This is a genomic window from Synechococcus sp. CCY 0621 (assembly GCF_019038465.1).
Lineage (GTDB): Bacteria > Cyanobacteriota > Cyanobacteriia > PCC-6307 > Cyanobiaceae > Cyanobium.
In genome coordinates, this window is record NZ_JAFKRH010000010.1 from 1 (window position 1) to 53931 (window position 53931).

At 69.9% G+C, this 53931-nt stretch carries 57 protein-coding genes, 4 tRNA genes and 1 other RNA gene (1 of these 62 only partly in view); 30 read left to right on the forward strand and 32 right to left on the reverse strand.

What is annotated here, in order from left to right; genetic code table 11:
• From KUG43_RS01995 to petP, 3 genes are all read right to left on the reverse strand, one after another.
• Window positions 1–1950: transglycosylase domain-containing protein (locus KUG43_RS01995; RefSeq protein ID WP_286194316.1), on the reverse strand; the 1950-nt coding region annotated here is incomplete at its 3' end.
• Window positions 1947–2939 (reverse strand): chlorophyll synthase ChlG, encoded by a 993-nt coding sequence (chlG, locus tag KUG43_RS02000; protein ID WP_216905547.1) that lies wholly within the window; start codon window positions 2937–2939, stop codon window positions 1947–1949. The genes KUG43_RS01995 and chlG, both read right to left, overlap by 4 nt.
• Before the next feature lie 12 nt (window positions 2940–2951).
• The gene (gene petP, locus KUG43_RS02005; RefSeq protein ID WP_216905549.1) at window positions 2952–3164 is read right to left on the reverse strand and encodes a cytochrome b6f subunit PetP; all 213 of its coding nucleotides are present in this window, start codon (window positions 3162–3164) and stop codon (window positions 2952–2954) included.
• Window positions 3165–3207: 43 nt separating this feature from the next.
• Here petP and hisF point away from each other — a divergent pair, with 43 nt between their 5' ends.
• The 5 genes from hisF (at window position 3208) to KUG43_RS02030 (ending at window position 6259) form a co-directional block, all read left to right on the forward strand.
• Window positions 3208–4005 (forward strand): imidazole glycerol phosphate synthase subunit HisF, encoded by a 798-nt coding sequence (hisF, locus tag KUG43_RS02010; protein ID WP_216905551.1) that lies wholly within the window; start codon window positions 3208–3210, stop codon window positions 4003–4005.
• 110 nt (window positions 4006–4115) lie between these two features.
• On the forward strand, window positions 4116–4412 hold the full coding sequence (locus tag KUG43_RS02015) for a hypothetical protein (RefSeq protein ID WP_353617903.1): 297 nt from the start codon (window positions 4116–4118) through the stop codon (window positions 4410–4412).
• Window positions 4399–5100 carry a bifunctional demethylmenaquinone methyltransferase/2-methoxy-6-polyprenyl-1,4-benzoquinol methylase UbiE gene (ubiE, locus tag KUG43_RS02020; RefSeq protein ID WP_216905554.1) on the forward strand — a complete coding sequence of 234 codons (702 nt, stop codon included), beginning with the start codon at window positions 4399–4401 and terminating at the stop codon, window positions 5098–5100. Before KUG43_RS02015 ends, ubiE begins: the two co-directional genes overlap by 14 nt.
• A 101-nt stretch (window positions 5101–5201) precedes the next feature.
• On the forward strand, window positions 5202–6080 hold the full coding sequence (gene glyQ, locus KUG43_RS02025; protein ID WP_216905556.1) for a glycine--tRNA ligase subunit alpha: 879 nt from the start codon (window positions 5202–5204) through the stop codon (window positions 6078–6080).
• On the forward strand, window positions 6077–6259 hold the full coding sequence (locus KUG43_RS02030; RefSeq protein WP_216905558.1) for a hypothetical protein: 183 nt from the start codon (window positions 6077–6079) through the stop codon (window positions 6257–6259). Before glyQ ends, KUG43_RS02030 begins: the two co-directional genes overlap by 4 nt.
• 18 nt (window positions 6260–6277) lie before the next feature.
• Here the strand turns inward: KUG43_RS02030 and KUG43_RS02035 are convergent, their stop codons facing one another.
• Together KUG43_RS02035 and KUG43_RS02040 are read right to left on the reverse strand one after the other, a co-directional pair.
• Complete coding sequence (locus tag KUG43_RS02035) at window positions 6278–7273, reverse strand: putative outer membrane beta-barrel protein (RefSeq protein ID WP_216905559.1); 996 nt, start codon at window positions 7271–7273, stop codon at window positions 6278–6280.
• A gap of 26 nt (window positions 7274–7299) precedes the next feature.
• Window positions 7300–8205: a helix-turn-helix domain-containing protein gene (locus KUG43_RS02040; protein WP_353617904.1), complete on the reverse strand. Its 906-nt coding sequence runs from the start codon at window positions 8203–8205 to the stop codon at window positions 7300–7302.
• 196 nt (window positions 8206–8401) lie between these two features.
• Here KUG43_RS02040 and KUG43_RS02045 point away from each other — a divergent pair, with 196 nt between their 5' ends.
• From KUG43_RS02045 to KUG43_RS02075, 7 genes are all read left to right on the forward strand, one after another.
• On the forward strand, window positions 8402–9907 hold the full coding sequence (locus KUG43_RS02045) for an arylsulfatase (protein WP_216905563.1): 1506 nt from the start codon (window positions 8402–8404) through the stop codon (window positions 9905–9907).
• Between the two features lie 26 nt (window positions 9908–9933).
• A complete protein-coding gene (locus KUG43_RS02050; protein ID WP_286194317.1) occupies window positions 9934–10851 on the forward strand; it encodes a formylglycine-generating enzyme family protein in 918 nt (305 codons plus the stop codon).
• Between the two features lie 3 nt (window positions 10852–10854).
• Entirely contained in the window at window positions 10855–11286 is a 432-nt protein-coding gene (locus KUG43_RS02055) for a DUF1622 domain-containing protein (RefSeq protein ID WP_216905565.1), read from the forward strand.
• Window positions 11286–11672 (forward strand): YidH family protein, encoded by a 387-nt coding sequence (locus tag KUG43_RS02060; RefSeq protein ID WP_216905567.1) that lies wholly within the window; start codon window positions 11286–11288, stop codon window positions 11670–11672. The genes KUG43_RS02055 and KUG43_RS02060 overlap by 1 nt, the downstream gene beginning before the upstream one ends.
• A 5-nt stretch (window positions 11673–11677) precedes the next feature.
• Complete coding sequence (locus KUG43_RS02065; protein WP_216905569.1) at window positions 11678–12574, forward strand: bile acid:sodium symporter family protein; 897 nt, start codon at window positions 11678–11680, stop codon at window positions 12572–12574.
• Between the two features lie 192 nt (window positions 12575–12766).
• Window positions 12767–14758 carry a ComEC/Rec2 family competence protein gene (locus tag KUG43_RS02070; RefSeq protein ID WP_216905571.1) on the forward strand — a complete coding sequence of 664 codons (1992 nt, stop codon included), beginning with the start codon at window positions 12767–12769 and terminating at the stop codon, window positions 14756–14758.
• Window positions 14759–14781: 23 nt separating this feature from the next.
• A tRNA-Ser gene (locus KUG43_RS02075) sits at window positions 14782–14866 on the forward strand.
• A 57-nt stretch (window positions 14867–14923) separates the two neighbouring features.
• On the opposite strand, the gene KUG43_RS02080 is transcribed toward KUG43_RS02075, so the two are convergent.
• Window positions 14924–15166, reverse strand: coding sequence for a DUF8674 family protein (locus tag KUG43_RS02080; RefSeq protein WP_216905573.1), 243 nt, complete (start codon window positions 15164–15166; stop codon window positions 14924–14926).
• Between the two features lie 107 nt (window positions 15167–15273).
• On the opposite strand from KUG43_RS02080, the gene KUG43_RS02085 reads away from it, so the two are divergent.
• Both KUG43_RS02085 and KUG43_RS02090 read left to right on the forward strand, forming a co-directional pair.
• Window positions 15274–16467 (forward strand): glycosyltransferase, encoded by a 1194-nt coding sequence (locus KUG43_RS02085; RefSeq protein ID WP_216905574.1) that lies wholly within the window; start codon window positions 15274–15276, stop codon window positions 16465–16467.
• Between the two features lie 65 nt (window positions 16468–16532).
• Window positions 16533–17249: an undecaprenyl-phosphate galactose phosphotransferase family protein gene (locus KUG43_RS02090; protein WP_216905576.1), complete on the forward strand. Its 717-nt coding sequence runs from the start codon at window positions 16533–16535 to the stop codon at window positions 17247–17249.
• Here KUG43_RS02090 and cbiB read toward each other — a convergent pair.
• The 6 genes from cbiB to KUG43_RS02120 form a co-directional block, all read right to left on the reverse strand.
• Entirely contained in the window at window positions 17243–18253 is a 1011-nt protein-coding gene (cbiB, locus tag KUG43_RS02095; RefSeq protein WP_286194318.1) for an adenosylcobinamide-phosphate synthase CbiB, read from the reverse strand. The genes KUG43_RS02090 and cbiB overlap by 7 nt on opposite strands.
• Window positions 18250–19302 carry a hypothetical protein gene (locus tag KUG43_RS02100; RefSeq protein WP_216905578.1) on the reverse strand — a complete coding sequence of 351 codons (1053 nt, stop codon included), beginning with the start codon at window positions 19300–19302 and terminating at the stop codon, window positions 18250–18252. Before KUG43_RS02100 ends, cbiB begins: the two co-directional genes overlap by 4 nt.
• 10 nt (window positions 19303–19312) lie before the next feature.
• Window positions 19313–20308, reverse strand: a complete 996-nt coding sequence (ilvC, locus tag KUG43_RS02105) for a ketol-acid reductoisomerase (protein WP_216905580.1) — start codon at window positions 20306–20308, stop codon at window positions 19313–19315.
• Window positions 20309–20361: 53 nt separating this feature from the next.
• Window positions 20362–20973, reverse strand: coding sequence for an ATP-dependent Clp protease proteolytic subunit (locus KUG43_RS02110; protein WP_216905582.1), 612 nt, complete (start codon window positions 20971–20973; stop codon window positions 20362–20364).
• Between the two features lie 117 nt (window positions 20974–21090).
• Entirely contained in the window at window positions 21091–21762 is a 672-nt protein-coding gene (locus KUG43_RS02115) for an ATP-dependent Clp protease proteolytic subunit (protein WP_216905584.1), read from the reverse strand.
• A gap of 31 nt (window positions 21763–21793) precedes the next feature.
• Entirely contained in the window at window positions 21794–22957 is a 1164-nt protein-coding gene (locus KUG43_RS02120) for a PIN/TRAM domain-containing protein (protein ID WP_216905586.1), read from the reverse strand.
• 93 nt (window positions 22958–23050) lie between these two features.
• Here KUG43_RS02120 and hemW point away from each other — a divergent pair, with 93 nt between their 5' ends.
• Window positions 23051–24247, forward strand: a complete 1197-nt coding sequence (hemW, locus tag KUG43_RS02125; RefSeq protein WP_216905588.1) for a radical SAM family heme chaperone HemW — start codon at window positions 23051–23053, stop codon at window positions 24245–24247.
• Here the strand turns inward: hemW and panB are convergent.
• A complete protein-coding gene (panB, locus tag KUG43_RS02130) occupies window positions 24174–25001 on the reverse strand; it encodes a 3-methyl-2-oxobutanoate hydroxymethyltransferase (RefSeq protein ID WP_216905897.1) in 828 nt (275 codons plus the stop codon). The two genes, hemW and panB, sit on opposite strands and share 74 nt — an antisense overlap.
• 44 nt (window positions 25002–25045) lie before the next feature.
• On the opposite strand from panB, the gene ffs reads away from it, so the two are divergent.
• Window positions 25046–25142: signal recognition particle sRNA small type (gene ffs / locus KUG43_RS02135), an RNA gene on the forward strand.
• Window positions 25143–25158: 16 nt separating this feature from the next.
• On the opposite strand, the gene ftsZ is transcribed toward ffs, so the two are convergent.
• The 5 genes from ftsZ to miaB form a co-directional block, all read right to left on the reverse strand.
• The gene (ftsZ, locus tag KUG43_RS02140) at window positions 25159–26250 is read right to left on the reverse strand and encodes a cell division protein FtsZ (RefSeq protein ID WP_216905590.1); all 1092 of its coding nucleotides are present in this window, start codon (window positions 26248–26250) and stop codon (window positions 25159–25161) included.
• Window positions 26251–26465: 215 nt separating this feature from the next.
• Complete coding sequence (locus KUG43_RS02145; RefSeq protein ID WP_353617905.1) at window positions 26466–27308, reverse strand: cell division protein FtsQ/DivIB; 843 nt, start codon at window positions 27306–27308, stop codon at window positions 26466–26468.
• Between the two features lie 41 nt (window positions 27309–27349).
• Window positions 27350–27760 (reverse strand): hypothetical protein, encoded by a 411-nt coding sequence (locus KUG43_RS02150; protein WP_216905594.1) that lies wholly within the window; start codon window positions 27758–27760, stop codon window positions 27350–27352.
• Window positions 27757–28875, reverse strand: a complete 1119-nt coding sequence (locus KUG43_RS02155; protein ID WP_216905899.1) for a D-alanine--D-alanine ligase family protein — start codon at window positions 28873–28875, stop codon at window positions 27757–27759. Before KUG43_RS02155 ends, KUG43_RS02150 begins: the two co-directional genes overlap by 4 nt.
• Window positions 28876–28901: 26 nt before the next feature.
• A complete protein-coding gene (gene miaB / locus KUG43_RS02160) occupies window positions 28902–30311 on the reverse strand; it encodes a tRNA (N6-isopentenyl adenosine(37)-C2)-methylthiotransferase MiaB (protein ID WP_216905596.1) in 1410 nt (469 codons plus the stop codon).
• A gap of 71 nt (window positions 30312–30382) precedes the next feature.
• Here miaB and KUG43_RS02165 point away from each other — a divergent pair, with 71 nt between their 5' ends.
• Window positions 30383–31462, forward strand: coding sequence for a dipeptide epimerase (locus KUG43_RS02165; RefSeq protein WP_216905598.1), 1080 nt, complete (start codon window positions 30383–30385; stop codon window positions 31460–31462).
• Entirely contained in the window at window positions 31449–32540 is a 1092-nt protein-coding gene (locus KUG43_RS02170) for an N-acetyltransferase DgcN family protein (RefSeq protein WP_216905600.1), read from the forward strand. The genes KUG43_RS02165 and KUG43_RS02170 overlap by 14 nt, the downstream gene beginning before the upstream one ends.
• Before the next feature lie 2 nt (window positions 32541–32542).
• On the opposite strand, the gene KUG43_RS02175 is transcribed toward KUG43_RS02170, so the two are convergent.
• A tRNA-His gene (locus KUG43_RS02175) sits at window positions 32543–32615 on the reverse strand.
• A 43-nt stretch (window positions 32616–32658) separates the two neighbouring features.
• On the opposite strand from KUG43_RS02175, the gene KUG43_RS02180 reads away from it, so the two are divergent.
• From KUG43_RS02180 to KUG43_RS02190, 3 genes are read left to right on the forward strand one after another with little or no spacing between them, the layout of a single operon-like run.
• On the forward strand, window positions 32659–33093 hold the full coding sequence (locus tag KUG43_RS02180) for a DUF4359 domain-containing protein (RefSeq protein WP_216905602.1): 435 nt from the start codon (window positions 32659–32661) through the stop codon (window positions 33091–33093).
• A gap of 35 nt (window positions 33094–33128) precedes the next feature.
• On the forward strand, window positions 33129–34385 hold the full coding sequence (locus KUG43_RS02185; protein ID WP_216905901.1) for an amidohydrolase family protein: 1257 nt from the start codon (window positions 33129–33131) through the stop codon (window positions 34383–34385).
• Window positions 34378–35757, forward strand: a complete 1380-nt coding sequence (locus KUG43_RS02190; protein WP_216905604.1) for an FAD-binding oxidoreductase — start codon at window positions 34378–34380, stop codon at window positions 35755–35757. Before KUG43_RS02185 ends, KUG43_RS02190 begins: the two co-directional genes overlap by 8 nt.
• Before the next feature lie 18 nt (window positions 35758–35775).
• On the opposite strand, the gene KUG43_RS02195 is transcribed toward KUG43_RS02190, so the two are convergent.
• The 5 genes from KUG43_RS02195 to murA form a co-directional block, all read right to left on the reverse strand.
• Window positions 35776–36342, reverse strand: a complete 567-nt coding sequence (locus tag KUG43_RS02195; protein ID WP_216905606.1) for a pentapeptide repeat-containing protein — start codon at window positions 36340–36342, stop codon at window positions 35776–35778.
• Entirely contained in the window at window positions 36339–37655 is a 1317-nt protein-coding gene (locus KUG43_RS02200; protein ID WP_216905608.1) for a bifunctional folylpolyglutamate synthase/dihydrofolate synthase, read from the reverse strand. The genes KUG43_RS02195 and KUG43_RS02200 overlap by 4 nt, the downstream gene beginning before the upstream one ends.
• Window positions 37656–37666: 11 nt before the next feature.
• The gene (locus KUG43_RS02205; RefSeq protein ID WP_216905609.1) at window positions 37667–38845 is read right to left on the reverse strand and encodes an aspartate aminotransferase family protein; all 1179 of its coding nucleotides are present in this window, start codon (window positions 38843–38845) and stop codon (window positions 37667–37669) included.
• An 11-nt stretch (window positions 38846–38856) separates the two neighbouring features.
• Window positions 38857–38938 (reverse strand) — tRNA-Leu (locus KUG43_RS02210).
• Window positions 38939–38968: 30 nt separating this feature from the next.
• Window positions 38969–40276, reverse strand: a complete 1308-nt coding sequence (murA, locus tag KUG43_RS02215; protein ID WP_216905612.1) for a UDP-N-acetylglucosamine 1-carboxyvinyltransferase — start codon at window positions 40274–40276, stop codon at window positions 38969–38971.
• A 210-nt stretch (window positions 40277–40486) separates the two neighbouring features.
• Between murA and KUG43_RS02220 the strand changes: the two genes are divergently transcribed.
• From KUG43_RS02220 to trpC, 5 genes are all read left to right on the forward strand, one after another.
• A tRNA-Leu gene (locus KUG43_RS02220) sits at window positions 40487–40570 on the forward strand.
• Entirely contained in the window at window positions 40539–40829 is a 291-nt protein-coding gene (locus tag KUG43_RS02225) for a DUF8653 family protein (protein WP_502988571.1), read from the forward strand. The genes KUG43_RS02220 and KUG43_RS02225 overlap by 32 nt, the downstream gene beginning before the upstream one ends.
• A gap of 5 nt (window positions 40830–40834) precedes the next feature.
• Window positions 40835–41692 carry a TrmH family RNA methyltransferase gene (locus tag KUG43_RS02230; protein ID WP_216905616.1) on the forward strand — a complete coding sequence of 286 codons (858 nt, stop codon included), beginning with the start codon at window positions 40835–40837 and terminating at the stop codon, window positions 41690–41692.
• A gap of 21 nt (window positions 41693–41713) precedes the next feature.
• On the forward strand, window positions 41714–43201 hold the full coding sequence (locus KUG43_RS02235; protein WP_216905618.1) for a dihydrolipoyl dehydrogenase: 1488 nt from the start codon (window positions 41714–41716) through the stop codon (window positions 43199–43201).
• Between the two features lies 1 nt (window position 43202).
• Complete coding sequence (gene trpC, locus KUG43_RS02240) at window positions 43203–44087, forward strand: indole-3-glycerol phosphate synthase TrpC (protein ID WP_216905620.1); 885 nt, start codon at window positions 43203–43205, stop codon at window positions 44085–44087.
• A 25-nt stretch (window positions 44088–44112) separates the two neighbouring features.
• Here the strand turns inward: trpC and KUG43_RS02245 are convergent, their stop codons facing one another.
• Together KUG43_RS02245 and rpsD are read right to left on the reverse strand one after the other, a co-directional pair.
• Window positions 44113–44868, reverse strand: coding sequence for a class I SAM-dependent methyltransferase (locus KUG43_RS02245; RefSeq protein WP_216905622.1), 756 nt, complete (start codon window positions 44866–44868; stop codon window positions 44113–44115).
• Between the two features lie 86 nt (window positions 44869–44954).
• Window positions 44955–45563: a 30S ribosomal protein S4 gene (gene rpsD, locus KUG43_RS02250; protein WP_216905624.1), complete on the reverse strand. Its 609-nt coding sequence runs from the start codon at window positions 45561–45563 to the stop codon at window positions 44955–44957.
• A gap of 65 nt (window positions 45564–45628) precedes the next feature.
• Here rpsD and yidD point away from each other — a divergent pair, with 65 nt between their 5' ends.
• The 4 genes from yidD to aqpZ all read left to right on the forward strand — a co-directional run bounded on the left by yidD (window position 45629) and on the right by aqpZ (window position 48594).
• Window positions 45629–45937: a membrane protein insertion efficiency factor YidD gene (gene yidD, locus KUG43_RS02255; RefSeq protein WP_216905903.1), complete on the forward strand. Its 309-nt coding sequence runs from the start codon at window positions 45629–45631 to the stop codon at window positions 45935–45937.
• Entirely contained in the window at window positions 45937–46203 is a 267-nt protein-coding gene (locus tag KUG43_RS02260; protein ID WP_216905626.1) for a glutaredoxin family protein, read from the forward strand. The genes yidD and KUG43_RS02260 overlap by 1 nt, the downstream gene beginning before the upstream one ends.
• Window positions 46204–46258: 55 nt before the next feature.
• Window positions 46259–47770 carry a UDP-N-acetylmuramoyl-L-alanyl-D-glutamate--2,6-diaminopimelate ligase gene (locus KUG43_RS02265; protein WP_216905906.1) on the forward strand — a complete coding sequence of 504 codons (1512 nt, stop codon included), beginning with the start codon at window positions 46259–46261 and terminating at the stop codon, window positions 47768–47770.
• Between the two features lie 101 nt (window positions 47771–47871).
• Window positions 47872–48594, forward strand: a complete 723-nt coding sequence (gene aqpZ / locus KUG43_RS02270; RefSeq protein ID WP_216905628.1) for an aquaporin Z — start codon at window positions 47872–47874, stop codon at window positions 48592–48594.
• On the opposite strand, the gene KUG43_RS02275 is transcribed toward aqpZ, so the two are convergent.
• From KUG43_RS02275 to yidC, 6 genes are all read right to left on the reverse strand, one after another.
• Window positions 48576–49751, reverse strand: a complete 1176-nt coding sequence (locus KUG43_RS02275; RefSeq protein WP_216905908.1) for an aminotransferase class V-fold PLP-dependent enzyme — start codon at window positions 49749–49751, stop codon at window positions 48576–48578. The genes aqpZ and KUG43_RS02275 overlap by 19 nt on opposite strands.
• A 229-nt stretch (window positions 49752–49980) precedes the next feature.
• The gene (locus tag KUG43_RS02280) at window positions 49981–51150 is read right to left on the reverse strand and encodes an SGNH/GDSL hydrolase family protein (RefSeq protein WP_216905630.1); all 1170 of its coding nucleotides are present in this window, start codon (window positions 51148–51150) and stop codon (window positions 49981–49983) included.
• 279 nt (window positions 51151–51429) lie between these two features.
• Entirely contained in the window at window positions 51430–51618 is a 189-nt protein-coding gene (locus KUG43_RS02285; RefSeq protein WP_216905632.1) for a hypothetical protein, read from the reverse strand.
• A gap of 141 nt (window positions 51619–51759) precedes the next feature.
• On the reverse strand, window positions 51760–53250 hold the full coding sequence (locus tag KUG43_RS02290; RefSeq protein ID WP_216905634.1) for a Ycf46 family AAA ATPase: 1491 nt from the start codon (window positions 53248–53250) through the stop codon (window positions 51760–51762).
• Between the two features lie 3 nt (window positions 53251–53253).
• A complete protein-coding gene (locus KUG43_RS02295) occupies window positions 53254–53745 on the reverse strand; it encodes a YceD family protein (protein ID WP_216905636.1) in 492 nt (163 codons plus the stop codon).
• A protein-coding gene (yidC, locus tag KUG43_RS02300) for a membrane protein insertase YidC (protein WP_216905638.1) crosses the window boundary here: on the reverse strand, window positions 53742–53931 show its 3' portion. It continues 944 nt past the right edge of the window; only the last 190 of its 1134 coding nucleotides appear in the window; its start codon lies off the right edge, out of view; the stop codon is at window positions 53742–53744. The genes KUG43_RS02295 and yidC overlap by 4 nt, the downstream gene beginning before the upstream one ends.

Consider the following 53931-nt stretch of genomic DNA (forward strand, 5'->3'; position numbering starts at 1 on the left):
GGGGGGGGTGGTGCGGCTGGGCTCCTGCGGCGGTGGCTCCCATCGCTGGTTGTCGCGCCTGCCGCCGTCCTCGGGCTGGGCGTCGCGTTCGCTGCTTTTCGGCTTGTTGACCGGCTTGAAGCTGCCGGTGAGCACGGGCTTGGGCGGGAACTTCTGCACCGGCATCCCCTTGGTCACCGGCTCCATGAAGGCCCGCCAGGCATAGGTGGCCAGGACGCTGGTGGTGCCCGTCCCCCGGTTGTTGTCGTAGCCCAGCCAGACGCCGGTGGTCAGCTGGGGAATCGAACCGATGAACCACAGGTCCCGGGCCCCCTCGGAGGTGCCCGTCTTGCCGGCCACCGGCCGGTCGGCCAGGGCGGCGCCGCCGCCGGTGCCGCCCTGCACCACCTGCTGGAGCATCCACATCATCGCGTCGGCGATGTCGCTGCTGACCGCCCGGGTGCCGCGGGGGCCGTTGGCCCGGCGTGACCAGAGCAGCTCCCCGTCCGGCCCGAAGATCTCCTCGAAGGGCAGCGGCTGGATGTACACCCCCCGGTTGACCAGCGCCGCGTAGGCCGCCGTCATGTCAAGCACCGTCTGGTCGTTGGAGCCGATCGCCATCGACAGATAGCGCCCCAGCTCCCGGTGGATGCCAAGGCTCTTGGCGGTGGCGATCACCGGGTCATAGCCCAGCTTCTGCAGCAGCCCCACCGCCACGATGTTGAGCGAGTTCTGCAACGCCGTGGCCAGACTCACCCGGCCCATGTAGCGATTGCCGAAGTTCTTGGGGCAATAGCTGCCAAAGCAGCGGGCCGAATCAAGCACCGTGTCCTCGGGCTTCATGCCCAGTTTCAGGGCCGTGAGGTAGACGAACAGCTTGAAGGTGGAGCCCGGTGAGCGCAGCGCCTGGGAGGCCCGGTTGAACTGGGTTTTCTCCCAGTCGTTGCCGCCCACCATCGCCCGCACCAGGCCGGTGCCGGGCTCCATGGCCACCAGGGCCCCTTCCATGTTCCCGGTGGCGTAGCTGTCGATTGTTTTCTGGGCCTCGGCCTGCCAGGCTGAATTCAGGCCGCTGCGGATCGTGAGGCCCCCCACCTCCAGCTGCTCCTTGCTGAGCACCTTCGGCAGCTCCTGCTCCAGCCAGCTGGTGTACCAGGGGGCCGGGTTGTAGAAGAATTTCGGTTCGGCCGGCTTCAGCGCCAGGGGGGCAGCCTCGGCCCGCTCCAGCTGGTCGTCGTCGATGAAACCCGCCTCCCGCATGCGACCCAGCACCACCGAGCGCCGCCGCAGGGCCACCTCCGGATTCACCAGCGGTGAATACACCGATGGCGCTGGCGGCAGGCCGGCGATCAGGGCGGCTTCCGGCAGGGTGAGCTGGTCGGGGCGTTTGGAGAAGTAGATCCAGGCGGCATCAGAGACGCCATAGGCGCTGGAGCCGAGGTACACGTAATTGAGGTACTGCTCGAGAATCTGGGCCTTGCTCAGCTGGCGCTCGATCTTCCCGGCCAGCGCCGCCTCCTTGAGCTTGCGCACGATCGTGCGGTCCTGGCTCAGGAACACGGTGCGGGCCAGCTGCTGGGTGATCGTGCTGGCCCCTTCCTCCACGGCGCCCTGCTGCAGGTTGCGCAGCATGGCCCGGCTGATGCCGAACAGATCGATGCCGTCGTGCTGGTAGAAGCGGCGGTCCTCGGCGGCCACGAAGGCGCGCTGGATCAGCAGCGGCATCTTGCCGGCAGGCAGTTTCTCGCGCGTGGCCGGGCCCTTCTTGAGCACCACCTGGCCGTCGGAGGACAGGATCGTGATCGTCCCCGGCCGGTTGAAGCTGGTGATGCGGCCGGCGTCGGGGAGCAATCCGTCGAGGCTGCGCACCAGGGTTGTCTGGCCCAGGGCCACCAGGCCACCGGCGGCGACGGCGGCCATGGCTGGACCGAGCAGGCGCCAGTTGGAACGGCGTGCTGCACCGCTGGTCATGGCAGGGTCAGGTCGCTGTGGCCGATGGCCAGGGCGGTCACGAGCATGCCCAGCACCAGGAACGGCTGGGCGCTGGCCTGATACTTCACATCGAAGGCGACGGGATCACGCAGCAGCCAGATGTCCTGGAAGGTGATCTGGGGGACGATCAGCAGCACCAGCAACACGGCGGCGAAGTGCTGGCCGATGGCGATCAGCACCGCCACCATCGCCAGCTGGAAGAGATCGATCATGCCGGCACTGATCCAGCTGGCCCGTTCGATGCCGAACACCACCGGCAGCGATTGCAGACCCAGGGCCCGGTCGCCCTCGACGCTCTTGAAGTCATTGACGACGGCGATGCCCAGCCCCGCCAGGCTGTAGGCGAGGGTCAGCAGGGCCGTGGCCCAGGTGAGCTGGCCGAACAGGGCCTGGCCGGCCCACCAGGGCAGGGCGATGTAGCTGGCGCCCAGGGCGTAGTTGCCCAGCCAGCCGTTCTGCTTGAGCTTCAGCGGGGGCGCCGAGTAGATGTAGCTCACGAAGGACCCGCCCAGGGCCAGCAGCAGCAGCACCGGTGTGCTGTGGCCAGCCCAGACATCCAGACCCCAGGCCACCGCCAGCCCGGCCAGCAGCAGCACGATGATCTGCAGCCGCACCTGGCCCAGGGGGATGGCACCGGAGGGAATCGGCCGGTAGGGCTCGTTGATCGCGTCGATCTCGCGGTCGTAGTAGTCGTTGATCGTCTGCGTGTAGCCGGCCAGCAAGGGGCCGCTCATCAGCATGCAGGCCACCGAGGCCCCCACCTCCGGCAGGGTCCAGTGGAAATTCCCGGACGCCGCCGCTCCGCAGATCACCCCCCAGATCAGGGGGATCCAGGTGACCGGCTTCATCAGCTGCAGCCGGATCTTCCAGATGTTGGAGCTGCCACTGGCGCCCTTCATGCCGAGCAGCTGCCGGGCGCCACCGGAAACGCCTGGCGAGCCGGCGTTGGTTTCGGGGCTCTGGCTCATGGGTGGGCCGTCTCAGGCAGGGGTGATCTCGTCATCGAAGAACCAGGTGGTGGTGCCTCCGCTGAGCTCCACCACCACACCGATGCCCGTCCCGTCGGTGACGCGGAAGTCCTTCACGGTGCCGGTGGCATCGGCCTTGAGCGCCGCCACCAGATTGGCCGGAATCCGATCGCGCACGCGGGTGACCCGCACCTTCGAGCCGATGGTGATGCCAGCCTGGGCCATGTCCGGCGCGAGTAGAAAGTGGCGCAACCCTAACAGTGAACCCGTGGTCGCCAAGCGGATCATCCCCTGCCTCGACGTGGCCGGCGGCAGGGTGGTGAAGGGCATCAACTTCGTCGGGCTGCGCGATGCCGGCGACCCGGTGGAGCTGGCCTGTCGCTACAGCGTCTCCGGCGCCGACGAGCTGGTCTTCCTCGACATCGCCGCCAGCCACCAGGGCCGCGCCACCCTGGTGGACATGGTGCAACGCACCGCCGAGGCGGTGACGATCCCGTTCACCGTCGGCGGCGGCATCGTCAGCGTCGAGGGCATCACCGAGCTGCTGCGGGCCGGTGCCGACAAGGTGAGCCTCAATTCATCGGCGGTGCGCACCCCGGAACTGGTGGCGGCCGGGGCCGATCGCTTCGGCTGCCAGTGCATCGTCGTGGCCATCGATGCCCGTCGCCGTCCCTCCCAAGGAGAAGAACCGCCGGCCTGGGATGTTTTCGTCAAGGGTGGGCGCGAGAACACCGGCCTCGATGCGGTGGCCTGGGCCCGGCGCGTGGTGGCGCTCGGCGCCGGGGAGATCCTGCTCACCTCCATGGATGGCGATGGCACCCAGGCGGGATACGATCTGGCCCTCACCCGGGCCGTGGTCGAGGCCGTGGAGGTGCCTGTGATCGCCTCCGGAGGCGCCGGTTGCATCGATCACATCGCCGCCGCCCTTGAGGTGGCCGGGGCCTCCGCCGCCCTGCTGGCCTCCATGCTCCATGACGGGGTGCTCACCGTGGAGGAGATCAAGCGCGACCTGCTGCGGCGCGGCCTGCCGGTGCGGCCCCTGCTGGCCCCGCTGCCCACGGCCTGAAGCGGCGGGGACGCTGCCGATCGCATCACCCGCTTCACTGGCCTTAACATTGATATACATACGAAGTTCTTGGTGCATCGGTGAACGCCTTTCTGCTTCTGCCAACGCCCGTGTTCACGGCAATCGCGCTGGTGGTGGTGGTTGTGGTGATCGCCCTTGTGGCCTGGGCGCTGCAGCTGATGCAGGCCGCCACCGACCGCCGCGAATTCTCCCTGATGCTGGCCGGCTGCATGGTCTGCTCGGCGGCCGTCGGCCTGGCCACGGTGATGGTGCTCACCTTCACAAGCCCGGTCCGCCTCGAGGCCCGTGGCCTGACAGCCCCCGAGCTTGAATCGGCCGGTGTCAGCCTCGATGCCATCGTGCTGCCCTGGGATGACTCCGTGACACCTCGCCTTGGCCCCAGTTGATCCCGGGCAGATCAGCGATCTGTTCGACACCATCGCCCCCCGCTACGACCAGCTGAACGATCTGCTCAGCCTGGGGCTGCATCGCCTCTGGAAACGGCAGGCCTTGCTGGTGTTGCGCCCCCGCCCCGGCCAGCGCCTGCTGGATCTCTGCTGCGGCACCGGCGACCTGGCCCTGGTGCTGGCCTCCCGCGTCCGTCCCGGCGGCTTGGTGCTCGGCCTGGACGCGGCCGCCGCCCCGCTGGCCATCGCCCGCCGCCGCGCTGCCCGCCAGCCCTGGCTGCCGCTGCAGTGGCAGCAGGGCGATGCCCTGGCCACCGGCCTGGCCGATGGCTGGGCCGATGGCGCGGTGATGGCCTACGGCCTGCGCAACCTGGCCGATCCCGCCGCCGGCCTGGTGGAGCTGCGGCGCCTGCTGCGGCCGGGCGGGCGGGCGGTGGTGCTGGATTTCAACCGGCCCGATCCGGCCTCGGCCCCGGCGGCCTTCCAGCGCCTCTACCTGCGCCGTCTGGTGGTGCCGGCCGCCCGTGCCGTGGGCCTGCCCGAGCAGTACGCCTGGCTGGAGGAGAGCCTGGCCCGCTTCCCCACCGGCCCAGCCCAGGAGCAGCTGGCCCGGTCCGCCGGATTCTCAGAGGCCCGGCACCGGCCCCTGGCCGGCGGCCTGATGGGGCAGCTGGAACTCCTGGCCTGAGCCACTGGCGTCAGACCCCGGCCGCACCGCTCCGGGTGCATCGATCTGGCAGCATCGAGCCGACTTCCCCGCCGTCCTGGCCAGAACCCGACCGGCCCGCCATGCTCTTCCAGGACATCATCGCCAGCCTCAACCGGTTCTGGGCCGACCAGGGTTGCCTGATCCTGCAGCCCTACGACACCGAGAAGGGCGCCGGCACCATGAGCCCCCACACCGTGCTGCGGGCGATCGGCCCGGAGCCCTGGGCGGTGGCCTACCCCGAGCCCTGCCGGCGCCCCACCGACGGCCGCTACGGCGACAACCCCAACCGGGCCCAGCACTACTTCCAGTACCAGGTGCTGATCAAGCCCTCCCCGGATGCCATCCAGGAGACCTACCTGGCCTCGCTCGAAACCCTGGGCATCCACGCTGCCGAACACGACATCCGCTTCGTGGAGGACAACTGGGAGTCCCCCACCCTCGGCGCCTGGGGCGTGGGCTGGGAGGTGTGGCTCGATGGCATGGAGGTGACCCAGTTCACCTATTTCCAGCAGTGCGGCGGCCTCGACTGCCGACCCGTGTCGATCGAGATCACCTACGGCCTGGAGCGGCTGGCAATGTACCTCCAGGACGTGGAGAGCATCTGGGACCTGCGCTGGAACGGCGAGCGCAGCTACGGCGACATCTGGCTGCCCTTCGAGAAGGGGCAGTGCACCTACAACTTCGAGGCCTCCAACCCCGAACGCCTGCTGCAGCTGTTCGCCCTGCATGAGGCCGAGGCCGCCGATCTGGTGGCGGCGGGACTGCCGGCCCCGGCCCTCGACCACGTGCTCAAGTGCAGCCACACCTTCAACCTGCTTGAGGCCCGCGGCGTCATCTCGGTGACCGAGCGCACCGCCACCATCGGCCGCATCCGCCATCTGGCGCGGCAGGTGGCAGAGGCCTGGCTGGAGGAGCGCCGGGCCCTGGGCTTCCCGTTGCTGGGCGCGCCGCCGGCGTGAAGGGCACCCTGCTGGTGGGGGTGCTGGTGCTCGGCGCCTTCCAGGCTGGCCGGCTCACCGAGCGGGCCATCTGGCCCTGCCGGTTGCGTCCCCTCGCCGCGCTGGTGGCTCCCTTGCTGGGTCAGGAGCTGCCCAGCCCCCAGCTCTGCGAGCTGATGCTCAGGCTGCCGAGTTTCTGAGGCCCCTGGCTGCTGGGCTCAGGGCGCGGTGGCCACCGCCGTGCCTCTGGGAGCGCCACCGAAGAAGAACTTCACGCCCACTTCGATGCCATTCATGTTGACGGAAAAGCCGTTGGCCTGCTGGTCCCCGTTGTTCCATTTCAGGCCCATGTAGCGCCACGACAGGTTCAGATCGGTGTTGTCGCCGATCGCATAGCCCAGACCCACCTGGGCATTGCCGCTGAGGTCCTGCTGGCCGCCCAGCCCGAAGCCGCCGATATCGCCGCGGGCGAAGGCCCGCAGGCGCGGCGAGAGGAAGACGGTGGCCTGGGTGCCCACCAGGGGCTGCACCCAGGTCCGCTGGAAGTTGCGGGTGGGCTCCAGCAGGGTGCGTCCGAAGGGGCCGTCCAGGGAGGCGGCCAGATTCAGGCGGCCATCGATCAGCCGTATCCCGGCATAGGGGATCACCGAGTAGGACCCGGGCTTGCCGATCGCCGATTCCCGCTCACCGAACCGGTAGCGCAGGGCGACGTCGTAGATCCCCAGGGTCTGGCCCACATCGGCCGTCGTCGTGAACAGCTGCCGGGGGCCGACCAGGCGCCCCGCCGAGTCGCCCAGGCTGGTGTACCAGAGGTCGGCCTGCAGGCCCACCCGGTCCTTTTCGATGCTGCCGCGGGCGGAGGCGGCGAACCGCAGGATGTCGAGGATTTGCCCCAGATCCTGGTCCACCTCCGCCTCCAGGCCCCGGATCGTGGTGGTGCCGGTGGTGCGCAGCGGTGCGAAGCCGTACACCTCGACGGTGCCACTCCAGGGGGGGGCGGCAGGGGCCGTCTCCCCAGGTACTGGCGCGGCCTGGGCGGTCTCCGGCGCGGCCGCCAGCTCCGGTCGCGGCAGCCGCAGCTCCTGGCCGATCCAGGTGGCCTCCGGCGCGGAGCCCCGCACCGGGCCGGCCAGGCTCGCCGCCGGCCACAGCGGGGGCAACACCACGGCCAGGCCAGCCAGGACGGGGACCAGGCGGGAGGTGCTCTCGTTCATGGGGAGGGGAGTGGGAGTCAGGACGTTCAAGCCCGGAGGCTGGTACGGGGATGCTCGCCGAACAGGCTGCGGTAATCGCGGGCGAAATGGCCCGCGTTCATGAATCCCCACTGAGCGGCCAGCTCGTGGATCCTCAAGGCCTGTGGATCGGCCGCCAGCAAGGCACGCCGCACGCTGTGCAGGCGACGGATCTTGAGGTAGGCCATCGGGCCCATCCCCAGGTGCTCCCGGAACCCCTGCAGCAGGCTGCGCCGACCGGCCGCGACCTGGCGGCAGAGTCCATCGAGGCTGATCGGCTCCTCGGGATGGTCCTCCATCCAGGCCTGGGCCGCCTTCACCAGCTCGATCCGGGCCGGCGGCCGGGCCAACCGCTCGCCGTGGCCGGTGCGGTGCACCAGGGCCTCCACCAGCAGGGGCACCAGATCCCCGCCCAGCCTCCGGCGGATCACTGCATCCGCCATCAGGGCCGGAGACCGCTCGGCCAGACGGAAGATCCCGCGCAGACAGGCCCTCACCCGCCCGAAGCGCAGCGGATCGATCGCCTGCCAGTTGACACCCTCCAGCGACTCCTCCAGGCCCGTTCCGCCCAGATCGTGGGCCCACTGCAGGAACCGCCCCCGATCCAGGCTCAGCAAGGCCAGGCTGCAGCGTTCGGGGGTGGTGAGGTGGATCTCGCCGGCGGCGGCCAGGCCGAAGAACGCTGTGGACGGCAGCTCCAGCCCGTGGGAGCGCATCACAGGCACGCCGGACTCCTCGCCCAGGTCGAGGGCGATCAGCTGGCGGCCCTTGGGTTTGGGCCCACCCCCGTGCAGGGGGCGATCGAAGCGCAGGCGCAGGACCTGGAGTGCATCGAGGTCGAGGGCCAGCAGCTCGCTGTTTAGCCGGCCGCCGGCGAGCTGGGTGAGCTGCACCGGCAGCAGGGGACTCAGCACCCCTTCCAGGCGGGCGATGTCCTGGATGGAACGGGAGACGGGAGCAGCGGATCCGCACTTTTTGAGTGTTCGGATCGCTCCGCTCTGTGCATCCTTTGGGGGCGTGTCCCCCGAAGGCGTGGCGTCCGTCACGTGACAACTGGGGACCTGAGCCCTCTTCCTACCCCACTTCCTCACCCGCCGGGTGTTCCCCACCATGCCCAACGGCCAGCCCAACATCCTCATCCTCTGGGGCGATGACATCGGCCAGAGCAACCTCAGCTGCTACAGCGACGGCCTGATGGGGTACCAGACCCCCAACATCGACCGGGTCGCCAAGGAGGGCGGCCGCTTCATCCACTACTACGCCGAGCAGAGCTGCACCGCCGGCCGGGCGGCCTTCATCTCCGGCCAGAGCGTGTTCCGCACCGGCCTGAGCAAGGTGGGGCTGCCGGGTGCCGAAATCGGCTATCGCGCCGAGGATCCCACCATCCCCGAACTGCTGCAGCCGCTGGGCTACCGCACCGGCCAGTTCGGCAAGAACCACTTCGGCGACCGCGATGAACATCTGCCGACGATGCACGGCTTCGATGAGTTCTTCGGCAACCTCTACCACCTGAACGCCGAGGAGGAGCCGGAGCTGCCCGACTATCCCAAGCCGGAAGACTTCCCCGATTTCAAGAAGAACTTCGGCCCCCGCGGGGTGCTGCACAGCTGGGCCAATGGTGATGGCACCCAGCGGATCGAGAACACAGGCCCGCTCACCAAGAAGCGCATGGAGAACTGCGACGAGGAGTTCATGGCCGAGGCCAAGCGCTTCATCCGTGACGCCGTGGCTTCGGGAGAGCCGTTCTTCGTGTGGTTCAACACCACCCACATGCACTTCCGCACCCATGCCCGTCCCCAGGACGTCGGCCAGGCGGGGCGCTGGCAGTCGGAGTACCACGACGTGATGATCTATCACGACAACTGCATCGGCGAGATGCTCAACCTGCTCGATGAGCTGGGCATCACCGATGACACGATCGTGATGTACAGCACCGACAACGGGCCCCACATGAACAGCTGGCCCGACGCCGGCATGACCCCCTTCCGCAACGAGAAGAACTCCAACTGGGAAGGGGCCTATCGGGTGCCGGCCATGGTCCGCTGGCCAGGCAAGATCGCCCCGGGAACCCTGTTCACCGGCATCGTCAGCCATCTCGACTGGCTGCCCACCCTGCTGGCGGCCGCTGGCGAACCGGAGATCAAGCAGAAGCTCCTGGAGGGCCACACGGTGGGCGCCAAGACCTTCAAGATCCACCTCGACGGCTACAACATGCTCGACTACTGGACCGGCCAGAGCGACAAGAGCCCCCGGGTGGAATTCTTCTACTTCTCTGACGACGGCGACCTCACCGGCCTGCGCTACGACAACTGGAAGTTCGTCTTCATGGAGCAGCGTCAGCCCGGCACCTGTCAGATCTGGGCCGAACCCTTCGTGACCCTGCGGCTGCCGAAGATCTTCAACCTGCTCACGGATCCCTATGAGCGGGCCGACGTCACCTCCAACACCTACTGGGACTGGATGCTCGACCACGCCTTTGCCCTGGTGCCCGCCCAGACGATCGTGGGCCGATTCCTGGCCACCTTCCAGGCCTATCCGCCCCGCCAGAAGGCCGCCAGCTTCTCCCTGGAGGAGGTGATGGCCAAGATGACCTCCGCCGCCAGCGGCGGTCACTGAGGGCGAGACGCCATGCAGGTCGCGCCATGACTCCGGGGCGCCCCCCGGCGCGGGACATGGTCTGGATCCCAGCAGGCTCCTTCCTGATGGGCTCCGACCACCACTACCCGGAGGAGGCCCCGGCCCACCGGGTGGCGGTGGCGGGGTTCTGGATCGACCGTGCCCCGGTCACCAACGCCCAGTTCCGCAAGTTCGTCAAGGCCACGGGCCACGTCACCGTGGCCGAGCAGCCAGCCGATCCGGCCGCCTATCCCGGCGCCCTGCCGGAGCTGCTGGCGCCGGCCTCGATCGTGTTCGTGCCACCGCCCGGACCGATCGGCACGGGTGATCCCTACCGCTGGTGGCAGTACCTGCCCGGTGCTTGCTGGCGCCATCCCGAAGGCCCGGGCAGCTCCATCAAGGCCCGGGATCACCACCCCGTGGTCCACGTGGCCCATGCGGACGCGGCGGCCTATGCCGCCTGGGCCGGCAAGCAGCTGCCGGCTGAGGCCGAGTGGGAATGGGCCGCCCGCGGCGGACAGGCGGAGGGTGAATTCGCCTGGGGGGATGAGCTGCATCCCGGCGGCCGGCCCATGGCCAACACCTTTCAGGGGGACTTCCCGCACCACAACAGCCTGCTCGACGGCTGGGAGCGCACCTCACCGGTGGGGGCCTTCCCGCCGAACGGCTACGGGCTGCTCGACATGATCGGCAACGTCTGGGAGTGGACCGACGACTGGTACGGCAGCCATGCCGCCACCGCCGACCAGCCTGGGGGATGTTGCCGGGAGGCCAGCATCGACCCCGCGTCCCAGCACGGCAGCCTCCCCCGCAAGGTGGTGAAGGGCGGGTCCTTTCTCTGTGCCCCGAGCTACTGCCGCCGCTACCGGCCCGCCGCGCGCATGGCCCAGGGGATCGACACCTCCACCTGCCACATGGGCTTTCGTTGTCTTGTGAGGAGCTGAACCATGCCGGACCTTCCCCTGCTGGAGTGGATCGACCACTTCGCCATCGCACTGCGGGTCGTGCTGGAGGGCGTGTCGTTGGTGTGCGTGGCGCTGGGGTTTGCAGCCACGCTGCGCCTCAGCGTTCGTCAGACCCTGCGCCAGTCGCAGCTCCTGGGCCACGGGCGCCAATCCCAGGGGCGGCGGTTCAACAGCCTCCGCCTCACTTTCGGCAGCTGGCTGTCGATGGCGCTGGAGTTTCAGTTGGCCGCCGATATCGTGGCCACCACTACGACACCTTCGAACCAGAACCTGATCCAACTGGGAGTCATCGCCGTGATCCGCACCTTCCTCAACATCTTCCTGGGCAGGGAAGTGGAACTGGAACTGAAGTTCGAGGACGCCCAGCGCCAACAGAACCAGCCAGGTTCTCCCACCGATACCTCCCCGACCTGATGGCCAACCTCAACAACGAACTGGCCAAGGAGCGCAACCGGGCGGCCGCTGAACGCACATTGATGGCCTGGATCCGCACCTGCCTGTCGCTGATCAGCTTCGGCTTCGGCCTCGACAAGATCATCGGGGCGATCAACAGCAGCCGCTTCGATGGCAGTGCCCATGCCGGCCTGAGTGTGCGGCTGGTGTCCATGGGGTTCATTCTGGTCGGAATCCTGGCGATGGCGGCGGCCACCCGCCAGCACCTGCGCACCCTGAAGCTGATCCGGCGTGACGACTTTCTCTATGCCGATCAGCGTTCGATCAGCACCCTGACGGCCATCGCACTCACACTCATCGGTGTTGTCGCGTTTGCGCTGCTGGTGATGGGTTCCCCTCTCGGTTGACCTCCATGCCCCAGGCCGCTTCCCTTCTTGTCACGGCCACGATCGTGACCCTGATGTTCAGCCTCGGTCTGGGGCTGAAGCAGTACCCATTCCTGCTGCTCAGGGATCGCCCCGCCTTTCTCTGGCGCGTGGTGCTCGGCACCTGCCTGCTGGTCCCCCTGGCGGGGCTGGTGCTGGTGCTGCTGCCCCTGTATGGCCTGCTGAGCCGCCCGGCCTGGGTGGCCATGGGCCTGATGCTGGCCTGTCCCAGCGCCCCTTTGATCCTGTTCCGGGTGCGCAGCAGTGGCGGCACGGCCGAACTCGCGGCGCGGCTGCAGATTGCTGCGGCGCTGCTGGCCATCGTCACGATTCCGCTGCTGGAGGTCGTGTTCCGTGTCGGCGCCGGACTGCGCGGCTGGGAGATGGTGGATTGGGGCATCACTCCGGCCCAGGTGGCGGGCCAGGTGCTGAAGGTGCAGGTGCTGCCGGTGATCGCCGGCGTCCTGTTGGGCCAATGGAAGCCGCAGCTGGCCCAGCGCTGCAGCCAGGCCCTCGGCCGCCTGGCCACTGTGCTGCTGCTGCTGATGATGGTGGCCTTGCTGCTCCTGAGCAGTAAGCAGTTGCTGCCCTTCCTGCAGCAGAACCTGGTGGGGCTGGCCGCCATGGCCGTCCTCAGCGTGCTCAGCCTGGCGATCGGCTACGGCCTGGCTGGCGCGGACCCACTGGAGCGCCGCACCGTGGCCCTGGTGACGGGCATGCGCAACACGGGCCTGGCGGCCCAGCTGGCCGTGACCTACGGCAAAGGCCTGCCCGATCTGGTTCCCGGGATCCTCTCCTACGTGCTGATCACGGTGATCGTCACCAGTCTGTTTCTGAAATGGCAGCAACGGCAGCTGGCGCCCTCCGGCCAGGCCTCTGGCTGATCAGGCGTTCGGGTCGCCGGTCTTTGGCACGGTGCTGGTGTTGCCTCGGCGGGGCCGCCTGTCTTTCGGCGCCGTTCGCCAACCTGTACAGGCTGTACAGAAGTCCTCCCGGCCAGGTAGGCGGCACTCCCCCCTTGGGGACACGATCGCCGCCGCCGCCACCACCGCCGCCGACGCCGGGAACTCTGGAGCATGCTCCGTTCCCCCCTGCTGCCGCTGCTGCTGCTGCTCCTGGTGCTGCTGCAGGCCCAGCTGCGGCCGCTCCAGCCAGCCGCCGGGGATCCGCTGCGGCTGCTCGCCGGTGGGGACGGGCCCCAGCCGGCGATCCTGACGGGTCGGCTCTTGAGCGATCCGGTGGCCAGCGCGGCTTCCGGGGCTCCCCCCGCCGGCCAGGCCGGCCCCTGCCGGGTACTGCTGCAGACGGCAGGGGGCCGCAGCGAGTTGAGCTTCCGCACCTGTCCGGCCCTGCGCGAGGGCTGGGAGGTGCGGGTGAGCGGCCAGCTGCGGCGTCCCCGGCCGGCCCCCCACCCGCTGCTGGCCGGGCCGGCCGAGCGCCTGGCCCGCCAGGGCAGCTGGACTCGCCTGACGGTGGAGGAGCAGGAGGTGCTGCGCCGGCCCGCCACCCCGATCGCCGATCTGCGCCGCAGCATCGCCGCCCGATTCATCGCCGCGGCGGGTCCGGAGCGGGGCGGCCTGTTGGCGGCCCTGGTGCTGGGCAGCGCCGTGGTGCCCCTGCCGGCGGAGCTGCGCGCCGACTTCCGGGTCGCCGGCCTCTCCCATGCTCTGGCGGCCTCGGGATTCCACCTCAGCGTCCTGCTGGGGGCGGTGCTGGCCCTTGGCCGGGGCCTCGGTCGCTGGACGCGGCTGGCCCTGGGCGGTGGCGCCATGGCCCTGTTCCTGATGCTGGCCGGGGCCCAGCCCTCGGTGGTGCGGGCGGTGCTGATGGGGGCCATCGCCCTGGTGCTGCTCGAGAGCGGCCGGCGGGCCCGCCCCCTCGGACTTCTTGGCCTGAGCCTGGCGGGCATGCTGCTGCTGCGGCCGGCCTGGCTGCACGACGTCGGTTTCCAGCTCAGCGCCGCCGCCACCGCCGGCCTGGTGTTGACGGCCAGGCCCCTGGAGCAGGCCCTGGCCCAGCGCCTGCCTGGGCTGGGCTGGCTGGCGCCCGCCGTGGCGGTGCCGGTGGCGGCCAGCCTCTGGACCCTGCCGCTGCAACTGCTCCACTTCGGTGTGGTGCCCCTCTACGCCGTGCCGGCCAACCTGCTGGCGGCCCCCCTGCTGACGCCGCTCACCCTCGGGGCCATGGCCCTGGCGGTGGTGGCCGTGTCGCTGCCGGCCCTGGTGGTGCCGTTGCTGCTGCCCCTCGGCTGGCTGGCCGCGTTACTGCTCCAGCTCGCCCACGCCGTCGCCGGCCTTCCCCTGGCCCAGTGGCAGAGCGGCCGACCCCTGCCCCTGCTGGTGCTGCTGTTCACGCTGGCCTTGCTGGGGCTGGTGCTTCCCGGCCTGGGTCAGCGCCGGCGGCGGCTGGCGGCTGGCCTGGGCCTAGGGGTTCTGGTTCTGCATCTGGTGCTGCTGGGCGGCGACCAGCTGCTGCTGGTGCACCAGGGGGTGGGGGGCCCCGCCCGCAACCTGGTGCTGGCCCGGCACCGTGGCCGCGCCGCCCTGGTCAGCACCCGCGCCGATGGCTTCAGCTGCCGCCAGGCCGGCCAGCTGGCCCAGGGGCTGGGGGTGGCCCGCTTCGACTGGACCCTGCTGCTGGATCCGGTGGCGGGCGCCGATCCGGCCTGCTGGAGCCGTCTGGCGGCGCGGGTGGTGGCCTATGGCGATGGGGCGGCCCCTTTGGCGGCCGGTCAGCGGCTGGCGAGCCAGGGGCTGGCGGTGCAGGCCCTGGCCATGGACAGCCACGCCCTGCGTCTGCAGCTGGGCCGTCAGCGCTGGTTGCTGCTGCCCGATCGGCAGTCACTGGCCAGCTGGCGATCGGGCCAAACAGCAACGGCTGCAAAGGCGTCCGCAGGCAAGGCGGCGGAGTCCGTGTGGCTGGGCGTCCGCCCCCGGCCCGCCGACCACCGCGCCCTGCTGGCCCACGGGCCGCGGCAGGTGTGGCTCAGTGGACCTGGCCCCGCCGGAGCCCCCCTGCCGCGGGGGTGGCGGGCCAGTGGGCCGAACGGCGCGCTGACCGCTCCGTAAGATGCTGTCTGGCCGAAGGGTCAGGAGAGGTGGCTGAGTGGTCGAAAGCGAACGACTCGAAATCGTTTGAAGGGAAACCTTCCGTGGGTTCGAATCCCACCCTCTCCGTTTCACTTCAACAGCCAGCGTGGCCGTTGCCATCAACCTGACAACGCCAGGCTTGAATCAGGAATGGAACAGCAACACCAGGCCTGATTTCACCTGGTGAAACTCCCGTTCCTCCCGGCTCAGATCCAGGCCCACCTGCAGCCCCTCCTTCAGCGCCACATCAAACGGCGGGGCCGGTGGCGGCTTGCCGTCGCACCAGAGCGCCGCAATGCCCACCGAGGTGGCATGCCAGCGGAAACAGGCGGTCTCGCCGATGGAAGGCTCAAGCAGGGCGTCTTCGAGAAGCTCGCGGATCGCCATCGTGTCCCGGCTCTCGCCATCCCAGTCGTCGCCTTAGCTTCGGCAGGGAGCCCCGCAAGGGCAATCGGCTGAGAGTTTTCGTGATACTGGCGCCTACGGTGCCTGGCATGGAGGCCTTCCCCACACCTGTCGCCCTGGTGCACGAGTGGTTCACCCCCCGGTCCGTGGGTGGGTCCGAGCAGGTGGTGGCGGAACTCGATCGGCTCTTGCTGGAGAGGGGAGCCCCGCCCGAGCTCTTCGCCCTCGTGGACGGGGAAAGCGACCGGCCCGGCAGCTGGCTGTCAGGGCGCCACGTCCAGACCAGCTTCATTCAGCGGCTGCCCTGGGGGGTGAGCCACGTCCAGCAATACCTGCCACTGCTGCCCCTGGCCATCGAGCAACTCGACCTGTCAGGCCATCCCCTGGTGATCAGCAGCAGCCATCTGGTGGCCAAAGGGGTGATCACCGGCCCGGATCAGCTGCACGTCAGCTATGTGCACACCCCGGCCCGCTACGCCTGGGACCAGATGCACCCCTACCTGGCCCGTTCCGCCCTGGCCCGCGGTCCCCTGGGTCCCCTGGTGCGGCTGCAGCTGCACCAGTTGCGTCAATGGGACGTGGTCAGCAGCGCCCGGGTGGATGCCCTGGTGGCCAATTCGCGCTTCACCGCCCGCCGGATCCGCTCCTTCTGGCGCCGGAGTGCCCACGTGATCCATCCCCCCGTGGCTGTGGAGCGGTTCCGTTGGGATCAGCCCCGGGACGATGTTTATGTGAGCCTCTGCCGGTTGGTGCCCAACAAGCGGGTGGATGTGGTGGTGGAAGCCTTCAACCGCACCGGGCTGCCCCTGGTGGTGCTCGGCGATGGCCCCGAGCGGCGGCGGCTGGAGGCGATGGCGGGGCCCCAGGTCCGCTTCCTCGGTCGCCTGTCGGATCAGGAGACCGCCGGTTGGTTGGAGCGGGCCCGGGCCTTTGTATACGCCGGGATGGAGGACTTCGGCATCGCCCCGGTGGAGGCCATGGCCGCCGGTGCCCCGGTGATCGCCTTGGGTCAGGGCGGGGTGCTCGACAGTGTGCGCTGCCTCAGGCAGGGGGAGCCAGGCCCCACCGGCCTGCTGTTCCCGGAGCAGAGCGCCAGCAGCCTGGCGGCGGCCCTGGAGCAGTTTGAGGCGGGCCGGCTGTGGCGATCGCTGCCGGCGGAGGGGCAGCGGCTCTGGGCCGAGGGCTTTGCCCCGGAAGTCTTCCGGCAACGCATGCATACGCTGCTGGAGAAGCTGTGGCAGCAGCACCTCCGCCGCCTTTGCCGTCCTGTGCCTCTGATCTGAGTGGCCCTCCACCCTGGAGTTCTGGTCGGGCTGATCCTTAACTTCATCTATCGAAGCAGTCCCCCATGCTCTCTTCCATCGGGACCCCCTACGCCTCTCGCCAACTCGTGACGGCACCGGCGCAGGTGTTCTCCGCAGAAGAGTTGATTGCCTTCCAGTCCAAGCGGGATCGCTTCGTCAAGCGTGGCGGCGACGTGCTGTTTTCGCTCACGGTGCTCACCCTCGGGGCACCGGTGCTGCTCGCCCTGGCCCTGCTGGTGAAGGTCACCTCCAGGGGTCCGGTGTTCTACGTGCAGCAGCGGGTGGGCCGGGATTACCGCAGTTTCGGTTGCATCAAGTTCCGCACCATGCGCCGGGATGCCGATCGCTTGCTCTCCAAGCTGCTGGCCGAATCACCCGATCTCGACGAAGAATTCCGCAACGATTTCAAGCTCAAGAACGATCCCCGCATCACCCGTCTCGGCAAGTTCCTGCGTCGCTCCAGCCTCGACGAGTTGCCCCAGTTCCTCAACGTTCTTCGTGGCGAAATGAGTGTGGTGGGTCCCCGTCCCATCGTCAAAAGCGAGCTGGTCCGCTATGGCGACCGCATGGATGAAGTGCTTGCCGTACGCCCCGGCCTGACGGGTCTGTGGCAGGTGTCCGGCCGCAACAACCTCAGCTACCCCGAACGGGTCCGGCTGGATGTGCGCTACGCCCGTCGCCGCAATCTGTTGATGGACCTGCGCATCATCGTTCGCACGATCAGCGTGATGCTCGATCCCCGCGACCGCGGCGCCTACTGAAACGCCCAGAGGCACGGCAACGCCGCCAGCAGCCAGAGCAGCTCCAGCCGATCCCCCAGTTCCAGAATCCGCTCCACGGCTTCCGCATCGGCTGGTCGCCCTGCGGCCGCCAGGATCGGCTTGATCCGGATTCCATCGGCGTAGGTGTTGGCCCCTCCCAGGCGCACGCCGGCGGCGTGGGCGAAGGCGGCCTCCGACACCCCGGCATTGGGGGAGGGGTCGGAAGCGCCGTCCCGCAGGGCCGCCCGCAGCCATCGCCAGGTCTGCCGGGGTTGCCCTGCCGCCAGGGGCAGGGTCAGGGCCACCAGGCGGGTGGGCACCCAGGTGAGCAGGTCGTCAAGGCGGGCGCCAGCGGTGCCCAGCCAGCGCAGGCGTCCGTGGCGGTAACCGAGCATCGAATCGAGGGTGCTGGCCGCCTTGAAGCTCCAGGCCAGGGCCAGGGGCCCCGGTTGTGGCAAGGAAGGCAGGTACAGCGATGGCAGTGCCGGCCCCAGCTGCAGCAGCACCGCCCCGACCAGCATCCAGAACAGCGGCGCGAACAGACCGTCGACGGCATTTTCGGCGGCGGTTTCAGCGGCGGCCCGCAGGATCTCCGCCTCCGGCAACTGGCTCACCTGGCGGCCCACGATCCGGGCCAGGCGCTCCCGGGCCAAGGGGACATCCGGCAGGGCCTCAAGCACGTCCCGCACCGCCCGGGCCAGGCTGCCGCCCGCCAGGGCACTGGCCAGGCCCATCACCAGCAAGGGGGTGCCCAGCAGGGGGGCGTGCCTGGCGAGGGCCTCGATGCCCCAGCCCGCCAGGCCGCTGCCGGTCACCACCACCAGGGTGAGGAGTGTCCCGCCCAGGCGCAGGCGCCATGGGGCGTCGCCGGCCCAGGCTTCCACGGCCCGGCGCAGCACCGTGATGGTCCAACCCATGGCCTGCACCGGGTGCGGCCACCAGAGCGGGTCCCCCAGCAGCCGATCCAGCCCGCAGGCGAGCAGCACGAGCAGGGCGGGGCTCAACGCCTGGGACGTTGCAACAGTGGCAGCAGGGCGCCGGCCCCCAGGAACGCCAGCAGCTGAATCGGCAGGCTGCCGGCCAGGCCAATCACCTGGGCGATCAGGCCCATCCCCAGACTCCCCAGCAGTCCCCCCAGGGCGGAGGAGCGCTCCAGCCGGTTCCAGTTCCGCTGCAGGTCTCCGGCCGGATCCACCCCGACGGCCAGGCGGGCGTCCGCCAGGGCCGCCAGCAGGCCGAAGGGCACGAACAGCAGCACGGCTCCCCAGCCATCGATGAACTGGGTGGCCACCAGCACGGCGGCCATCAGCAGGTAGGGCAGCCGCGGCGGGAGCCGCAGGCCCCAGGCTTCGGCGCCGGTGCGGCCCAGGCCGTAGGCCGTCAGCACCAGGCCGAAATCAAAGCAGTTACCCGCCGCCTCCTGGCGCACCCACAGGGGCAGCAGCGCGAACAGGCCCCCGAACAGCAGCCCCTGCAGCACGCCGCCGGGCTCCAGCCCGAGGTCTTCCTTGCTCTGTTCGGCGCTGGAGCCTGGCCGGGGGTGGTCGCCGGCCTGAAGCTGAAGCGCGCCGACCAGCGGTGCCAGGGGCAGCAGCAGCACCACGGCGCTTCCGAGCTGCAGCAGGGCCTTGCCCAAAGGAAACAGCAGCGCCGTGAGCAGGTTGCCCACCAGCCGGCCCGCTTCCGCCCCCGCCCGCAGTTCGCCGATCGGCACCGCCCCGAAGCCGTGCAGCTGGCGCTGCAGCGGCTCCTGGGCCAGGCGCAGACCGATCGCCAGCAGGGCGATGCCCAGCAGGGGACCCAGCACCGAGCGGCCCAGCAGGCCGGCCGCCACGGCCAGCAGCAGCAGCAGGCTGAGCAGCTGAACCACGTAGCCGAGCCGGATCCGCTGGGGCAGGGGCAGCAGCAACGGCAGGGTGGCCAGGGCCGGCAACACCCCGTTCACCAGCGGCGAGGGGGTGAGGCCGCTGAGCAGCCAGGCGGTGGCGCCGATGGCCAGGGTGCCGCCGGCCTGACTGCTGCTCCAGGCCAGGGTCAGCAGGCGCCTGTGCATGGGCTGGGGCTCAGGCGGCCTTGAGCCAGCTGAACATCGAGCGCAGGCCCTTGCCCACCTGTTCGATCGGATGGGCGGCATCGCGCTCGCGCGCCTTGGCCATCTCGGGTTTGCCCGCCTCGCACTCGGCCACGAAGTTGCGGGCGAAGGTGCCGTCCTGGATGTCGGCCAGGATGCGCCGCATCTCCGCCTTGGTGTCGGCGGTGATCAGCCGGGGGCCGCTGACGTAGTCGCCGTACTCGGCGGTGTTGGAGATCGAGTCGCGCATGGCGGTGAGGCCGCCTTTGACCATCAGATCGACGATCAGCTTCACCTCGTGCAGGCACTCGAAGTAAGCCAGCTCGGGCTGGTAGCCCGCTTCCACCAGGGTCTCGAAGCCAGCCTTGACCAGCTCGCTCAAGCCGCCGCAGAGGACGGCCTGCTCGCCGAACAGGTCGGTTTCGGTCTCTTCCTTGAAGTTGGTTTCCAGGATGCCGGCGCGGGTGCCGCCGATCCCCTTGGCATAGGCCATCGCCAGGGCGCGGGCGTTGCCGGAGGCGTCCTGCTGGATGGCGAACAGGGCGGGCACACCCTGGCCGTTCTGGAACTCCCAGCGCACGGTGTGACCGGGACCCTTGGGGGCGATCATCACCACGTCCACGTCGGCGGGCGGCTGAATCAGGCCGAAGCGGATGTTGAAACCGTGGGCGAAGCTCAGCACCTTGCCGGCGCTGAGATGGGGCGCGATCTCCTTTTCGTAGACGGCCTTCTGGGCCTCATCGGGCAGCAGCACCATGATCCAGTCGGCCTTGGCGCAGGCGTCGGCGACGCTCAGCACTTCGAGGCCATCGGCCCGGGCTTTGGCGGCCGAGCGGCTGCCGTCGTAAAGGCCCACCACCACGTTGACACCGCTGTCCTTGAGGTTCAGGGCGTGGGCATGGCCCTGGGAGCCGTAGCCGATGATGGCCACCGTCTTGCCGGTCAGCAGGCCGAGATCGGCGTCGGAGTCGTAGAAGAGCTGGGCCATTCCGGTCGGCGGGCAGGGCAAACGCAGACTTTAGGTGTGCGTCCGCACCGTCCTCAGCCGCCCGCCGCTTCCGAGGGGTGGGCGATCACCCGGTCAATCAGGCCGTACTCCTTGGCTTCGGCGGCGCTGAGGAAGTAGTCGCGGTCGGTGTCCTTGGTGACTTTCTCCAGCGGCTGGCCGCACATTCCGGCCAGGGACTGGTTGAGCATGTCCTTGATGCGCAGGATCTCCCGCGCCTCGATCTCGATGTCGCTGGCCTGGCGTTGGCTGGTGCCGCCCAGGGGCTGGTGGATCATGATCCGGCTGTGGGGCAGGGCCAGACGCTTGCCCTTGGTGCCGGCCGCCAGCAGGAAGGCCCCCATGGAGGCCGCCAGCCCGACGCAGATCGTCACCACGTCGGATTTGACGTATTGCATGGTGTCGAAGATCGCCAGGCCGGCGGTCACCGAGCCGCCCGGGGAGTTGATGTACAGGTAGATCGGTTTGGAGCTGTCGTCCGAGTCGAGGTACAGCATCTGGGCCACCAGGCTGTTGGCGATGCCGTCGGTCACTTCCTGACCGAGGAACAGGATCCGCTCGACTCCCAGTCGCGTGTAGATGTCGACCCAGCGCTCGTACTGGCTGCCGGGAAGGCGGTAAGGAACGCTGGGGGTGCCGATGGGCATGTCGGGAAGGCTCTCGTTCGGAGCCGGGGCGAAGAGGTGGTGGAAGGGTCCGGCCGAGGGCCGGATGTTGGCGAGGGTCGGCGAGGGCCCTTCGGAGGGCTCAGCCCAGCTGGTGCGTCACGCCATTGGGGCGGCCGTCGGCAGGTCCTTGCGGCTGGTGAGCACCCGGTCGATCAGGCCGTAGGCCTTGGCGTCCTCAGCCGTCAGGTAGGTCATCCGGTCGGAGTCGCGGGAGAGGTCCTCGACCGTCTTGCCGGTGTTCTCGGAGAGGATTTCGAGCATGCTCTGCTTGTTGTGCAGCACCTCCTTGGCCCGGATCTGAATGTCGCTGGCCTGGCCGCGGGCACCGGAGCGGGGCTGGTGCAGCACGATCGAGGCGTGGGGCAGCGCGGCCCGCTGGCCCTTGGTGCCGGCCGAGAGGATCATCGCGGCGGTGCCCATAGCCTGGCCGATGCAGATGGTGTGCACCGGAGGCTTCACGTAGCGGAGGGTGTCGCAGATGGCGAAGGCCTCGGTCTCGAAACCGATGGCCTCGCCGGAGTACCAACTCGTTCCGGTGGAATTGATATAGAAAAAGATCGGCTTTTCCGGATTGTCAAATTCCAGGTAAAGCAGCTGGGCGATGATCAACTCGGTGACATCAATGCCCATCTGACGCTTGGCGTCGTCGTCGGAGAAGAGGGGCAGGCCCAGATAGACGATCCGCTCCTTGAGCAACAGGGACGGCAGATCCGGCGGCGGCGTGCGCATCACTGCGGAATCGCCGTAGTAGGGGGCCGACACCGTCATCCGCGCTCACCAGCACTCTTGAGGCAGGAGCCTAGCCGGGGCCAGGAGGCTGGTGCTCCTGCACAGCGACGGGTTTCCCACCCTGCTTGTCGAGGCCCCGGCCGTTGCCCCGCTCCCCGGGACGGTCCTGGTTGCGGTCGCAGCGGGCGAACACCATGCGGCCGGTGGGCGTCTGCAGTGCACCGGTGACGGTGACGGGCAGACGCTCGCCGATGCGGCGGCGGGCATCCTCCACCACCACCATCGTGCCGTCCTCCAGGTAGCCGACGCCCTGGTCGGCCTCCTTGCCTTCGCGCACGATCTTGAGCTGGAGCCCATCGCCGGGCTGCACTTCAGGCCGCAGGGCGATCACCAGCTCGCTGAGGTTGAGCACCTTCAGCTCCTGCACCTGGGCCACCTGGGCCAGGTTGAAGTCGGCGGTGAGCAGGGTCCCGCCGGTGTCGGCGGTGAGCTTGAGCAGTTTGTCGTCGGCGCCGTTGCCGCTGTAGCGGGTGCTGTTGACCACCAGTCGGCGGCCGTAGTCCTCGCGCAGCTCGGTGAGCAGCTTCAGGCCCCGCCGTCCCTTGGCGCGCTTTTCGCTGTTGGAGGAGTCAGCCAGGGCCTGAAGTTCATCGATCACGGCCTGGGCGACGATCACCTGGCCCTCCAGCAGTCCGGAAGCCAGCAGGCCACGGATGCGGCCGTCGATGATCACGCTGGTGTCGAGGATCTTGGCGCTGGCGGGCAGCAGCACGCCATCGGCCACCAGCAGGGCCTCGGTGCTGGCCGGGTTGAACAGCCGCAGCAGGGTGCGGCCGTGGACCTCCGCCAGGTTGTACCCCAGCACCCCGAAGAAGACGTTGCTGAGCACCGCCGCCAGGGGCTTCACCAGCACCACCTCCCAGGGCAGGGGCAGCAGCAGGATCGGCGCCAGCAGCAGGTTGGCCACCAGCAGGCCGAGAATCAATCCCACCGCCCGGCTGATCAGCAGATCGGTGGGCATGCTGCGCACCTGGGCCATCAGGCGCCGGCGCAGTTGCTGGAAGAAGATGCCCGCGATCAGCCCGAAGAAGGCGCCGAAGCCCCCCATCACGGTGCGCAACCCCTCCTGGTTGGTGACCTGGAGCAGCAGCTGCTCCGGCAGCAGGTCGACCCCGAGCCAGCCGGTGGCTGCCCCTGAGATCAGGAACAGCAGCAAGATGAGGGTGTCCACCATGCTTCGAAGTCCCGACGCCTTGGCCGCCCAGCTGGTCTGGAAAGCAGCTTGGCCGATCTTCCGCCGTTTGGGTCCCAGGGATTACCGCCCGTGATGGATCCCCGATCCGCCTACGTCCACATCCCCTTCTGCCACCGGCGCTGTTTCTACTGCGATTTCCCGGTGGTGCCCCTCGGGGACAAGGCCGACGGGGCCAGCTCCGGCTCCGTCGCCGCCTACCTGGAGCTGCTGCACCGGGACATCGCCGCCTCCCCCGGCGGCCCGCCGCTGGCGACGGTGTACCTGGGTGGTGGCACCCCGTCGATGCTCAGCAGTGCCCAGGTGGCGGCGATCCTGGAGGCCCTTGAGCGCCGCTTCGGCCTGGCCCCGGGGGCGGAGCTGAGTCTGGAGCTGGATCCGGCCAGCTTCGATCAGGCCCGCCTGGCGGGCTACCTGGCCGCCGGCATCAACCGCGTCAGCCTGGGGGGCCAGAGCTTCGACGATGGGGTGCTGGCGGACCTGGGCCGTCGCCACCGCGGCGCTGACCTGCGCGAGGCGGCCGGCTGGCTGGGCCTGGCCCAGCGGCGGGGCGACCTGGCCAGCTGGAGCCTGGATCTGATCCAGGGGCTGCCGAGTCAGAACGTCGCCCACTGGGACGACCAGCTCAGCGCGGCCCTGGCGCTGGAGCCTCCCCATCTGTCGGTGTACGACCTGAGCATCGAGCCCGGCACGGTCTTCGAGCGGCGCCTGGCGCTGGGGGAGCTGGCCCTGCCGCCGGAGGATCTGGCCGCCGACCTGATGGACCTGACCTGGAGCCGGCTGACGGCCGCCGGCTACGGCCACTACGAGGTGTCGAACTACGCCCTGCCCGGTCACGCCTCGCGCCACAACCGCGTCTACTGGAGCGGTGCCGGCTGGTGGGGATTCGGCATGGGCGCCACCGGGGCGCCCCGCGGTCGCCGGCGGGCCCACCCCCGCACCCGCGCCGGCTACGCGGAAGCGCTGGCGGCGCGCGCGGAGGAGCCGGCTGATGCCGAGGGGATGCCCTTCGATGAGCGGCTGATGGTGGGCCTGCGCTGCCGGGAGGGGGTGAACCTCGAGCGACTGGCCCGCCAGGAGAATCTGAAGGCGTCCCAGCTGGAGGGGCTGCGGCAGCGGCTGGCGACTTACGAGCAGCGGGGCCTGCTGCGCATCGAGGGCCCTCGCTGGCGCCTGGCGGATCCGGAGGGGCTGGCGCTCAGCAATGGGGTGCTGCGGGAGCTGCTGGCCTGGTGGCAGGAGCAGGAGCCGCTGCCGGCCCCTGCTCCCTGACCCAGCGGCCGAGCACCTCCACCGCCAGGGCCCGGCCCTGCATCAGGGGGGGGCTGAAGGGGGGCTGGCGGCTGGTGAGCCCCAGCAGATCGGCCGTGACCCGCACCTGGCCGTCACAGCCGTCACCGGCGCCGATGCCGATCACCGGAATCACCAGGGCGGCGCTCAGCGCGCTGGCCAGCTCCGCCGGAACGTGCTCGATCACCAGGGCGAAACAGCCGGCCTCCTGCAGGGCCAGGGCCCGCCGCCGCAGCCGCTCCTGGCTGACCGGATCGCCGGCCTGGCGCCGGTAGCCCAGCTGGTGCACCGACTGGGGGGTCAGCCCGAGGTGGCCCATCACCGGAATGCCGCTGCGCACCATGCGATCGATCACGGCGAGGGTCTCGGGTTCGGCCCCCTCCAGCTTCACCGCCACCGCCGGCGTTTCCTTCAGCACCCGGCCTGCCGCTGCCACCGCCGCATCGGCGCCGCACTGGTAGCTGAGGAAAGGGAGGTCGCAGATCAGCAGCGGCGGATGCTGCGGTGCTGCGGCCGCCAATCCCCGGCCAGCGGCGCGGCAGTGGTGCAGCATCTCCTCGAGGGTGACCGGCAAGGTGGTGGCGTGGCCCAGCACCACCATCGCCAGGGAGTCGCCCACCAGGACCGCATCCACCCCGGCGCTGGCCACGACGGCGGCGGAGAGGGCGTCCCAGGCGGTCAGCATGGTGATCGGCAGACCTCCCTGCTTGCGCCGTGTCAGATCAGCGGGTCGCAGCGGCACGGCACGGTGGGCGGAGGGGGCATTGCTAGCATCATCCCGACTCGGACCCACGCGGCTCTGACGCCCAAATCTGGTCAGGACCGGAAGGGAGCAGCCACACGGGATGCTCAGGGCAGGCGTGGATTCCGGGTCACCCTCTTCAAGCTGGGTCTCAGTCGACCCGGTTCTGGCGATTGATCAGGAACGGCGGAATCATGGCGCCGCGCTCCTCGGGTGTGTGGGTGAGGTTGTCGGCGAAGCTCGCGGCGGTGGTGCGCTCCGGCCGGTAGTGGCCACCACTCTGGAAACCCGTGGCGATCACCGTCACATGGATCTCGCCTTCCAGGGATTCATCCACGACGGCGCCGACGATGATGTTGGCATCGGGGTCGACCACGTCGTAGATGACCTCGGAGGCGGTGGTCATGTCCTCCAGGGTCATGTCCTTGCCGCCGCTGATGTTGATGACGCAGCCGTTGGCGCCGTCGATGCGGGCCGACTCCAGCAGGGGGCTGCTCATGGCGGCCTGGGCGGCCTCGATGGCCCGTGAGCGCCCGGAGCCCACGCCGATGCCCAGCAGGGCGGTGCCGGCATCGGCCATCACCGAGCGGATGTCGGCGAAGTCGACGTTCACCAGACCCGGCCTGGTGATGATGTCGGTGATCCCCTTCACGCCCATGCGGAGCACGTCGTCGGCGGCCCGGAAAGCCTCCTGGAGCGGCGCGCCGGCGATGGCATCCCGCAGGCGGTCGTTGGGAATGATGATCAGCGTGTCGACGTGTTCGGCCAGGCGGGCGATGCCCTCCTCGGCCTGACGCAGCCGTTTGCGGCCCTCGAAGCCGAACGGTTTGGTGACGATGCCCACGGTGAGGGCACCACATTCCTTGGCCACCTCCGCCACGATCGGCGCGGCGCCGGTGCCGGTGCCGCCGCCCATGCCAGCGGCGATGAAGACGAGATCGGCGCCCTCGAGCGACTGCTGCAGATCGGCCCTGGACTCCTCCGCCGCTTTCTGGCCGATCACCGGGTTGCCGCCGGCCCCCAGGCCACGGGTGAGTTTCTGACCCAGCTGGATGCGCTGGCCCGCCGCCGACTGCAGCAGGGCCTGGGCGTCGGTGTTGAGCACCCGGTAGCCCACCCCGGTGAGGTCGGTGGCGATCATCCTGTTGACCGCGTTGCTGCCGCCTCCCCCCACGCCGATCACCTCGATCCGGGCCGACTGGCTCGGGACGATCCCGTTGCTGCTGGGCGAGATCTGGCTCATCGCGTGGGGCTCCTGCGGGGACGAAAGATCGACGTGGTATGGGCGGTCCTGATCGCGCGACATCGCGGGAGGGGGAGTGTGGCCGTTGATCTGCGGCTGCATTATGTCGGTGGCCAGCTCAGCCAGAGTTGCCGATAGATCACATTGGACCGAATCTCAGCAGGGCGCAACGGCCTGTGAGGATTGTCTGGCTGGGTGGCGGCGGCTGAGATCCCTCACTGGGTGCGCCCTGGTGCGGCGGGACTGGGCTGGGGCGGACGGGGCGACGCGGCGGATCCGCCTCGGGTGCCCACGCTCAGCTCGGGCTGTTCGGGATCGCTCAGATCGATCAGCTGAGGTGGGGCACCTTTCATGCTGGCCGGCAGGGTGCGGCTGAGGTGGGCCACCACCTCCAGCCGGCGGGGCAGACGGGCATCCGGCGGACCCAGCCGCACCTGGCCCAGCTGCGTGGTGCTGAGCCACAGGCTGCCGTCCGGTTCGAAGCGGATTTCGCGCAGGCCGGGACCCAGCACCTCCCGTTCCTTCAGCACCCTGGCCAGCACGGCCCGGTGGCGGGCGTTCCAGCCGACGACCAGCAGGGAAAGGTCGCCCTGGCTGCGCACCCCCATGTGCTGACGGATGCTGATCCAGTTGCCCAGGCCATCAACGAAGCCCATCTCCGGTCCGCGGTCGGTGCGGCGCTCGGCCCGGGCCACCGCCTCCCGGTCCTTGAGTTCCACCCGAAGCCGCGGCGGCAGCATCAGCCGGCTCACCTTCACCTGCTCCACGGGCAGGGCCCCCATCAGGTTGCTGGCCACCTGGCGGGGCTGCAGCGCCATCAGCGGCTGGGGAAAGCGCAGGCCGGCCGCCGCGATCACCTGGTCGCGACTGACCACGGCACTGCCCATCACCTCCACCTGGGCGGGCTCCCGCAGGGTCCAGCCCTGCCGCAGCAGCAGGTAGCCCAGGCCGGCGGAGACGGCGCTGAAGACCAGGATGCGCCAGAGCAGTCGCAGCCGCTCGCTGCGGCGCTGACGGCGCAGTTCCTTGCGGCGCAGCACACCCGGCGGCAGCGGCACGCCTGGCGACGGGGGCGCTCCCTGCGAAGAGGGGGCCTGCTTCACAGCTCGCAGCGGGAGCGGGCCATGAGTTCATCCATCCAGGTGCGGGCCCGGCGGGCGTCGGCGAAGGGCAGTTCCTCCTGCTGGCCTCCTCCCACCAGCCGCAGCCGGCAGGCGCCTTCGCTCTCCTCGGTCAGGGGCGCCTCCCCGGAGCTGAGCGAGAGCAGCTCGACCATTTCCAGACGCTTGACGCTGAAGCAGCCCACCGGCTGGAAGCTGCCGGCCACGAACTTGCTCCAGCTCAGTTCCCCCTCGATGAGCCGGGCGGCCCCGCAGCCATCCAGCTTGGCCAGTTCGGCGCCATTGGCCCAGTCACGGAAGAGCTGCTGCCGTCGCCGCTCGATCCAGCCGAGGGCCACCAGGAGCACGAAGGCCGCCAGCAGGGGCAGCCACAGCAGGCCATGGATCATGCCGCCGTTCCTTCCACGTTCATCCGGTGCTCCGATCTTCCCGCGCCCAGCACCAATTCGTGCACCAGGTCGGGGAGTGGTAATCCACTGGCCTCCCACAGCATGGGGTACATGCTCTGGCTCGTGAAGCCCGGGAGGGTGTTGATCTCGTTCAGCCAGAGGCTGCCTGTGGCCTCGTCGTAGAAGAAATCAACCCGGGCCAGGCCCCCGGCCGCCACCGCCCGGCAGGCGTCGAGCGCCATCGCCCGGGCCCGGGCGCTCACCGCTTCGCTCACCATCGCTGGGATCACGGTGTGGCTGAGCCCCTCGCTGTATTTGGTCTCGTAGTCGTACCAGTCGGCATCGAAGCGGATTTCGCCCAGCACTGAGGCACTCAGCCCGTCCCCCTGGCCATCGGGGCGCTGCAGCACGGCGCATTCCAGTTCCCTGGCCCTCACGCCCTGCTCCACCACCAGGCGCCGGTCGAGGCCGGCGGCCAGCTCCAGGCCCGAGAGCAGGGCAGCCCGGTCGCCGGCCTTGCTGATGCCAACCGAGGAGCCCATGTTGGCCGGCTTGACGAAACAGGGATAGCCCAGCTGGCTCTCCACCCGTTCCAGCAGGTCGTCCCGGGCACCGGGACGGGTGGCGTCCAGCTCGGAGGCCTCGACACAGGCGTAGGGCACCTGGGGCAGGCCGGCGGCGGCGAAGGCGGCCTTCATGGCCTGCTTGTCCATGCCCAGGGACGACCCCAGCACGCCGGAGCCCACGAACGGCACCCCCATCAAGGTGAACAGCCCCTGGACCGTGCCGTCCTCCCCGTTGGGGCCATGCAGCACTGGAAACCACACCTCCATGTCCAAGGCCCCCTCCGGAAAGCCCCGGAACCCCCCCGGCTGCGGCGGGCCGGGCAGCGCGTCGGCTTCAGCGGGCAGACCCCGCTCCAGCACCGCCGTCGCCACAGCCTCCGGCCACCAGCCGCCGCGGCGATCGATGTAGAAGCAGCTGACCCGGTAGCGCTCGGCATTGGCGCCGCTGCGCAGACCCCGCAGCACGGTCTGGGCCGAGCGGATCGAGACGGCGTGTTCGCCGGAGGCTCCCCCGAACACCAGGCCGACGCGGGTGGGGTGGGGGGCCATCGGCACAGGAAAGAGGGCCAAACGTATCAGCGAACCGGTTCCCGGCCCAGGGGCCGGCCGCTGAGGCTGAACGGCCGCACCGTCTCGATCAGCACGTCGACCAGGTCCCCCGGGACATAGGGGCGGCCATCGCCGGGGTCGGCGGCGAAGAAGGTGAGCCGATTGGTGCGGGTGCGGCCCATCAGCTGATCCGGATCCCGGGGGTTGACCCCCTCGGCCAGCACCTGCTCCCGGCGGCCCAGGTAGCGGGCGCTGCGCTCGGCAGCGACCCTCTCCACCAGGGCGTTCACCTCCTGCAGCCGTTCCACCTTCACCGCTTCCGGCAGCTGGTCGGGCCAGTCGGCCGCCGGCGTGCCCGGCCGCGGTGAGTAGGCGGCGGTGTTGACCTGGTCGAAGCCGACCGCCTCGATCAGCTCAAGGGTGCGGCGGTACTGGGCATCGGTTTCGCCGGGGAAGGCCACGATCACGTCGGCGCTGATGGCCGCATCGGGGAGGCGCTGACGGATGCGGTCGATGATCCGCCGGTAACGCTCCACGGTGTAGCCGCGGGCCATGGCCCGCAGCACGGTGTCATCGCCGCTCTGGAACGGGATGTGGAAGTGCTCGCACACCTTGGCCAGGTCGGCGCAGGCGTCGATCAGCCGGTCGGTGAAGTAGCGCGGGTGGCTGGTGGCGAAGCGAATCCTCTCCAGGCCCCGCACGTCATGCACCGCCCGCAGCAGGTCGGTGAGGGTGTGGGCCCGCCGGCCCTCGGCGGTGATGCCGGGCAGGTCACGGCCGTAGGCGTCGATGTTCTGGCCCAGCAGGGTCACTTCCCGGAAGCCCCGTGCCGCCAGCCCCTCCATTTCCAGACGGATGGCCTCGGGCAGGCGGGACTGCTCCCGGCCCCGTACGGCCGGCACCACGCAATAGGTGCAGTGCTCGTTGCAGCCATAGATGACATTCACCCAGGCGCAGACGGCGCTGTCCCGCCGGGCCGTGGTGATGTCCTCGAGAATGTGCTGCTCATCGGTGGCCACCACCTGCTGGCCGGTCTCCACCCGGGTGAGCAGGGCCTCGAGCCGGTTGGCGTGCTGGGGGCCCATGACCAGATCCAGTTCCGGCACCCGGCGCAACAGGGATTCCCCCTCCTGCTGGGCCACACAGCCGGCCACCACCAGGGTGAGGCCGGGGTTGCCCCGTTTGCGCTGGGCCTGACGCCCCAGGTAGCTGTAGACCTTCTGTTCGGCGTTGTCCCGGATCGTGCAGGTGTTGTAGAGCACCAGATCGGCCGTGTGCTCGTCGTCGCCAAGGGTGTAGCCCATGGCTTCGAGGATTCCGGCCATGCGCTCGGAATCGGCCTTGTTCATCTGGCAGCCGAAGGTGGTGATCCAGTAGCTGCCGCGCCGTGCCGAGGGCGCCTGGTCGGCCTGCGGGCCGGAAACGGTGGCTGTCATGGGATCCAGTTTCCGCTATCGCCGCCGACGTGATGGTTGTGGCAGCGTGAACGCCCCGGCCCTTTTCTGGAATGCGCTGCCGTCTGAGCCGCTTTCCCCTCACCAAGGCGGTGCCCCTGGCCATCAGCCGCGGCACCACCGGCGCCGTGGAGCACCTGGTGCTGGAGCTGGAGCACGACGGCTGCACCGGCCTCGGCGAAACCGGTGGCTTCGATACGGGCCACCGGGCCTACAGCAGCGAAGCCCTGGCGGCCGAACTGGAGGCCATCCTGCCGGCCCTGGAAGGGCTCGAGCCGGAACCGTTCCAGGCCTTCGAGTCCCTGCTGCAGGCGTTGTCGCCCCCGGCCCGCTGCGCCGTGGATCTGGCCCTGCACGACTGGTGGGGCCGGCGGTTGGGGCAGCCGCTGTGGCGGCTCTGGGGCCTCGACCAAGCCGCCATCAGCCCCACCAGCGTCACGCTTGGCCTGGGCAGCGAGGCGGCGGTGCTGGAGCGGCTGGAGCGTTGGTGGGGCCAGCTGCCGGCCAGCCGCATCAAGCTGAAGCTGGGCAGCCCGGAGGGGCTCGACCACGACCGGGCGCTGGTGCAGGCGGTGGCCCAGGCGCTGGAGCGGCGCCACCAGAGCCACGGGGTGGCCTGCGAGCTGCAGGTGGATGCCAACGGTGGCTGGAGCCTGGAGCAGGCCCTGCCGATGCTGGGCTGGCTGGACGCCCAGGGCGTGGTGCTGGTGGAGCAGCCCCTGGCCCCCCTGGAGGATCCGGAGGCCGACTGCGCCGCCTTCGCCGCCCTGGAGCTGGATTGCCCCATCGCCCTGGTGGCCGATGAGAGCTGCTGGAACCTGGCCGACCTGGTGCGGCTCGCCCCCTACGTCGATGGGGTGAACATCAAGCTGCTCAAGAGCGGCGGGCTGGCGGAGGCGCTGCTGATGGCGAAAGCTGCCCAACGGCTGGGGCTGGGTGTGATGCTCGGCTGCTATTCCGACAGCGCCCTGCTCAACGGCGCCGCCGCCCAGCTGCTGCCGCTGGTGCGCTGGCCGGATCTCGACAGCCACCTGAATCTGGTCGACGACCCCTTCACCGGGCCCGTCCTGGACGGCGATCGGTTGCGGCCCGCCGTGTCGCCAGGTCTGGGGGTGATCCGTGCTCGGGGCTGACACCCCGATCGTTCTGCTGCAGCACGGGGGCCTGGACAACCTCAGCGGCAAGACGGGCCTGGCGATGCTGCGCTACCGCCAGGGTCCGATCGTCGCGGTGGTGGATCCGGCCCACCCCGGCGCCGATCTGGGGCAGCTCACCGGGATCGACCGGGCCGTGCCTGTGGTGGGATCCCTGGCGGAGGCGCTGCCGTTCGCTCCAGAGGTGGCGGTGGTGGGGCTCGCCCCCTCCGGCGGCCGCCTGCCCGAGGGGATGGGCGCCGATGTGGCGGCCGCCCTGGCGGCGGGCCTGTCGCTGGCCAGTGGTCTGCACAGCCGCCTGGGGGACGATCCAGCCCTGGCGGCCCTGGTGCAGCCGGGCCGATGGATCTGGGATCTGCGCCGGGAGCCCCCGGACCTGAGGGTGGCCTCCGGACGCGCCGCCGGGCTGCCGGGCCGCCGCTTGCTGGCGGTGGGGACGGACATGTCGGTGGGCAAGATGAGCGCCTGCCTGGAGCTGCAGGCCGCCGCCCGGCGCCGCGGTCTGGATGCTCGGTTTGTCGGTACCGGCCAGGCCGGCATCCTGATCAGCGGCGCTGGCGTGGCCCTGGACGCCGTCCGCATTGATTACGCCGCCGGTGCCGTGGAAGGGGCGGTGCTGGCCGCCGCCGTGGGCGCCGGCCCGGACACCCTGGTGCTGGTCGAGGGGCAGGGATCGCTCTGCCACCCGGGCTCCAGCGCCACGCTGCCCCTGATCCGCGGCAGCCAGCCCACTGAGCTGGTGCTGGTGCACCGGGCCGGGCAGCGCATGGTGCAGCGCCTGGACGCCTTCCCCCTTCCCCCCCTGGGCCAGTTGATCGCCGCTGTCGAGGCCCTGGCGGCCCTGGGCCGGCCGGCGGGCTGCGGTCCTCCGCCCCGGGTGGCCGCCATCGCCCTCAACACCGCCCTGCTGGACGGGCCGGCGGCGGCAGAGGCGCTGGAGGTCACGGCGGCGGCAACGGGACTGCCCTGCGTCGATCCGGTGCGCCAGGGCGGCGAGGCCCTGCTGGATCTGTTGCCGGGCCAAAAAAGAGGCCCGACGCCGAAGCGCCGGGCCTGAAGGGCGAGCGAGGGGACTCGAACCCCCGAATGGTGGCGCCACAAGCCACTGCCTTAACCACTTGGCGACGCCCGCCGCGGTCTTTGCCAATGTATCAAGTGAGCCCGCCGGCCCCCGCTTGCCCCCGCCGACCACCGCCACCCGCACCGTTTCCGGCCTCCTGGGCCTGACCGCCGTTTCGGCGGGCCTCATCGGCCTGGCCGTCACCAACCCTGGCCCCGCCGCCTTCGAGGAGTTCGCCGCCGACAAGCTGACCGAGCTGGCCAGCGAGGAGCTGTGCCAGAACGAAGGGCTGCCGCTGCTGGCCCGGATGCTGATCCAGAACTGTCCGGAACTGGTGCGATCCCAGCGCAAGGTGCTGGGCCGTCTGGCGCGCGAGAACTCGCGTCGTTACAACCTCGGCCTGCTGAGCTTCTACGGCACCCGGTTGGGTGGGGAGAAGGTGTTGCCCAACTGGAGCATCCCCCGCTACGACGCCGTCACCCTGGCGGTCGCGGGCCAATTCGTGCTGCTCTCCGCCGGCGAGAGCGCGCCGGGGAGCCCGATGCCGTGAGCGCCGCGCCGCTGCCGGCCGGGCTGCTGCCGCCGATGCGCTTCCCCAGGTCCCTGCTCGATCCCCTGGCCCGGCTGCCGGCCGCCGACGACCAGGGCCTGGTGGCGGTGCAGCTGGAGCAGGCCGACGGCCGGATCCGTGCCATCCACACGCTGGCCGCTGGCTCCGGCGCCTCCCTGCCCCTGGCGCTGACGCCGCTGGTGGAGCCCCATGCCCACCTCGACAAGGCCTTCAGCGGTGAGTCCTTCCCCAATCCCGATGGCACCATGGCCGGGGCCATGGCGGCGAACGGCCGCGAAGCGGCCGAGCGGCGGGCCGATGGGGTGCGGCGGCGGGGTGAGCAGGCCCTGGAGCGGGCCTGGCGTTACGGGTTGCGGGCGATCCGCAGCCACATCGACAGCCTCGGTCCCTGGGCCACCCCCAGCTGGGAGGCGCTGCTGGAGCTGCGCGACCGCTGGCGGGGCCGGGTGGAGCTGCAGCTGGTGGCCCTGGTGCCGGTGGGCCACTGGCGCACGCCGGAGGGAGAGGCCTTCGCCGCCTGGGTGGCTGGCCATGGCGGCCTGCTGGGCGGCGTGCTTGGCGCCCCCTTCCGCTCCACCCCGGCCGATCGGGCGGCGCTGCTGGCCCTGCTGCAGCTGGCAGAGCGCCTCGGCTGCGGGGTGGATCTGCATGTCGATGAGAGCGCTGAGGAGCACGGCCGCGGTGTGGCCCTGGTGAGCGATCTGCTGCGGCGCCACCGCCTGGCCGTGCCGCTCACCTGCAGCCATGCCAGCAGCATGGGCCTGCTGGCCGATGGCCCCTGCCGCCGCCTGGCGGAGGCGATGGCGGCGGCGGCGGTGGGGGTGGTGGCCCTGCCCACCACCAACCTGTGGCTGCTCGGCAAACACCAGCGCCGCACCCCGTCGCTGCGGCCCCAGGCCCCGATCCGCCAGCTCCAGGAGGCTGGCGTGACCGTTGCCGTGGGGGGTGACAACGTGCAGGATCCCTGGTTCCCCGGGGGGGATTTCGATCCGATCGGCCTGCTGCGTTTCAGCCTCGCTGCCAGCCACCTGGTGCCCTGGCGGCGGCTGGGCCTGAGCCCCTTCAGCACCGCCGCGGCCCAGCTGCTGGGCCTCGACTGGGACGGGGTCCTGCGGCAGGGATCCCCGGCCGATCTGCTGGTGCTGGGGGCCTCCTCCTGGGGCGAGCTGCTGGCCCGTCCGCCCCGGCGGCGGGTGCTGCGGGCCGGCCGCTGGCTGGAGCCGCCCCTGTGCGAAGAACCGTCCCCACTGCTGGCCGCCTGCCATGGATGACTTCAGACCGGTTGATCCCGAGCGGATCCGGGCCCTGGTCGATGAACTGGGCGCCAGCCCGCTGGCGTTGACGCCGATCCTTGCCCCCGCCGAGCTGGGCCGGCTTTCGGCCGACTTCCACGACTATTCCCCCGTGCTGGAACCGCTGCTCAAGGGCCGCTGCGCCCAGGTGGCCGTGAAGGTGGAGCGGCTGGAGCAGGTGATGGCGGTGGCCGGCGCCTGCGCCCGCCACCGGGTGCCGCTGACGCTGCGGGGTGCCGGCACCGGCAACTACGGCCAGTGCGTGCCCCTGGCCGGTGGGTTGGTGCTCGACCTCAGCGGCCTCAACCGGCTGCGGTCCGTGGACCCGGTCAGCGGCATCGTGGAGGCGGAGCCCGGCTGCACCCTGGCCCACCTGGACGGGCAGCTGGCGCTCCACGGCCGGGCCCTGCGGCTGGCCCCGAGCACCTACCGCAGCGCCACCCTGGGGGGCTTCTTCGCCGGTGGCTCGGGCGGCCTGGGCTCACTGCGCTGGGGCTTCCTGCGCGATCCCGGCCACCTGCTGGGGCTGGAGGTGGTGACCCTGGAGGCCGAGCCCCGGCTGCTGCGGCTCGACGCCGCCGCCAGCGCGCCCCTCAACCACGCCTACGGCACCAACGGCATCATCACCGCCCTGCGGCTGGCCAGCACCGAAGCGGTGGCCTGGCAGCAGCTGGTGGTGGGTTTCAGCCGCTGGGAGGCGGCCCTGGAGGCGTCCCGGGAACTGCCGACCACGGCCCTGCTGCTCAACGCCCTCTGTCTGCTGGAGGCCCCGGTGGCCGACCGGATGCCCTGGCCGGTCGGCTGTCCCGCCGCTGGTCCAGGGGAGCACCGGCTGCTGCTCCATGCGGCCCCCGACACCCTGGAGCTGTTGCCCGGCTGGCTGGCGGCCCGGGGCGGCCAGCTGCGCTGGCAGGGCCCCCGGCCGGAGGCGGGGCGGGCTCGGGGTCTGCCCCTGGGGGAACTCACCTGGAACCACACCACCCTGCACTGGCGGGCCCAGGCCCCCGACTGGACCTACCTGCAGCTGCTGCTGCCCCGGCCGGAGGCCCCCCTGCTGGAGGCCGTGCGCCAGCGCTGGGGGAGCGACGTGCTCTGGCACCTCGAGGCGGTGCGCTACCAGGGGGCGCCGCGGCTGACGGCCCTGCCCCTGGTGCGCTGGCAGGGACCCCAGGCCCTGGCCGACCTCGTCGCCCAGTGTCGTGAGCTGGGGGCGGTGCCGTTCAACCCCCACGTGATCACCGTCGAGGACGGAGGCCTCGGGGTGGTGGACGCCGATCAGGTGGCGGCCAAGGCCGCCTACGACCCGGCCGGACTGATGAACCCTGGAAAACTCAGGGGCTGGGCGGGCTAGGGGTGTGCGCTCCGCGCCTCAGCCGCACTCCAGGCTGAGCCGGGTGTCGGCGCCGGTCACCGGATTGGTGCCGCGGGCGTCGCGGCAGAGGTTCCGCTGGTCCACCCGGTCGAGCAGGGCGTCAGTGAAGTCCGCATCGGTGACGGTGGCGCCGGTGAAGTTGCTGCCGGAGGCGATCGCCCCCCGCAGCACCGCGCCGGTGAGGTCGGTGCCGCTCATGTCCACCTTGTCCATCAGGGCGTCACTGAGATCGGCAGCGCGGAAGTCGGCGCCGGGAAAGGCCGCCTGGGTGAGGATCGCCCCGTGCAGATCGGCCTCCCTGAAAATCGACTGGCGGGCCGTGGCACCGGCGAAGGAACTGCCGGCCAGCTGCTGGCCGCTGAAGTCCTTGCCGCTCTGGTTGGTGAGCGTGTAATCCACCCGGTCCTGGTTGTCGGCCCAGGCGCTGGGGGCGGCCAGCAGCAGGGGGGCCAGGAGCACCAGAGACAGCAGCACTGGCACGATCCCCCTGCGGAGGGTCTGCCCCGGCGGCCTTGGGGAATGGCCGGCGGGCCTGGGGGCATCGGATCCGATGGCCGTCGTCATGGGCCGTTGCTGCCGGGGACCTTCCCAGGCTGGCCCAGCGCCGCGGCTTCGTCAGCCTGGGCGGCATCGAGCAGCGGAAGTACAGCGCCCAGCAGGAACAGGGAGCCGGCCACCAGCGGCAGCGGGCCGGGGGCCAGCAGGCTGTCCAGTCCGGCCTCCAGGCTGCCGGCTTCCTCGAGCTGGTGGGCCAGGTCGGGACAGGCGGCGGCCAGCTCCTGCCGCGACCAGCTGGCATGCTCCGGCACCGCCACCACCACCGCCCGATCACCGGGGCGCAGCAGCAGCTCCAGCATCACTGCCCCCTCCTTGTGGCGCTGGATGCCCAGCAGCCAGCGGCGTGGACGGCCAGCCTCCATCCCACCATCGAGCTGGTCGAGTTCCCGGCGCAGGGCCGCCGCCGCCGGGGGGTTGTGGGCGCCATCGATCAGCAGATTGCGGCCCCGCCAGCGGTGGCTCTCCAGCCGCCCGGGCCAGCGGGCCGCCGCCAGGCCGGCGCGGACCATGCCCTCGTCGAGGGGCCTGCCGGCCAGCGGACCGTCCGGGGCCGTCAGGGCCCGGGCCATGGCCACGGCCACGGCGCCGTTATGGCGCTGCAGTTCCCCCGCCAGGCCCAGCACGGGGCCGCCGTCGGCCACGGCGGGCAGGGGGTCGAGCCAGTGCAGGCTGGCGCCGCAACCCAGCGCTGCGGCCTCCAGCACCCGGCGGGCCTCCGGTGCCTGGGCGGCGCTGAAGGCCCGGCAACCCGGCCCCATCACGGCCGCCTTTTCGGCGGCGATGGCGGCCAGGGTGTCGCCTAGGTGTTCGCGGTGGTCGAGGCCGATGGCCCCGAAGCCGATCACGGGCCGTTGGGGATGGAGGGTGGTGGCATCGAGACGGCCCCCGAGGCCCACCTCCAGCACCGCCAGATCCACCCGCTCGCGGGCAAAGCGGTCGAAGGCCGCGGCGGTGATCAGCTCGAAGGGGGTGAGTCGGTGGCGTCGGGCGAGGGGCTGCCAGCGGGCCAGGTCGGCCCGCAGGGTGGCGGCGGCGATCCAGGCGTCATCGATCTGGATGCGTTCGCACCAGCTCACCAGATGGGGGGAGCGGTAGGTGCCCACGTGGATGCCGGCGGCCCGCAGGATGGCGTGCAGAAACGTGCAGATCGAGCCCTTGCCGTTGGTGCCGGCCACCTGGGCGGCGGCGAAGCCCTGCTCCGGGTGCCCCCCGGCGGCGAGGGCGCCGCCCAGCCGTTCCAGGCCCAGGTCGACGCCGCGGCGGGCGAAGGGTTCGAGCAGGTCGCCCAGGTCGACCGGTGGGGGCAGCGGGGACGGCACGGATGGACGGATCAGGCCAGGCTGTGGAGAGCCTTCTCCAGGCGCTTCACCGCCTTGCGCAGCTGGCGGGGCTTGATCACCAGCGGCGGCACGAAACGAACCACCCCTGGTCCGGCCGGCACCAGCAGCAGGCCTTCCGCCATGGCCGCCTTGACGATCTCCGGGGCCGTGACCCCGCCTTCCCGCAGCACCAGGCCCCGCAGCAGTCCCCAGCCCCGCTCACCGGCCAGGGTGGCGGGGTGGCGGGCCACCAGCTCCTGGAGCAGGGACTGCAGCAAGGCGCCGTTGGCGCTCACCTTGGCCAGCAGGCCGCGGCGTTCGATCTCCTCGATGACCGTGAGGCCGGCCCGGCAGGCGAAGGGGTTGCCGCCGAAGGTGCTGGCGTGGTCGCCGGGGCGGAAGTGGTCCACCGCGGCCTTCACCGCCAGGGCGCCGATGGGGATGCCACCGCCCAGGCCCTTGGCCATGGTCAGGGCATCCGGCTCCACCCCCAGCTGTTCGTAGCCCCACCAGCGGCCGCTGCGGCCGACGCCGATCTGCACCTCGTCAAAGATCAGCAGGATCTGGTGGGCGTCGCAGAGCTCGCGCACCCGCTGGAAGAAGGCGGGATCACCGGGGTTCACCCCCCCCTCCCCCTGGAGAGGTTCGAGCAGCACCGCGGCCACGCGGGGACCCTGGGCTTCACAGGCGGCCAGCAGCGTTTCGAAGCCGGCCGTGTCGTTGTAGGGGAAGTAGCGGAAGCCCGACACCATCGGCTCGAAGCCCTGGTGGTACTTGGGCTGGCCCGTGGCGGTCACCGCCGCCAGGGTGCGGCCGTGGAAGCTGGCCTGGGCGGTGAGGATCAGGGGTTCGGCGATGCCGCGCACCAGATGGCCGTGCTTGCGGGCCAGCTTGATGGCCGCCTCATTGGCTTCGGCGCCGGAATTGCAGAAGAAGACCCGGTCGGTGCAGCTGCGGGCCGTGATCGCCGCGGCCAGGGCCTCCTGTTCCGGGATCCGGTACAGGTTGGAGACGTGCTGGAGGCGGCCCAACTGGTGACAGAGACGCCGCCGCAGCACCGGGTCGCTGTGACCGAGGGTGCAGACGGCGATGCCGGCCACCATGTCGAGGTAGCGCCGGTTCTGCTGATCCCACAACCAGACCCCTCGGCCCCGCTTGAGCTCCAGGGGGTAACGGGCGTAGGTGTCCATCACCGGTTGGATGGGAGCGGTGGGACTCGAACCCACATGCCCGAAGGCGCTCGATTTTGAGTCGAGTCCGTCTACCAATTCCGGCACGCTCCCGAAGGGACGACTCTAGGCCGCGACGGCTGGCTAAGCCGCGACAGAGGGCAGCCTGCGGATCGAAGCGCCGGCGGCGTTGAGTTTGCCCTCGAGATCGGCATAGCCCCGATCCAGGAACTCAAGCCCCCGCACGGTGGTGATGCCATCGGCGGCGAGTCCCGCCAGCACCATGGCGGCGGAGGCGCGCAGGTCGGTGCCGTGCACCGGGGCACCGCTGAGGCGGGCGACCCCCTCGACGCAGGCGGTGTTGCCCTGCATGCGGATGTCGGCGCCCATGCGCTGCAGTTCGGCCACGTGCTGCAGGCGGTTCTCGAAGATGTTCTCCACCACCATGCTGGTGCCTTCGGCGGTGGCGAGCAGGGCCATGAAGGGGGCCTGCAGGTCGGTGGGGAAGCCGGGGAAAGGCTGGGTGCGCAGATCCACCGCCCGCACCTTGCTGGCGGTGATGATCAGGCCCTGGCCATCGGCTTCGATGCGACAGCCGGCCTCCTCGAGTTTGGTGATCACGGCGCCCAGGTGCTCCGGCAGGGCGGGGAACACCCGCAGGCGGGAGCGGGTGATGGCGCCGGCCAGCAGGAAGGTGCCGGCCTCGATGCGGTCGGGGATGACGGCGTAGTCAGCCCCGTGCAGCCGCTCCACCCCGACGATGGTGATCGTGGGGGTGCCGGCGCCGCGCACCTTGGCCCCCATGGCCAGCAGCAGCCGGGCCAGGTCAATCACCTCGGGCTCCTGGGCCGCGTTGTCGATCACCGTCTCGCCATCGGCGAGGGCGGCCGCCATCATCAGGGTCTCGGTGGCGCCGACGCTGGGACAGTCGAGGTGGATGTGGCCGCCGGTGAGACGGCGCTGACGGCCGGGCACCACGGCGGTGACCACACCGTGCTCGATGGTGACCTGGGCGCCGAGGGCCTTGAGTCCCTTGACGTGCTCCACCACAGGCCGGGTGCCGATCTGGCACCCACCGGGCAGGGGCACCTGGGCCATGCCCATGCGGGCCAGCAGGGGACCAATGCAGAAGAAGCTGGCCCGCAGGCTGTTGACCAGTTCGTAGGGCGGGGCGGCGGTGGTGATGTGGTCACCGTGCAACACGATGGCGTCGCCCCCCCGCTGCACCCGCACCCCCAGGGCGGCAAGGATCTCCCCCATCGCCGTGATGTCGGTGAGCGGGGGCACATTGCTGAGCCGCAGCCCGTCTTCCGTCAGCAGACAGGCGGCCATCAGCACCAGGGCCGAATTCTTGGCGCCGCTGACCCTCAGTTCCCCGTCCAGTCGCCGTCCACCACTGATCTCCAGCCTGGTGCCGGCGATGACCTTGACAGGCATGGGGGATACGGTCATGGACGGAAGTCCTAGTATCAATTTCTGGGGCATCTTGACAACGAATGATCCTGTCGTCTAGGGGGTCGCCGCTCAAACTGTCTTGTTCTTCCAGGTCTTTGCGGCGACGTTCCTCGGGGGCGGCTGCCATTGGACGCTCAAGCGGAGGTGCCCCACCGGTGATGATTTATGCTCCCTGGAGCGCCGCGGTTTCCGTGGCGGCTAACGCCCGCGGATGTGGCGGAATTGGTAGACGCGCTAGTTTCAGGTACTAGTGGCAGCAATGTCGTGGGAGTTCAAGTCTCCCCATCCGCATGATCACTCCATGATTGTTCTCAAGATCACCAACGCCTCCGATGTCGTCGCAGCGAACATCGGCAGGTTTCTGGAGCGACTCACTCCCGACGGCTACGACCAGACCAAGGTGGAGGACATCGTGATTGATCGTCTGGTCGCCAATCTCAAAGCGGAGGGCATTCGCGGTGAGGTGGCGGCCTTCAAGGGTCTTGATCTCAACGAGGATGACCTGGTCATCCACGATCACCTCAAGCTCCGGCGCCGCAAGACCATCTGACGGCCGTGGGCGCTCCCCCTGCGCTTCCCGGCCATCCCCCTGGCGGCGAGACGATTCGTAGTGTCCGCAACCCCCTCATCCAGGCGGTGCGGCGCCTGCACCGCTCCAGTGGCCGGCTGGAGCAGGGCCTGCTGCTCCTGGAGGGAACCCACCTGCTCCAGGAAACCCTCGGGCTTGGCCTGCGGCCCGAACTGGTGCTGGCCACCCCGGACTGGCTGGAGCGCCACGGCGCTCTGTGGGAGCGGCTGCCGGAGACCGGCCGGTTGCGGACCGCCAGCCCCGAGGTCCTGGCCGCTGCCGCCACCACCCGCCATCCCGACGGGGTGCTGCTGACCCTGGCCCTGGCCCAGCTGCCTGCCCCCGCAGCAGGAGGCTCAAGGCCGGGCTTTGTCCTCGCCCTCGACCGGCTCCAGGATCCGGGCAACCTCGGCACCCTGCTGCGCACCGCCCTGGCGGCGGGGGTGGATCAGGTGTGGCTGGCCGAGGGGGCCGATCCGCTGCAGCCCAAGGTGCTGCGGGCCTCCAGCGGAGCCGCCCTGGCCCTGCCGATCGAGCGGATGACGTCCGCCGATCTGCATCGCCGGCTGGCCGCGGCCCAGGGCGGCGGCCTGCAGCTGGTGGCGGCGATGGTGCCCGAGGCGGCTGGCACGGTGCGGCCCTACTGGGACCTGGACTGGTGCCGGCCCACGGCCCTGTTGCTGGGCAACGAAGGGGCGGGGCTGGCGCCGGAACTGGCCCGGCTGGCCGACCACTGGGTGACGATCCCCCACAGCCCCGCGGTGGAGTCACTCAATGTGGCGGCCGCAGCGGCCCTGCTGCTGCTGGAGCGCCCCCGCCAGGCCCACGGCCGGCCCGCGCCCTGACAGGGGAGAATGCCTCCACCCATGCAGCCCCATCCGGTGACCGCAGCACCCGCCACCCCCCCCTCCGGGTTCGATTTCGACGTCATCGTGATCGGCGCCGGCTATGGCGGTTTCGATGCGGCCAAGCACGGGGCCGACCACGGCCTGAAGGTGGCGATCGTGGAATCCCGCGACATGGGCGGCACCTGCGTCAACCGGGGCTGTGTCCCCTCCAAGGCCCTGCTGGCGGCCAGCGGCCGGGTGCGCGAACTGGCCGATGCTGAGCACCTCAAGGGGTTCGGCATCCATGCGGCGCCGGTGCGCTTCGAGCGCCAGAAGATCGCCGACCATGCCGCCCAGCTGGTGGCCACGATCCGCACCAATCTGACCAAGACCCTGGAGCGTTCCGGCGCCACGATCCTGCGGGGCAAGGGACGCCTCGACGGGCCCCAGCGGGTGGCGGTGCGGGAGGCCAGCGGGGTGGAGCGCGTCTACGCAGCCCGCGAGGTGATCATCGCCACCGGCTCCGATCCCTTTGTGCCCCCCGGCATCGAGACCGACGGCCGCACCGTGTTCACCAGCGACGAGGCCATCAACCTGGAATGGCTGCCCCGCTGGATCACGATCATCGGCAGCGGCTACATCGGCCTGGAGTTCGCCGATGTGTACACGGCCCTGGGCTGCGAAGTCACGATGATCGAGGCACTCGATCGGGTGATGCCCACCTTTGATCCGGACATCGCCAAGATCGCCGCCCGCCATCTGATTGACGGCCGCGACATCGACGCCCGCGCCGGCGTGCTGGCCAGCAAGATCACCCCCGGCTGCCCGGTGAAGATCGAACTGGTGGACATGGCCAGCCGCGAGCCGGTGGAGACCCTGGAGGTGGATGCGGTGCTGGTGGCCACCGGCCGGGTGCCGGTGAGCAAGGAGCTCAACCTGGCCAGCGTCGGCGTGGAGACCAACCGGGGCTTCATCCCGGTGGACGACGGCCTGCGGGTGCTGGCGAACGGTGCGCCGGTGCCCCATCTCTGGGCCGTGGGCGACGTGACCGGAAAGATGATGCTGGCCCACACCGCTGCCGCCCAGGGCACGGTGGCGATCGAGAACATCCTCGGCCACGCCCGCCGCATCGACTACCGCTCGATCCCCGCGGCCACCTTCACCCACCCGGAGATCAGTTCCGTGGGGCTCTCGGAAGCCGATGCCAAGGATCTGGCCGAACAGGAAGGCTTTGCCCTGGGCAGCGTGCGCAGTTACTTCAAGGCCAATTCCAAGGCCCTGGCCGAACTGGAGAGCGATGGGCTGCTCAAGCTGCTGTTCCGCAAGGACACCGGCGAGGTGCTGGGGGCGCACATCTATGGCCTGCATGCGGCTGACCTGATCCAGGAGATCGCCAATGCGGTGGCCCGGCGCCAGGGGGTGCGGCAACTGGCCAGCGAAGTGCACACGCACCCCACGTTGAGTGAGGTGGTGGAAGTGGCCTACAAGCAGGCCGCCGCCAGCCTGGCCACGGCGGTGGGTGCCTGAGATGGAGATCCGACGCCGCCCCCCCAACCCTTCGGTCCGGGTGGCCCACCTGGAGTTCGGCACCCCCCACCCGGAGGAGCGCCCCCGCCACATCCTTGAGGAGATCGTCTGGGAAAAGGACAGGGAGGTGACCGCCGCCCGCGAGCGGGTCAGCCTGGACGCGCTGAAGCAACAGATCGCGGACCTGCCCCCCACCCTGGATTTCTGCGGTGCCCTGCGCGCCAGTTGCCGCAAACCGGCGGTGATCGCCGAGATCAAGAAGGCCAGCCCCAGCAAGGGGGTGATCCGGGAGGATTTCGATGCCGTCGCCATTGCCAGGGGCTACGAAGGCGGTGGCGCCAGCTGCCTGTCGGTGCTGACCGACAAGCGCTTCTTCCAGGGGGGCTTTGACGTGCTGGTGGCGGTGCGCGACGCGGTGGCGCTGCCCCTGCTCTGCAAGGACTTCATCCTCAGTCCCTACCAGCTGTTCCAGGCCCGGGCCGCCGGGGCCGATGCGGCCCTGCTGATTGCCGCGATCCTCACCGACCAGGATCTGGCCTACCTGCTCAAGGTGGCCAGGGGCCTGGGGCTGGCGGTGCTGGTGGAGGTGCACGACGCGGCTGAGATGGAGCGGGTGCTGCAGCTGGAGGGTGTGAATCTGATCGGCATCAACAACCGCGACCTGGCCAGCTTCACGGTGGATCTGGCCACCACCGAACAGCTGATGGAACGCTTCGGCGAGCAGGTGCGTGCCCGCGGCGCCCTGCTGGTGAGCGAATCGGGCCTGTTCAGCCGCGCTGATCTGGACCGGGCCGTCGGCGCCGGTGCCGACGCGGTGCTGGTGGGGGAAGCCCTGATGCGGCAGGAGAACGTGACGGCGGCCCTGGAGACCCTGATCGGGGGCTGATGGCTCGGGCCGATTCGGCCTGCTCTCAAAGGACTTTCGATGCCTTCACGGTCAGCGGCCAATGCAGGCGCCGTGGTGTCTCCGATTCCCCCCAGGCGGCGGCCAGGGCCTGACGCAGATGGTCGATCGGGTCGCTGCCCAGGGCCTCGCGGTAGCGGGCGCTGGCCGACCAGCTGGAGCAGTAGCCGAGCACCTGCTCCAGGCTCCAGGCGATGTCCATGGCGAACGATGGGGCCTGCAGGCCTTCGAAGGGCAGTACCAGGTCGCGGTAGCCGTTCTCCACCAGCGCCTTTTCGGCTGGCCAGTAAGGACCAACGATGTCGGCGTAAAAGTGCTGCAGCTGGCCGTCGGCCGTCTCGCCCTCCAGGTGAGGAATGCCGTAGCTCCAGACGGCCAGGACGCCGCCGGGGCGCAGCACCCGTTCCACCTCTGCGAAGAAGCGGGGCCGCTCCAACCAGTGCAGGGCCTGGGCGACTGTGACCAGATCGATGCTGTTCGCCTCCAGCCCGGAGCGCTCTGCCGCCGCCAGCCGGTAGTGCACGCGGGGATGGGGGCTGGCGGCGGCGAGCTGGCTGGCGCTGGCGTCGGTGGCCACCACCTCGCTGAAGTGGCCGGCCAGGCCGATGGCGGCCTGGCCCGTACCGGTGGCGCAGTCCCAGGCCCGATGCCGGCCCGGTGCCACCGCGGCCAGCCACCCGAACAGGGGCGGCGGGTAGGTGGGGCGGAAGTGGGCGTAGGTGCCGGCGACGCTGCCGAAGTGATCGGTGAAGGGTTGGCTCATCGCCCCACGGGCAAAAAAATGCCGTCTGCGCCCCTGCCTAGCAGCAGGGAACGCCAACGGCACATCGTTGATGGAGTGTGGGGTGCTCAGACCTTGCGGCTGTAGAACTCCACCACCAGCAGTTCGTTGATCTCGAGGGCGACCCATTCGCGCTCGATGCGGCCGCCCACCTTGGCGGTCATCTTGGCCTTGTCGAACTCCAGGTGGGGCGGGATGTTGGCCAGGCCGGGGAAGGCCAGGTTGGCTTCGGCCAGGGTCTTGCTGCACTTGCGCTCGCGGATGGCGACCACGTCGCCGGCCCTGCACTGGTAGCTGGGGATGTCCACCACGCGGCCGTTCACGGTGACGTGGCCATGGTTCACCAGCTGGCGGGCGCCGGGAACGGTGGGACCGAGGCCGAGGCGGAAGCAGATGTTGTCGAGGCGGTTTTCGAGCAGCTTGAGCAGGTTGGTTCCGGTGGAACCCTCCTGGGCACGGGCTTTCTTCACGTAGCGCACCAGCTGACGTTCGGAAATGCCGTAGTTGAAACGCAGTTTCTGCTTTTCTTCGAGACGGATCGCGTATTCGGAGCGCTTGCGACGGGCTTGGCCGTGCTGACCGGGGGGGTAAGACCGTTTGGCGGCCTTACGGGTGAGACCGGGAAGGTCCCCCAAGCGCCGCGTGATCCTCAGGCGAGGGCCGCGGTAGCGAGACATAAGGGATGGTGACGGAGGTGGACGTTGCGGCCCTGGGGCCAGACGGGGCGGTTCACGGTTGCGGCATGCTGGGAGAACCCGGATGCCTGCGCGTGCAGCGCCAACCACCCACCCTAAGCGGCGACGGTCCCTCAGCGGTTGCGTCGACACTCTCGTCCGCCGTGGCGGCCGTGTTGCTGGCCCTGATCGGCGCCTACCGCCGCTGGCTCTCCCCCCTGCTGGGCCCCCGTTGCCGCTTCATTCCCAGCTGCAGCGCCTATGGGCTGGAGGCGATCGGCCGCCATGGTCCCTGGCGCGGCGGCTGGCTCACCCTGAAGCGGATCGGCCGCTGCCACCCCTTCACCCCCTGCGGCTGCGACCCGGTTCCCGATTGATGCAGGAGCTGTTGCTGTTCACACGCCAGGGCTGCTGCCTTTGCGAGGGCCTCGAGGAGAAGCTGCGGGCCCTGGATCCCCCGCAGCCCCTGCAACCGATCGACGTGGACACCGATCAGGCCCTGCAAGGGCGCTATGGGCTGGCCGTTCCCGTGCTGGCGGTGGCGGCCAGCACAGACGCTCCCTTCCGCGAGCTGCCGCGGGTGTCCCCCCGCTTGGCGGGAGCCCAGCTGCAGGCCTGGCTGATCAAACAGGGCGTCCGCTGAGCGTCACGCTATGAAAGGCGCCAGCTTCGTCCCGCCGGACGCCGCCGGCGCCGCCATGTCACCGCTGCTTCAGCCGCTCCTGCATCAGGTGGGCCTGCCGCCGCTCCCCGACCCCACCGGTGCCCTGGCCCAGGCGGCGGTGAGCGGCGTCAGCTGCGATTCCCGCCGCGTCGCCCCCGGCAGCCTGTTCGTGGGCCTGCCCGGCACGGCGGTGGATGGCGGCAGCTTCTGGCCCGAGGTGCTGGCCGCCGGTGCGGTGGCGGCGGTGATCGGGCCGGCGGCTGCTGCTGCCCGGCCCCCGGCCCCCGGCGATCCGGTGCTGGTGGTGGAGCCCCCCCTGGCCCGCTGGGCCGGCCGGCTGGCGGCGGAGTTCTGGGGCCAGCCCAGCGGCCGACTGGCGCTGATCGGCGTCACCGGCACCAACGGCAAGACCACCACCACCTATCTGATCGAGCACCTGGCTGCCGCGGCCGGCCGGCCGGCGGCCCTGTTCGGCACCCTGCAGAACCGCTGGCCGGGTCACAGCGCCACAGCCACCCACACCACTGCCTTCGCCGATCTGCTGCAGGCGGATCTGGCCCAGGCGGCGTCAGCCGGCAGCGCCATCGCCGCGATGGAGGTGAGCTCCCACGCCCTCGACCAGGAGCGGGTGGCCGGCTGCCGCTTCGCCGGCGCGGTGTTCACCAACCTCACCCAGGACCACCTCGACTACCACCCGTCGATGCAGGCCTACTTCGAGGCCAAGGCCCGGCTGTTCGCCCCGGAGCTGCTTGCAGGCGGCGCCGTGGTGAATGTGGACGACCCCTGGGGGGCCCGCCTGGCCGAGCGGTTGGCGGGGGCCGGCCCCTGCTGGCGCTGCTCCCTGGAGGATCCGTCGGTGGAGCTGCACATCAGCGATCTGCTGATGGGTGCTGAAGGGGTGAGCGGCCGGCTGCACAGCCCGTCAGGCGAGGGGCTGTTCCGCTCGCCCCTGGTGGGACGGTTCAATCTGATGAACCTGCTGCAGGCGGTGGGGGCCCTGTTGCAGCAGGGATTGCCCCTGGCCCAGCTGCTGGACGGCCTGGCCAGCTTCCGGGGCGTGCCGGGGCGCATGGAGCGGGTGGGTGGCCCGGCGGGAGTGGCCCTGCCGGCGGTGCTGGTGGATTACGCCCACACGCCTGACGGCCTTGAGAGCGCCCTGGCGGCCTGCCGGCCCTTCACCGATGGCCGGCTGATCTGTGTGTTCGGCTGCGGCGGTGACCGCGACCGCAGCAAACGGCCCCAGATGGCCGCCATTGCCGCCCGCCTGGCCGATGCGGTGGTGGTCACCTCCGACAACCCCCGCACCGAGGACCCGCAGCGGATCCTCGATGACGTGGTGGCCGGGATTCCAAGCGGCACCGAGCTGGTGGTGGAGGGCGACCGTGCCGCCGCCATCGCCGCTGCCATCGCCGCCGCCGCGCCGCAGGATCTGGTGCTGATCGCCGGCAAGGGCCATGAGGACTACCAGATCCTCGGCACCACCAAGGTGCATTTCGATGACCGGGAGGAAGCCGCCAGGGCCTTGAGCGTCCGCGCCGGCGGTTGAGCCGGCTTTGCCACGTGATCCACACGAATCCCCGGGTGGGGTTCCGTTCGGGTGTAACTTCCCGATGAAACTGACCGGTGTATATGTCCGCTTCGATTCCCATGCCGAAGAAGTTCCTGGCGGAACTGATCGGCACCTTCTGGCTGGTGCTGGGAGGTTGCGGCAGCGCCGTGCTGGCGGCCGTGTTCCCCTACGACAACGCCGCCGCCAACCCCCTGGGCCTGGGCTTCCTGGGCGTCTCCCTGGCCTTCGGCCTGACCCTGCTCACGGCCGTTTATGCCATCGGCCATATCTCCGGCTGCCACATCAACCCGGCGGTGAGCTTCGGCCTTTGGGCTGGCGGCAAGTTCCCCGGTTCCGGCCTTCTGCCTTACATCGTCGCCCAGGTGCTGGGTGCGGTGATCGCTGGCGGCGTGATCAAGCTGGTGGCCAGCGGCCGTCCCGGCTTTGAGTTGGCTGGCTCCAACCCCTTGGCCACCAATGGCTTCGGTGCCCACTCCCCCGGCGGCTACAGCTTGCTGGCCGCCCTTGTGATCGAGGTGATTCTCACCTTCATCTTTCTGCTGGTGATCCTGGGGGCCACCCACAAGCAGGAGCTGGGCGCCATCGCCGGTGTGCCGATCGGCCTGTCCCTCACCCTGATTCACCTGATCAGCATCCCGGTCACCAACACCTCGGTGAACCCGGCCCGCAGCACTGGCGTGGCCCTGTGGGTGGGCGGCGAGGCCATCGGTCAGCTGTGGCTGTTCTGGCTGGCCCCGATCCTGGGAGCCCTGCTGGCGGGCTGGTTCTACCGGGCCTTCTTTCAGCCCGCCGAAAGCTGAATCAGCTCAGCCAGCTGAGTCAGCAGCCGCTCCACCTCCTCAGCCGTGCTGACCAGGTGGGTGCAGGCCCGCAGGCAGCGGGGGGATTCCAGGGTTCGCAACCAGGTGCCCCGGTCCCCCAGCTGCTTGACGACAGCCTCCGGATCCAGGGGGGCACCCTTGGGATCCGCCATGGTGAAGCTCACCAGCCCCGCCGGCGGGGGCACCGCCAACAGGGTGTGGATACCGGGCATCTGTTGCAACCCCTCCCACAGCTGGCTGCTGCGACGCCGGATCGCCGCCAGCCTTGCGTCAGCATCGCCTTCGGCCTCCAGCAGCTGCAGTGAGCTGTCCAGCCCGGCGAACAGGGGGGTGCAGGAGGTGGCCACCTCGAAGCGGCGGGCGTCGCGGTGGTAGCCGCCGCCTGCGCCGGGTCCGTCGTGCTCCAGGGTGCGCCAGCCGATGAGGGTGGGGCTGCTCGCCTCCAGCAGCCGCTGGGAGACCGCCACCGCACCGAGCCCTTCGGGACCGCAGCACCACTTGTGGCCGGTGCAGGCATAGATATCGGCGGCGGCGGCCGCCTCGGCCACCGGCAGACTCCCCAGGGACTGGGCCGCATCCACCAGTAGCCAGGGGTGGCGGGGATAGCCGGCCAGCCGGGCCGCCACCGCCGCGATCGGCATCGTCTGGCCGGTGTTCCAGAGCAGGTGGGAGAGCACGACCAGCCGGGTGCGGGGGGTGAGGGCCGCCTCCAGCCGCTGGCCCACCGCCGCGGCTGTTGCGTCCGCGTCACCGGTGAGATCCGCCACCGCCAGGGAGGTGACCCGCAGCCGATGGCGCCGGGCCAGCTCCTCAAGGGCGGCCACCACGCCGTAGTGCTCGGCATCGCTCACCAAAAGTTCGTCGCCCGCCTGCCAGGGCAGGCCCCAGAGGGGCAGCACGCAACCCGAGGTGACGTTCTCGGTGAAGGCCACCCGCTCCGGCACCACGCCGAACCAGGCCGCCAGCCGCTGCCGCAGCCCTGAGACCGTGCGGTTCACGTAGGGCCAGACGTTGTCGCTGAACGGTCCCAGCTCCTGGATGGTGGCGAAGGACGCACTGATCGCCGCCAGCGATGGGGTGGGCAAGGGGCCCTGGCCGCCGTAGTTGAAGTAGAGCTTGTTGCCCAGGGCGGGCATCAGATCCCGCAGGGGGATGGGGGGCTCAATGGGCAAGGCAGACGACCATGAATGGAAGAAAGCATGGCAGTGGATTCCTACGGCTGGGCAAGGACTCCGGCGGGATGGACACGGACGTTTTGCTCGACGCTACCCACTGGAATCCAGCCCCAGGCCTTCCTCGGGGGCAGGAACCACGCCCCCCACCCTGCCTTGCGGCTCAGTCCATGCGAGCAGCCCGGCTGATGGATCAGTCATTCACGGCAAGGGCGCATCGCTTCTGGCCGTTGATGCGTTTCCTCAGTCTGCGGCTGTAGCCGAAGGCCACACCGATGCCGACAACAGGGAGTGGGCCAGGAACCCTCGCGACGACGTCGCTGTATAAGGCATTGCCCACGTTCTGATACAGGGCCGTGGTTGGATGGAGTTCATCCCAGAATATGCGCCGACCGGCTACCTGCGGATCGCTCAGGCAGGCGAGATCGCGGATGCAGGGCACCGAGGAGTCATCCAGGCCATAGGCATTCGGGTCGTCATAGATCCTGTTGGTTAACGCGTAGAAGTCGAACAATTGCAGGTCGGATCCAGCCAGAGTCGGCCGGATGGCATCCAGTGCACCCTTTAGAGATGCATTGAAGATGTTGGAAAAGAGCGTGAGCGTCTGCGATTGTGCTCCTGCCCCTGGGATACGACCCAGATCCGGGGAATTGAAGACAAGAATATTGCGTGCACCACGCTGATAGAAATCCGCAACAGTTGAGACGTTGTTGGTTACCGCGTTGGCGATGATCTGTTGAAACACCTGTACGCCCACCTCGGGTGGTGGGGCCTGGATCGTCGGGGGTCCCGGCTGCAGGCTTGCGTCGAAAGTTCCCACCAGATCTCCCGTGGTGTTGTTGTAGAGCACGTCATTGGGGAACAGCTCGATCACGAACAGCGACGTGGCTGGATTAAAAGCCGGGTCCGATGCGATGAAGGCCTCCCGCTGCCAGGCATTGCCGAGATTCTTGAAGTAGCCCGGAATCACCGAACCCAGGTCTGGTGACACGCCGTTGTTGTTGCCCACGCCGCTGCTGGCTCCACCAATCGCGTAGTTGGTGCCTCCGGCCAGGGAGGGCCGGAACGGAGCCAAAGGGTTGCTGACACTGTAGAAAGGGTCGCTGGGGTTGAAGCGATTCCACAGATATTCCACGGATGTCGGCCCATTGCTGAATCGCCCATCCGCATAGGGTGGCGGTGGAAAGCTGATGGTGCCACCGGATTGCATCTGGGTTCTCAGGCCCGCGTTGCCACCGTCAAGGACGCTATCTCCGATCACAAAAAGCTTGTCGAGGCTGGCAATTCGTGCCAGTGCAGGCAGCGGAGCGAGCAGTGCTGTGCAGGCAGTAGCTATGCCAAGCCATTGTGAAATGGTACGCATGCCTGCATCTTGAAATGTTCTCTAGGACTCTACGCACAGAGCAAGAAATCCCTGAACTGATGCATCACATCAGCTGATCAATCTTTGTTGCGATGATGTCGGTAATTCGGCTGCAACGGCTGTTCGCTGTTTCTCGCACGATCCATGTCGCGTGGAACGAGTGCCGGCCATACACCGGAGGGTTGCTGTTCGGTGAGGCGGGAGGTGCTGATCTGCCAGCACCCTCCACCTTTCCTCCTCATGGAGCTGTGGCCACCGGAGGGCGATGCCGCTTCCGTTTCAGTTGCTGGAGATCACTTGGCCCACCACCACGGCCGCCACGGCCGAGAACAGGGTGATGCCTAGCGCCGTGAGGGGGCTCTGGCCCTGGGCCACCGCCAGGGTGGTGATCACGCCGGCCCCGAGGCTGGCCACGGCGAGCTGAGACGTGAGTTCACTGCCGGTGCGGGGGCTGGGGCTCGGGGTCACGGCGGCTTCGTCACGGTTGATGGCCTGACGCTACGGGCGATGAATCGTTCGTCACGGTCACCCGCTCAAGCTGTTACCAGGCGTGGTGGTTCTTCATGAAGCCGTTACATCGAATATCTTCCACTTTCGTGCCGATTGGCCTTACGAAAGCCGGCCGGCCCCGGAAGCAGGCCGGGCGCGGCCACTGCTGGCCCAGCTGCGCAGGGCCTCCAGTTGCTCCCTGGCCGTGCGCGACAGGGGCACCACCTGGCTGGCGGCGGCGATCAGATCGGCTTCCCCGAGTTCGCGGCCCTCGCCGAAGGCCAGGTGCATGGCCTCGATCACGGTCTGCTCCAGCTCGGCGCCGGAGAACTCGGCGGTGCGGTCCACCAGCACCTCCAGCGGAATCGTGTGGGCCGGCCGCCGCCGCCGCAACTGCAGATCCAGGATCGCCCGGCGTTCCTCGGCATCCGGCAGTTCCAGCAGGAAGATCTCGTCGAAGCGGCCCTTGCGCAGCAGTTCCGCCGGCAGCCGTTCCACCGCATTGGCGGTGGCCACCACGAACACGGCGCTGCTCTTCTCGGCCATCCAGGTGAGCAGGCTGGCCAGCACCCGTTGGCTGGTGCCGCCGTCGCTGCGACCGTCGCCACCGCCGAAGCCCTTGTCGATCTCATCGATCCAGAGCACGCAGGGGGCCATGGCCTCGGCCCGCTGGATCATCTCTCTGGTGCGCGCTTCACTGGCCCCCACCAGGCCCGCGAACAGGCGCCCCACATCCAGCCGCAGCAGTGGCATCGCCCAGCTGTGGGCGATCGCCTTGGCGGTGAGCGATTTGCCCGTGCCCTGGGGGCCAATCAGCAGCACCCCCCGGGGCAGGGGCAGGCCGTAGCGCTGCGCCTCTTCGCTGAAGGCGCGGTGGCGTTGCTCCAGCCAGTGCTTGAGGGTCTCCAGGCCGCCGATGTCGGCGGGGGTGGCTTCGGTGGGGCAGTACTCCAGCAGTTCACTGCGGGCGATGGCCTGACGTTTCTCCTCCAGAACCTCCGTCAGGTCTTCAATCCCCAGCTGGCCCCGCTGGGCCAGGGCCCGGGCCGCCAGCTGGCGCACCCGCTGCTCGCTCAGCCCGTGGCAGGCGGCCGTGAGCTGCTCGAGCACTCCCGGGGCCAAGGGCTGGCCGCTGGCCTCGGCGATCGCCCGCAGCAGGCGGCCGATCTCGCGGGCCTCAGGCAGGGGCAATTCCAGCAGGGTGACGCTGTCTTCCAGCTCCCGCGGCATCTGCCACTCGGGGGCGCTGATCACCAGGGTGTGGGGCACCTGCCGCAGGCCCGCGGCCAGGTTGCGCAGCCTTCGGCAGATCCCTGGATCATCGGCATAGCGGTGGAAGTCCTTCAGCAGCAGGATCGCCCCCTGCTCCGGTGGGAGCCCGTCCAGGCCGCTGAGAGCGGCCATGGGCTGACGCACGGCCTGGCCCTGCAGGTTGGGGGCCCCCGCCAAGCCGCCGATGAAGTCCCAGCGCAGCAGGGTGCGCCCCCCCAGGCGCTCGGCGGCCCGTTCCAGCAGCCCCTCCACCCGCTCCTCCTCCAGGCTGCGGATCCAGAGGATCGGCGTGCGGGAGCGGATCAGAAGATCCAGCTGATCGGCCAGGTCGTGGACCATGGCTCAGCGCAGGGAGCGAAGGGCCGCCCAGCGGGGATCACCTTCCCCTGCGTCGCTGGCGTCGCCTGGGGGCCGCGGCGGGCCTGGACAGTCGGCCCCGCAGCGGTTCACCAGGGGCAGCTGCAGGCTGAGCTGTTCGAACAGCCAGCGCTCCGGATCGAAGCTGCCCCCCGGATCGAGGCACTCCACCGGATCCTCGGCCGCGAACACCACCTCCTCCTCCTCTGGACCCGCCACCGCGATCTCCAGGAGTTCCCGGGCCTTGGCCGTCAGGGCGTAGTTGTAGGTCTGCAGACAACGGTCGCAGCAGAGCGTGATGATCGTTTCGGCTGAGCCCTCCACCTCGAGCACCGTGCCGTGATGGATCGCCCGCATCTGGCCCCGCACCGGGGTGAGGCTGGCCAGCCCGGCGATGGGCTGGTCGATCGGCCAGTTGCGGCCCTCGCCCAGCAACCGCAACTCCTGCAGGGGCAGCGGCTGCAGCCGGGGAGTCATTTCTTGGCCTTGGGCTCGAAGGGCAACCGGCCTCCGCCACCACCGGCCGTGGCCGTGGCCGGCTGCTGGGCGAGCTGCTTGTCGAGGATCGCCTGCAGGTTGTCGGGCAGGGCCTCACGGGTCAGCAGGAAGGTCTGGACACCCTGGAACACGTTGGCCACCACCATGTAGAGCAGCACTCCGGCG

Bases quoted from the DNA above. Each gene is read 5' to 3' on its own strand.
- KUG43_RS02195 (WP_216905606.1), bottom strand. From the start codon at position 36,342: ATGACGACGGCCATCGGATCCGATGCCCCCAGGCCCGCCGGCCATTCC.
- petP (WP_216905549.1), bottom strand. From the start codon at position 3,164: ATGGCCCAGGCTGGCATCACCATCGGCTCGAAGGTGCGGGTCACCCGC.
- yidD (WP_216905903.1), top strand. From the start codon at position 45,629: ATGCTGGGAGAACCCGGATGCCTGCGCGTGCAGCGCCAACCACCCACC.
- KUG43_RS02155 (WP_216905899.1), bottom strand. From the start codon at position 28,875: ATGGCCCCCCACCCCACCCGCGTCGGCCTGGTGTTCGGGGGAGCCTCC.
- glyQ (WP_216905556.1), top strand. From the start codon at position 5,202: ATGCTCTTCCAGGACATCATCGCCAGCCTCAACCGGTTCTGGGCCGAC.
- chlG (WP_216905547.1), bottom strand. From the start codon at position 2,939: ATGAGCCAGAGCCCCGAAACCAACGCCGGCTCGCCAGGCGTTTCCGGT.
- KUG43_RS02060 (WP_216905567.1), top strand. From the start codon at position 11,286: ATGGCCAACCTCAACAACGAACTGGCCAAGGAGCGCAACCGGGCGGCC.
- KUG43_RS02070 (WP_216905571.1), top strand. From the start codon at position 12,767: ATGCTCCGTTCCCCCCTGCTGCCGCTGCTGCTGCTGCTCCTGGTGCTG.
- KUG43_RS02265 (WP_216905906.1), top strand. From the start codon at position 46,259: ATGTCACCGCTGCTTCAGCCGCTCCTGCATCAGGTGGGCCTGCCGCCG.
- KUG43_RS02185 (WP_216905901.1), top strand. From the start codon at position 33,129: ATGCGCTTCCCCAGGTCCCTGCTCGATCCCCTGGCCCGGCTGCCGGCC.
- KUG43_RS02280 (WP_216905630.1), bottom strand. From the start codon at position 51,150: ATGCGTACCATTTCACAATGGCTTGGCATAGCTACTGCCTGCACAGCA.
- murA (WP_216905612.1), bottom strand. From the start codon at position 40,276: ATGACCGTATCCCCCATGCCTGTCAAGGTCATCGCCGGCACCAGGCTG.
- KUG43_RS02260 (WP_216905626.1), top strand. From the start codon at position 45,937: ATGCAGGAGCTGTTGCTGTTCACACGCCAGGGCTGCTGCCTTTGCGAG.
- KUG43_RS02235 (WP_216905618.1), top strand. From the start codon at position 41,714: ATGCAGCCCCATCCGGTGACCGCAGCACCCGCCACCCCCCCCTCCGGG.
- KUG43_RS02090 (WP_216905576.1), top strand. From the start codon at position 16,533: ATGCTCTCTTCCATCGGGACCCCCTACGCCTCTCGCCAACTCGTGACG.
- KUG43_RS02115 (WP_216905584.1), bottom strand. From the start codon at position 21,762: ATGACGGTGTCGGCCCCCTACTACGGCGATTCCGCAGTGATGCGCACG.
- KUG43_RS02065 (WP_216905569.1), top strand. From the start codon at position 11,678: ATGCCCCAGGCCGCTTCCCTTCTTGTCACGGCCACGATCGTGACCCTG.
- KUG43_RS02295 (WP_216905636.1), bottom strand. From the start codon at position 53,745: ATGACTCCCCGGCTGCAGCCGCTGCCCCTGCAGGAGTTGCGGTTGCTG.
- KUG43_RS02245 (WP_216905622.1), bottom strand. From the start codon at position 44,868: ATGAGCCAACCCTTCACCGATCACTTCGGCAGCGTCGCCGGCACCTAC.
- ilvC (WP_216905580.1), bottom strand. From the start codon at position 20,308: ATGGCCCAGCTCTTCTACGACTCCGACGCCGATCTCGGCCTGCTGACC.
- KUG43_RS02150 (WP_216905594.1), bottom strand. From the start codon at position 27,760: ATGATCCATGGCCTGCTGTGGCTGCCCCTGCTGGCGGCCTTCGTGCTC.
- KUG43_RS02205 (WP_216905609.1), bottom strand. From the start codon at position 38,845: ATGGACACCTACGCCCGTTACCCCCTGGAGCTCAAGCGGGGCCGAGGG.
- KUG43_RS02190 (WP_216905604.1), top strand. From the start codon at position 34,378: ATGGATGACTTCAGACCGGTTGATCCCGAGCGGATCCGGGCCCTGGTC.
- ftsZ (WP_216905590.1), bottom strand. From the start codon at position 26,250: ATGAGCCAGATCTCGCCCAGCAGCAACGGGATCGTCCCGAGCCAGTCG.
- KUG43_RS02055 (WP_216905565.1), top strand. From the start codon at position 10,855: ATGCCGGACCTTCCCCTGCTGGAGTGGATCGACCACTTCGCCATCGCA.
- KUG43_RS02100 (WP_216905578.1), bottom strand. From the start codon at position 19,302: ATGCACAGGCGCCTGCTGACCCTGGCCTGGAGCAGCAGTCAGGCCGGC.
- KUG43_RS02110 (WP_216905582.1), bottom strand. From the start codon at position 20,973: ATGCCCATCGGCACCCCCAGCGTTCCTTACCGCCTTCCCGGCAGCCAG.
- KUG43_RS02050 (WP_286194317.1), top strand. From the start codon at position 9,934: ATGACTCCGGGGCGCCCCCCGGCGCGGGACATGGTCTGGATCCCAGCA.
- KUG43_RS02045 (WP_216905563.1), top strand. From the start codon at position 8,402: ATGCCCAACGGCCAGCCCAACATCCTCATCCTCTGGGGCGATGACATC.
- KUG43_RS02120 (WP_216905586.1), bottom strand. From the start codon at position 22,957: ATGGTGGACACCCTCATCTTGCTGCTGTTCCTGATCTCAGGGGCAGCC.
- KUG43_RS02085 (WP_216905574.1), top strand. From the start codon at position 15,274: ATGGAGGCCTTCCCCACACCTGTCGCCCTGGTGCACGAGTGGTTCACC.
- miaB (WP_216905596.1), bottom strand. From the start codon at position 30,311: ATGACAGCCACCGTTTCCGGCCCGCAGGCCGACCAGGCGCCCTCGGCA.
- KUG43_RS02290 (WP_216905634.1), bottom strand. From the start codon at position 53,250: ATGGTCCACGACCTGGCCGATCAGCTGGATCTTCTGATCCGCTCCCGC.
- trpC (WP_216905620.1), top strand. From the start codon at position 43,203: ATGGAGATCCGACGCCGCCCCCCCAACCCTTCGGTCCGGGTGGCCCAC.
- hemW (WP_216905588.1), top strand. From the start codon at position 23,051: ATGGATCCCCGATCCGCCTACGTCCACATCCCCTTCTGCCACCGGCGC.
- KUG43_RS02225 (WP_502988571.1), top strand. From the start codon at position 40,539: ATGTCGTGGGAGTTCAAGTCTCCCCATCCGCATGATCACTCCATGATT.
- KUG43_RS02165 (WP_216905598.1), top strand. From the start codon at position 30,383: ATGCGCTGCCGTCTGAGCCGCTTTCCCCTCACCAAGGCGGTGCCCCTG.
- KUG43_RS02080 (WP_216905573.1), bottom strand. From the start codon at position 15,166: ATGGCGATCCGCGAGCTTCTCGAAGACGCCCTGCTTGAGCCTTCCATC.
- KUG43_RS02275 (WP_216905908.1), bottom strand. From the start codon at position 49,751: ATGCCCGCCCTGGGCAACAAGCTCTACTTCAACTACGGCGGCCAGGGC.
- rpsD (WP_216905624.1), bottom strand. From the start codon at position 45,563: ATGTCTCGCTACCGCGGCCCTCGCCTGAGGATCACGCGGCGCTTGGGG.
- aqpZ (WP_216905628.1), top strand. From the start codon at position 47,872: ATGCCGAAGAAGTTCCTGGCGGAACTGATCGGCACCTTCTGGCTGGTG.
- KUG43_RS02035 (WP_216905559.1), bottom strand. From the start codon at position 7,273: ATGAACGAGAGCACCTCCCGCCTGGTCCCCGTCCTGGCTGGCCTGGCC.